Source organism: Achromobacter maghribensis (assembly GCF_057334215.1).
Window position 1 is genome coordinate 62763 of the sequence record NZ_JBHFII010000004.1, and the last position, 50433, is coordinate 113195.

Here is a 50433-nt window from a genome sequence, read left to right on the forward strand (position 1 = left end):
CCCCCCGGCCGCAAGCACGGCGCGCGGCGCACACATAAAAAAATATCCACACCTGGAGAGAGACTATGAATACCCCCTTGCCCCCCCTGCGGCGGCTAGCCGTGGCCGCGATGCTGGCCGCCGCGACCCTGGGCACCGCATCGGCCGCCGCCGCCGACTATCCCGAGCGCCCCCTGCGCATCATCGTGCCCTTTGCCGCGGGCGGCGCCACCGACGTCATCGCGCGCACCGTGGCGCAATCCATGTCCACGCGCCTTGGCCAGCCGGTGGTGGTGGAAAACAAGGCCGGCGCCAACGGCAACATCGGCGCCGTCATGGCGGCGCGCGCCGAGCCCGACGGCTACACCCTGCTGATGGCCACGTCCAGCCATGCCATCAATTCCACGCTGTATCACAAGCTGGACTACAGCCTGACGGGCGACTTCGCGGGCCTGTCGAACCTGGCCTCGGTGCCCTTGCTGCTGGTGGTGAACCCGTCGGTGCCGGCCAAGACGCCCGAAGAGCTGGCCGCCTACGCCAAAGCCAACGGCAACCGCGTGAACTACGCCTCGGGCGGCACCGGCACGGCATCGCACCTGGCAGGCGCCCAGTTCAATTCGCTGGCCGGCGCGCAGATGACGCACGTGCCCTACAAAGGGGGCTCGCAAGCGCTCAATGACCTGATGGGCGGCCAGGTCCAGATCATGTTCGCGAACCTGCCCGAAGTGCTGTCGCAGGTACAGGCCGGCCGCCTGACGCCCATCGCCGTCACGGGCAAGCAGCGCCATGCCGCGCTGCCCAACGTGCCTGCGTTTTCTGAAACGTCCTACCCGGCCATGAACGCCCGGTCCTGGTTCGGCCTGTTCGTGCCCGCGGCCACGCCCGCGCCCGTCGTGGAAAAGCTGTCGCAGGCCATCACCCAGGGCGTGGCCGACCCCGCCGTGCAAGACAAGCTGAAAGGGCTGGGCGCCGACCCCGTCGGCGACGGCCATGCCGCGTTCCAGCAGTACGTGAACCAGGAAGTCGAACGCTGGAGCGTGCTGGTGAAACAGTCCGGCGCCACGGCCGACTGACGATCGATCCCCCTTCGCAACCCCAATCGCAACACCCCATCAAGGAAACACCATGCTTTACGACGTACGAACCTACACCTGCCGCGCCGGCACCATCAAGAAGCACCTGGCGCTCTATGCAGAGCACGGCTATGAGGTGCAAAGCCGCCACCTGGGCAAGCCGCTGGCCTACATGCAGACCGAGACAGGCGACGTCAACAGCTACATGCACATCTGGGTCTATGACAGCGCCGCCGACCGCGAAGCCAAGCGCCAGGCGCTGCAGAAGGACCCCGCCTGGGCGGGCTACCTGACCAAGAGCGCCGACGCCGGCTATCTGATCCGCCAGGAAAACCGGCTTATGACGCCGACGGCGTTCTTCCAGCCCTGAGACCCGTTCGCGGGTCACTGCCCCCAGCGCCTTTCAATACGATTGCCGCAGCCTGTCCTTCGCTTTATCTGACGGTGCAGGAAGCGCGGCAGTAGGTTTCGATGCTGTGCAAGTCGACCTCGAATCCCAAGCCAGGCGCTTCGGGTAGCGATAGAAAGCCGTTATTGATCCATCCGCCATAGGTACAAGTGGATCGAAGCGGGTTGTGGTTAACGTCCAGCTTCAAAAACCCGTGGCGATCCGGAATGGCTGGCTTTCTCGTGCAAGACGGCCCGGTTGCGGGGACTCAGGTGGTACCAAATTCGTGGCGTCTTTCTGCCCATTCGATAAGCGCCTGCATCGAGGGCCCGAGCGCGTAACCTGCCTCTGTCAGTTGATATTCCACTTTCGGAGGGACCTGAGGGAAAACCGTTCTATGCACGATTCCATCTGCCTCAAGCTGCTTTAGCTGCTGAATCAACATCTTCTGATTCACCCCATCGATAAGCCGTTCCAACTCTGAAAAGCGGATCGGTTTCTTGGCGGCAAACAGCTGGCAGAGAATGATGATCTTCCATTTCCCCTCAAGCACGCGCAAGGTTTCGGTGGTCGCCGCTGCCCACTCGCGTCGACGACTGGGGTCTTCACAGTTCCATTCGCGATCCCCGGCCATGGGAACTCCTTAGTGGGTTACTGAGGTTTTGGTAAGTACTTCCAATTCCGATAGCCACATTCTACAGTTGGCCTCTTATACGCAGGAGTTCATATGAACATCGGAATCATCGGAACCGGAAACATCGGCGGCACCCTGGCTCGCAAATTGACGGCGGCTGGGCATCAAGTTCGCGTGGCGAATTCCAAGGGCAAGGAGGACGTCGCCAAACTTGCAAAGCAGATGGGCGCCACGGCAGCGGACGTCCAGGATGCGGTGAATCAGGTAGACGCCATCATTCTTGCCATTCCCCTACCGGCGATGCAGCAGCTTCCGGCTGGCTTGTTCGATGCCGTCGCGTCCGGGGTGCCGATCATCGACACGAGCAACTACTATCCTGGCATGCGAGACGTGCGCATTGCAGACATTGACGACGGAATGCCTGAGAGCATATGGGTGTCTCAACAGATTGGCCGCCCAGTGATCAAAGCGTTCAACAATGCGCTGGCTTACACGCTGGCGAATCTGGGAAGGCCCACAGGCGCCCAGGGCCGATTGGCCATCGCGGTGGCGGGTGACGACGATCAATGTAAGCAGGTCGCGATGAACCTGGTTGACGAAGTCGGCTTTGATCCCGTCGACGCGGGTTCCCTCATGGAGTCGTGGCGACAGCAGCCGTCCACGCCTGCCTATTGTTGCGACTGGGATGCAGACGAAACGCGCGCGGCCCTTGCATCTGCCGTGAAGGGTGAAGCCGAGCAAAAGCGTGACCAGATGCCGGCAGCTTTTGCGAAGCTGGGCGCCAGTCCCGCACACGAAGCCGTCGTCGCGATGAATCGCAAAATCAATGCTCCGCATTTGGCCACTTGAGGAACGCCGTCGCCCATAGCGTTGCGGTATCGCGGGCGGGAAGCGGCAAGCCGCCATCCCGCCGCCCGCATTATGCGTGCTGAACCTCTGCGGTGTTTCTGCCCTGCTCCGGCCGAATCTTGAACCAGATCGAGTACATCGCCGGCAGGAAGACGAGTGTCATGATCGTGCCGCCCAGCGTGCCTCCGATCAAGGTATAGGCCAGCGTTCCCCAGAACACCGAGTGCGTGAGCGGAATGAAGGCCAGAATGGCCGCCAGGGCGGTGAGCAGCACCGGACGCGAGCGCTGCACCGTGGCTTCCACCACCGCGTGGAAGGGGTCCAACCCCTCGTGCTCATTGTGGTGTATCTGCCCGATCAGAATCAGCGTGTTCCGCATCAGGATGCCCGACAGAGCGATCAGACCCACCAGTGCGTTGATGCCAAACGGCTGCTGGAAAATCAGCAAGGTCGGCACCACACCGATCAGCCCAAGCGGCGCAGTGAGGAACACCATGACCATGGCCGACATCGAACGCACCTGCAGAATGATGATCAGCAGCGTCAGGGCGATCATGATCGGGAACAGCGGCAACATCGCCGTGCTGGCTTTGCCCGATTCTTCGATCGAACCCGACTGTTCAATCCGGTAACCGTCAGGGAGCTTTTCGATTACCGGCTGCAAGTCCTTGGTAATCGCGGCAGACACGTCAGGCGGCTGCAGGCCTTCGGCAATGTCGCCCCGCACGGTAATCGTGGGGGTGCGGTCCCGACGACGCAGAATGGGATCTTCCATGCGAACATCGGCTTTGCCCACCTGAGACAGCGGGATGCGCTGGCCAGCGGAACCCACCAGGGTAAAGCCTTCAATCTTGGCGGGATCGAGTCGGATATCGCCCGCTGCGCGCCCCACGACCTGGACTGAACGAATATCTTCGCGGACGGATGTGATCGGCACGCCCGTGAGCAGGAATTGCAACTGCTGGGCGACGGCAGAAGACGTCAGCCCAACCGCCTGCAAACGATCCTGATCCAGCGAGAAATGCAGTGTCGGCACCAACGGTCCCCAGTCGGTATTGACCGTGCGCATCATGGGGCTGGCTTGCATCACCTGCTGCACCTGACCGGCGATATCGCGCAACGTGGACGGATCGGGCCCCATCACACGGTAGGCCACGGGGAACGGCGAATACGGGCCGAACACGAGCTGTGAGACCCTCACACGGGCTTCCGGCGCAAGCCCATCAGCCGCGGCTTCGCGCAGGCGAAGCTTGAGCTTTTCGCGCGCCTCCTGGCTGTCGGTAAGCACGACGATCTTCGCAAACGAGGGGTCGGGCAGCTCGGGCGCCATGGCCAGATAGAAGCGCGGCGCACCCTGGCCAACATACGCCGTGACGATCAGCGCTTCTTCCTGCTTTTGCAGCCAGGCTTCGATCTTCGCCGTGGTGGCGCTTGTTTGCTCAATGGAGGTGCCATAGGGCATCTGCACCTCGACCAGCACTTCCGGACGATCAGAATTCGGAAAGAACTGCTTCTTGACCACGCCCATGCCAGCGATCGCCACCACAAATGCCGCGATGACCGTTCCAGCCACCAGCCACTTGCGGGCGATGACACGGGTCAGCACCTTGCGAAAGCGGTTATAGCGAGGCGTGTCGTAAATCGCCGCGTGCCCCCCGGCCACCTTCTTGATGTCCGGCAGCATCTTCACCCCGAGGTAGGGCGTAAAGACCACGGCGACGACCCACGAGGCGATCAGGGCAATGCCCACGATCCAGAACATGTTGCTGGTGTACTCACCCGCCGTCGACTGGGCAAAGCCGTTGGGCATGAAGCCGACTGCGGTGACCAGGGTGCCAGAGAGCATTGGCGCCGCGGTGTGGCTCCAGGCATACGCCGAGGCTCTGATGCGGTCATAGCCTTCCTCCATTTTCACGACCATCATTTCGATGGCAATGATGGCGTCGTCCACCAACAGGCCAAGCGCCAGGATCAGAGAACCCAGGGTGATTCGGTCGAAGTTCTTGCCGGTGGCCGCCATGATCACGAAGACCACCGCCAACGTCAGCGGCACCGCCGCCGCGACCACCACGCCCACTCGCCATCCCATGCTGACAAAGCACACCACCATCACCACCAGCAGGGCAACGAAGAACTTGACCATGAATTCGTCGACCGCCGAGCTGATGTTGACAGACTGGTCGGTGACCTTGGTCAGGGTCATACCCAGTGGCATGTCTTCATTGATTTTGACCGCCTCGGCATCAAGCGCCTTGCCCAGATCCAGGCCGTTCCAGCCTTCGCGCATGATGACGCCCAGCAACAGAGCTTCTTCGCCGTTATTGCGCACCAGGAACGTCGCCGGGTCTTCATACCCGCGCTGGACGGTTGCCACATCCGAAAGCTTGAGTGAGCGCCCCCCGGCTACGATGGGCGTATTGCGGATCTTTTCCAGTTTGTCGAAGGCCCCGTCAAGGCGCAGGAAAACCTGCGGCCCTTCGGTCTCGATCGAGCCGGCCGGGGTAAGGACGTTCTGACTGTTCAGTGCAGAAAAAATGTCCTGTGGCGATACGCCTAGCGTGGCAAGACGGTCATGCGAGAACGAGACGAAAATACGTTCGGCCTGCTCGCCAATGATGTTGACTTTTTTGACACCGGGCACGTGCAGAAGACGTTGACGCAGCGTTTCGGCGTCTCGCACCAACAACCGCTGCGGCTCGCCCTGGGCTTTCAGCGCGAAGAGCGCAAAGGTCACGTCCGAAAACTCGTCGTTGACCATCGGTCCGATAACACCGGCCGGCAACTTTCCCGATTCGTCGCTGAGCTTCTTGCGGGCCTGATAGAACTCCTCCTGGACTTCGGAGGGCGGCGTCTTGTCGGCAAGAGACACCATGGTGAAGGCCAAGCCGGGACGGGTGTAGGTTTCCGTTCGGTCGTACCACTTCAGCTCCTGCATGCGCTTTTCAAGCGGCTCGGCCACCTGATCCTGCATTTCCTGCGCCGTAGCGCCCGGCCAGGCTGTGATGACCGTCATCTGCTTGACCGTGAACGGCGGATCCTCCGCACGACCCAGCTGGAAGAATGCCAAGGTTCCGGCAATCGCAATCAGAAAAATGAGGAATACCGTAACCGAGCGCTCACGAACGGCAAGCGCCGAAAGATTGAAACGCCCCTCGCTCATGGACGGCCCCCGGCTACGCTGGCAACGCTCTGAGAAGCCAGCCGGACCTGCTCGCCCTCATGCAGCAGATGGGCGCCCAGCGCGACAATCTGCTCGCCGGCCTTCAGCTCGCCGGACACGCGCGCGGCATCATCACCCAGGCTCAGGACCTCGACGGATCGCCACGTCACTTTTGCCGGGTTGCCCGCAATCGCCCACACACCCGGCCCCTTGCCGGCGTTATAGATGGCCGCGAGCGGCACTTGAAGCACCGGCTTGTTGGTGGGCCCTTCGGGAATATGAAGCGTAACCGTCGCGCCCAGTGGCGCATTGGCCAGCGCACCGTCCAGTACGTAGCGCGCCTCGAACGTCCGGGTAAGGCGGTCCGCCGAGTCAGACAGCAGCCTCAGCGTTGCGGATACCGCACCGGTGTTGCGGCCATATAGCGTCGCTAGCGCGGTGGATCCAGGGGCTGGGCGCAGCGTCTCTGGCAGGTTCACGATTGCCTCTCGCTGGCCAGCCCGCGCCAGTCGAACCACTGGTTGCCCCGGGCTGACGACCTGCCCCGGCTCCGCCAATGTCTCCATGACCACACCATCGACGTCGGCCAACAGCACGGCGTAGCCCGAGGCATTGCGGGCCACATTGGCCTGTGCCACCGAAGCGCTCAACTGCGCCCTGGCCGAGTCGGCGGCTGCCTTGATCTGGTCATACGCGGATGCCGACACGGCGCCGGCCGCGACCAGGTCTCGATAGCGCGCCTCGTCATCGGCGGTTTGCTTGGCTCGCGCCCGCGCGGCCGTCACTGCCTCTTGCTGCGCGCGCGCCTGAAGGCCAAGGTCAATGGGATCCAGGCGCATCAGCGGCTCACCGCGCTTGACGGTCTGTCCGGTATCGACCAGCCGCTCAAGGATCTTGCCCGATACGCGGAACCCCAAGTCGCTCTGCACGCGGGCCGCGACAGTGCCGGTGAACGAACGGGAAGTATCGGAAGAATGTTGGACCGCTGCCGATCTCACGAGCGGCGCGTGCGTGCGCGGATCGTCGGCCTTGGACGGCTCGCCACACGCCGTCAAGACGAAAGGCAGCAAGCAAACGGCAATGGTGGCAGGTCGTAGCCGAAGCATGGGTTCCCTTACTTAAATGAATAGAACAGGAACCGCATTCTGCGACTAGTGACTACTAAAGTCAACGGTCACTACAAACCTAGGGCGACAGGCTCCGCAGGATGAGCGCTGACAGTTGCACTGCCGACTCCGTCGCCATGTCGAGGTTGTACTGAAGCTGTACAGGATTGATGTAAGGCCGCATGACCAGATAGATGGCGTTGGACGCTTCGTCCAGCGGTGTCTTACGCTCAAATTCGCCCGATTCGCGTCCCTCCAGAAGGATGTTCTGGATCACCTGACGCAAATGTGCCTCCAGCGCGCGTACGGCAGGCCATTGATCGCGTGCGGCAACGGCGGCAATGTCATAGAGCTTGCGATCATGGAAGAAAAGATCACTACCGGTCTCGGTCAGCGCGCGGAACAGGCGACGCAATCGCTCTGACGCGGTGGGCGAATCAGCGACTACCGAGTCAACGACCTGCATGATGATCGCAAGACGGTTCGAGCAAATCACCTCGCCGATGGCCTGCTTGGAGTCGAAGAATTTATAGATGTAAGCCTTGGAGAAGCCGATCGCCTTGGCCAGATCCGACACCGTGGTCTTCTCATAGCCGTAGTGGCTGAAATGCTCGGTCGCCGCGTCGACGATCTGGTCGCGCACGTTGTGCTCCGACGGCCCACGCGAGGGCGTTGTAGTACTGTTTTCAGTCATTTACTTAGCTTAGCCTGAAGAACTTTGATTGACAACGAGTGACCATACGGTAATATCGTCACCTCTTAGTGCTCATTCAAGGATCTCCCATGCTTTCCCCTCGCTCTCTCGCTCTGGTGATGAGCGCCTGCCTGATGACGGGTTGTGCGGTGGGGCCGGATTATCACCGGCCGGATGCTCCGCTTTCAGAGCACTACATGGGCAAGCAGGCCGTCGAACAACGGACGGCGGCTACCCCTGCCAGCCTTGCGATCTGGTGGGAGGGCTTTGGAGACCCGGTACTGAGTCACTTCGTCACAAGGGCGCTCGAGCAAAACCTGGATCTTGCCCAGGCCTTGGCCAGGGTGACTCAGGCGCGCGCCGGACTCGGCGCCGCGACAGCCGCATTATTGCCTACCGGCAACATCAATGGCCAGGCGGGACGTGCGTATCAGTCTATTGAAACGCCGCTCGGTCAGGTGCTGAACTCCACCCCGGATTTCGACCGGTACGGCAACTCATATGAGGCCAACCTGGGTGCGAGCTGGGAATTGGACGTGTTTGGCGGGTTGCGCCGCGAACGCCAGGCTGCACTCGCCGAATACCAGGCGTCCGAGGCAGGCGCTGCGGCCACACGACTGGCCGTCGCCGCGCAGACCGCCGACATTTACATCACCATCCGCGGATTGCAGGCACGCCTGGACATTGCAAACCACCAGGTAAAGACGCAACGGGGGTTGCTGGAGAAGGTTCAGTTGCTACACAACAAGGGCCTTGCCGCCGAATACCAGGTTCGGCAGACCGAGGGCTCGCTCGCCCAGGTGCAGGCAACGGTTCCCGTGCTCCAGACCGGCCTGGATGCCGCGATGAATGCACTGGACGTCATGCTAGGCACCCCGCCCGGCACCCACCGCACGGAACTGACAGCCACCGGAGCTATCCCGAAGGCACCGCAGATCACCTCCGCAGGTACGCCTGCGGACCTGTTACGCCGTCGACCCGATCTCATCGTGGCAGAACGTCGCCTTGCCGCATCCAATGCGCGCATTGGCGTGGCTATCGCCGAGTACTACCCGAAATTCTCCCTGGATGCCTTGCTGGGTAGCGCCACCTCCATTTCCAGCGGCAACCTGTTCACAAGCGGCGCCAGCCAGTCGGCCGCAGTTCTGGGCCTGCGGTGGCGGCTTTTCGACTTCGGCCGCATCAATGCGCAGATCGATCAAGCGAAGGGACAGGAAGCAGAAGCGCTCGCGGCCTACCGCCAGTCCGTGCTGCGCGCCGCCGAAGACGTCGAGAACGCGTTCTCGGCCCTGGTCAACCGGGAGACGCAAGCCACGACGCTTACCGGTGGCGAGGACTCGTTGACGCGTGCGCGTCAGTCGTCATTCATGGCCTACGAGAAAGGTACGGCCAGCCTGATCGATGTCCTGCATGCGGACGAAACCCTGCTGCAGGCCTCGGATGCCAGGGCGCAGGCGCAGACCGAGTCGGCACGGGCAGCCATTTCGGTGTTCAAGGCGCTTGGCGGCGGCTGGCTGCCCCCTCGGTTCGAGTCCGTGGCGGTTCGATGACCTGGCGCTTGCGCGCATCGGGGGCAAAGGGAGAAATTCGGACATAATTATTGAATTGGCGACGCGGTCATAGCAGTCAGCCCCACCGCCTTGGCATACTCCGCGCCGAATTTCTCCATGAACCTTGCTCGCATCGACCTCGTCACCCTTGCCCTGTTTGTTTCCGTTGCGCGCCAGGGCAGCATCTCGGCCGGCGCACGCCAATCGCATCTGGCGGTTGGGGCGGCCAGCAAACGCATTTCGGACCTGGAGGCCGCCCTGGGCACCGCGCTGCTGTACCGCAACGCGGCCGGGGTGGAGCTGACCGACGCCGGCCAAGCCTGCCTGGTCCACGCGCTTCGCGTGTTGCAGGAAATAGAGCAGATGACGGGCGCGCTGTCGGACTTCGCCCAAGGCGTGCGCGGCCAGGTGCGCATCGCCGCCAATACCTCGTCCCTGACGCAGTTTCTGCCCGAAGACCTGGCCGCCTTCATGGATGGCCATCCGGCCGTGCGCATCGACCTGGAAGAGCAGAACAGCAGCGACATCGTCACCGCCGTGCTTGAAAACCGCGCGGATATTGGCGTATTCGCCGACCGCACGCCGGCCGACGGCTTGTCGACCTTTCCCTATCGGCTGGATGAACTGGTGCTGATCGTGCCGCAGCGCCATCCGTTGGCCGCCGAGGCGCAGGTGGCGTTTGCGGACACGTTGGCCTACGACTACGTCGGCCTGCCCCCGGCCACGTCGCTGGCGACCCGCCTGTCCGACGAAAGCGACCGTCTGGGCCGGGCGATGCGCTTGCGCATCCAGGTGCGCAGCTTTGACGCCATCTGCCGCATGGTGGCGGCGACCCGTGGCGTGGGCATCCTGCCGCGCATCGCCGCCGAGCCGCATGCGCGGTCGATGCCGATCAAACTTATCCCCCTGACCGACGAATGGGCGCGCCGCTGGCTGCTGCTGGGCGTGCGCGATGCCGACACGCTGACCGTTGGCGCCCGCCTGCTGCTGGCGCATCTGCGCGGCGATCACTGAGGCGATTGCCGCTGCGGGTTTGCCCGGGGGTTTCTCGTTCCAGGAACCCCCCTTTCCCCGATTTTCCATTCCGCCACGCGCCGCTTTGCGGGCACACTGCCGCCTATCAATATCGAGTGTCGCCAAGGAGGCGTAATGGCTGGGCAGATTCTTGCTGGCATCCGCGTGCTGGAGCTGGGTCAACTGATAGCAGGGCCGTTCGCCGCCAAGACCCTGGCGGATTTTGGCGCGCAGGTCATCAAGATCGAGCCCCCCGGACAAGGCGACCCGCTGCGCAAATGGCGTTTGCTGCACGAAGGCACGTCCGTGTGGTGGGAAGCGCAGTCGCGCAACAAGCAGTCGGTGTGCGTGGACCTGCGCCAGCAGGAAGGCCAGGACATCGTGCGCCTCCTGGCGCAACAGGCCGACGTGCTGATCGAGAACTTCCGCCCCGGCACCCTGGAGAAATGGGGGTTGTCGTGGGAAAGCCTGCATGAACTGAACCCGCGCCTGATCATGCTGCGCATCTCGGGGTACGGCCAGACCGGTCCCAAGGCGCGCGAACCCGGCTTTGCCGCCATCGGCGAGGCCATGGCCGGGCTGCGCTACCTGAACGGCGAACCGGGCCGCGCGCCGGTGCGGGCGGGCTTGTCGTTGGGCGACACCATCGCGGGCCTGCATGGCGCGCTGGGCGTGATGATGGCGCTGTACCAGCGCGACGCACGTGGCGGCGTGGGCCAGGTGATCGACGCGGCGCTATACGAAAGCCTGTTCAACCTTAGCGAAAGCCTGTTGCCCGAATATTCCGTTTTCGGCGCCGTACGCGAGCCGGCCGGCGCCGCGTTGCCGGGCATTGCGCCGTCCAATGCCTATCCCTGCCAGGACGGCTACGTGCTCATCGCCGGCAATGGCGACGCCATCTACACCCGCCTGATGGCACGCATTGGCCGCGACGACCTGGGCCAAGACCCGGCCTTGGCGCACAACGACGGCCGCGCCCGGCGCGTCGTGGAAATCGATGCCGCCATCGGCGCGTGGACACAGACCCGGCTTATCGACGACGTGTTGGCCGCGATGCGCGAAGCCGACGTGCCGGCGGGCCGCATCTATTCCGTGGCGGATATCGCCGCCGACCCGCACTACCGGGCCCGCAACGCCATCACCACCGTGGCATCCGCCGCCGGCGTGCAAGTGGAAATGCCGGCGGTCTTTCCGTATCTGTCCGCCAATCCCGGCACGGTGCGCGAACGCGCCCCCACGCTGGGCGAACACACCGACGCCGTGCTGGCGCAGGCGGGCTTGTCGAACGAACAACGCGACGCGCTGCGCGCCAAGGGAGTGATTGCATGAACGCCGGCCCCGCCAAGATCGAGATCAACGAAGTCGGCCCCCGCGACGGCCTGCAAATTGAAAAGGCCCTGGTCGCCACCGACGACAAGGTCGCCTTCGTGGACGCCTTGTCCGACTGCGGCTTTGCGCGCATCGAAGTCACCAGTTTCACGTCGCCCAAGGCCATCCCCGCGCTGGCCGACGCAACGGACGTGATGCGCCGCATCCGCCGCCGTCCGGGCGTGATCTATACCGCGCTGGTGCCCAACATCCGCGGGCTGGAACGCGCGCTGGAAGCCGGCACCGACGAGATGAACCTGGTCATGTCGTGCAGCGAGACGCATAACCGCGCCAACCTGCGCATGACGCGCGAGCAGTCATATGCGGAACTGTCGCAGGTGCTGGCTGCCGCTGGCCGCAGCGGCACGCCGTGCAACGTGTCACTGTCCACCGCCTTCGGCTGTCCGTTTGACGGCGACGTGGACGTGAACCAGGTGCTGGACCTGGCCGCGCAGCTGGCGGACGCAGGCGCCACCGGCATCACGCTGTGCGACACCACCGGCATGGCGTTCCCGACGCAAGTGGCCGCGTTGTGTGAACAGGCGTCCGCGCGCCTGCCCGGCGTGGCGCTGACCGTGCACCTGCACAATACGCGCGGCATGGCGCTGGCCAATGCGATGGCCGCCTGGCAAACCGGCATCACCCGCTTCGACGCGGCGGCCGGCGGCCTGGGCGGATGCCCTTACGCGCCCGGCGCCAGCGGCAACGTCAACACCGAAGAACTCGTGCACATGTTCGCCTGCATGGGCGTGGACACCGGCGTGTCGCTTGCGCCTTTGCTGGCCATTGTTCGCGGCCTGCCCGCGCTGGTGCAGCGCGATCTGAGCAACGCCTTGCTGCAAGCGGGGCCACGCCTGGCGACCCACGCCGCACCCGCCTGGCTGGCCGAGAGATTTCCGCAATAGCAGCGATGTAGTGCGCTACCAATGTAGCGCAGCCGTTTTATCCGTTTGTTTTGACCACACCTATAAAAACCCAAGGAGACATCCCATGGCATTCCCAAGCCTGCCCACCATCCTGCGCGCCGGTATCGCCGCCGCGCTGACCATCGGCGCCAGCGCCGCCAGCGCGCAAGCGGACTTTCCCAACCGCCCTGTCACGCTGATCGTGTCCGCCGCGCCCGGCGGCACCACCGACATTGCCGCTCGCCTGATCGCCCAGCCCCTGGGCGCGGCGCTTGGCCAGAGCGTCGTGGTCGAGAACAAGCCGGGCGCCTCCGGCGGCATCGCCGCGCAGGCGGTGGCCCGCGCCAAGCCCGACGGCTATACGCTGCTGCTGCAATACTCCGGTTTCCAGGTCATCACGCCCCACGTGACGCCCGCCGCCGGCTGGGACCCCATCAAGGACTTCGCCCCCGTCGCCAACGTGCTGTCGGCGCCGCAAGTCGTGGTGGTGCGTCCCGACCTGCCCATCAATTCGCTGAAGGAACTGGTGGCGTACGCCAAGGCCAACCCGGGCAAGCTGAACTACGCATCGTCCGGCAACGGCTCGCTGCAACAGGTGGCCACCGAACTGCTGAACCAGATGGCCGGCACGCAGATCACGCATATCCCCTACAAGGGCACCGGCCCCGCGTTGAATGACCTGCTGGGCGGCGCCGTGGACATGACCATCACCACGCCACCGCCGCTGCTGGGCCAGATCGCCGCCGGCAAGCTGCGGGCGCTGGCCGTCACGGGCAACGCCCGCCTGCCGTCCCTGCCGAACGTACCGACCGCCGCCGAAGCCGGCTATCCCGACCTGATCGTGTCGTCGTGGTTCGCCATGTACGCGCCCAAGGACACGCCCGCGCCGGTCGTGGACAAGATCGCTGGTGAAATCCAGAAGATCATGAAAACCGACGCCTTCCGTCAGAAGGCCGCCGAACAAGGCGCCGAAGCCATCTTCATGGGGCCTAAGGAATTGGGGGCCTATACGCAATCGGAATTGGACCGTTGGGGCAAGGTGGTCAAGGCCGCCAACATCACGGCCAACTGATCGCAGGTTTCCGTCCTGGAAGGGAAAGGCAGGTCTTCCCAAAGCTGGACGGTCGGGCGCTGAAGCGCGAAGGCCTGGGTCCGGTATTGCACTGGACCAAGGCCACATAGGCTGCCCGCAAGGCGTAACGTTTCTCAGCGCAAAAAACGTGACTCGTTGAGCTTTGCGGTTTCCATATCTTGCAGCCGGAAGACCTCCTCCACCGGAACGATATCGGCATGTACGTTCTGGACTCCACCATCGGCGATCACTCGACGGAAAACGTCTTGCATTGCGCTCGTGCAAGCGCGAATTCCATAATTTCCGTATATGACCATCCTGATATTGGCCAGCGCCCGAATGCGCGATGCCGATAGCTCGGGATAGGCGTTCGGTACGATGGTGAGCGGCACGTCGCCTTTCCACGCACGCGCGAAACTCTCGATTTCCGAGGGATCTTTCTTCTTGGAGTGAATCAGGATCATGTCGGCGCCAGCCTCCGCATATGCTCGTGCGCGGGCGATGGCCTCTTGTTCGCCCAGGCCCGCTATCAATGCCTCCGTTCTGGCGATGACCAGAAAATCCGGGTCATGACGGGCACTTACCGCAGCTTCGATTTTTCCCTGAAACTCTTCGGTGCGCAGCAACTCTTGCCGGCCCCCCGGCGCCAGACTGGTCACCTTGGGAAAGGTCTTGTCTTCGATCACAACAGCGCTGGCCCCGGCCCGCTCATATTCCTTGATCGCATGCAGGGTGTTGATCGCATTGCCGTAGCCCGTATCGATATCGGCAACAATGGGCAAGGTGGACCGTCCCGCAATGGCACGCAGCATATCGAGATGTTGCGTCATTGAGACCAGACTCATATCCGGAAGCCCATATAGCGCCGAAAGCTCGAAGCCCGACGCCCACAGTCCGTCAAAACCCGCCTCTTCGGCCAATATCGCCGACAGAGGGCTATGGGTGGCCATGATGTGAACCAGGCCGCGTTCAGCCATGCGATCACGCAGGATTTTTGCTTTACTCAACGGTAACCTCGCTTGAAAGAGCATGGCACGCAGCAATGAGCCGGGCGCAAGCTTGCTCCAGCTCCGACAGTGCGGCGGCGAAGGAAATTCGGATGTAGGGTGATGCCATGAAACCACTACCAGGCACAACGGCCACCCCAAAGTCCTCCAACAGGTACATGGCAAAGTCCATGTCACTATCGATTTTCTTTCCCTCTGCGGTCGTCGTGCCAATGACCCCGGCACAAGAAACGAAAATATAGAATGCGCCGTCCGGTACGCTGCAGCTCAGGCCAGGGGCCTGGTTGATTTGACCGATGACGAAATCCCGTCGTTTTCGGAAGGCATCGACGAACTCGGCAATATAGGATTGGTCGCCCTCGAGTGCCTCGATGGCCGCGTACTGCGAGACTGAACTCGTGTGCGACGACGTTTGGCTTTCGATAGTATTCATTGCCTTAATGAGTGCTTGCGGACCCGCGCCGTAGCCCAGCCGCCACCCGGTCATCGCGGCAGATTTGGAAACACCGTTGACGACCAACGTTCGCGAGCAAAGGTCCGGGGCAACCTCAGCCATTGTGGAAAATGGCACGTCGTAGACCAGTTTTTCGTAGATATCGTCTGCCAGGACGTGTACATGGGAATGCCGGCGCAAGACCTCGGCAAGCGCCATCAATTCAACTTCGGAATAAACAGCCCCGGTGGGATTGTTTGGTGAGTTGAGCATCAGCCATTTGGTGCGCGGGGTAATCGCAGCCTCAAGATCCGCCGGCCGCAATTTAAAACCGTCCCTCTCATGACAGACGACCAGAACAGGCTCACCGCCGGCCAGCCTTACCATGTCCGGATAGGACACCCAGCAAGGCGTCGGGATAATCACCTCATCAGAGGGATCGAGACTGGCGAAAAGCGCATTGAAAACGATCTGTTTGGCGCCGCAACCGACCGTGATCTGATCGATGTCGTATTCCAAGTGGTTGTCGCGGCGGAGCTTGGCGCGAATGGCCTCCCGCAGCCCTTTGACGCCAGCCACCGGTGTGTACCGCGTCTTCCCTTGCTGGATGGCTGCAATGCCCGCATCGCGGATCGCTTCAGGCGTGTCGAAGTCAGGCTCGCCTTGGCTCAGGGTGATGATATCGGCTCCCCGCTCACGTAAAGCAGTAGCCTTGGAAGTCATGACTTTGGTTTGAGAAGGACGGATAGCGTCCAATCTTTTGGCAAGTAGCGGCACGGGTGACCCTCAGTGAGTGAAAAGTTGCCGCCAAAGCCTAAAGGAGCCTCCGCCTACCGCCTAGTTTTTACATCGCACAAAGCGAATCTATCAATCGCTTTTTGAGATGGTTTTCGGGAAATTAGAATTTTCGGCGGACACCCCGCCCTTGGCACGACACAGCCGCGCAAGCCAACGACAGAACGCTCGAGCAAGATCCGGATTGGCGCTGCGGTCCACCGCGTAGGCTCGATAGTCTCGGCCACTGGGAACTCGCGATCCGGGCAGGACTTCCAGCAACCCCTGCTCAACAAGGTCGGCCACGACAATATACGGACCGACCAGCAACACTTGGCCGGTGGTCACGGCAGGCAGCGCCAGATAATGATGGTCGTAACGAGCGCCCGATATCACGTCCGATGTGCTTAAACCGATTCCGCGCAACCACGCAGGCAGAATGTCCGGCCGGGAATTGACCGCCAAAACCGGCGTCGTCCGCAGGGCATCCAGGCCACGGCCTGCGACACATTCCGGCGCACCGACGCAAACCAGTTGCTCGTTGTAGAAGTCCCAACGATCGGCAGGCTCGGTCAACGTTAAATCCCGGGTCAGCAATACATCGAAACTGTCGGTGGAAGTCGGAGCAGACAAAGAGCTGATGACATCGACGGTCACTCCATTCATCTCTTTGGAAAACTCTGCCAGGTTCGGAATCAAAACCGTATAGGCAAACGTGGAAAGAGAGGTTCTGACCACGAGGCGATTGCTGTGGATCCCATCATGGCGCCTGAGCCTTCGGGCGGTGAAGAGGATCGTGTCCAGCGGCTCGGCGACTGCTTCGGCAAAAAGCCGCCCGAAGTCGGTAAGCTGGCTATGGCGCCCGCGCCGCTCCAGGAGTTGCGCGCCCAGATAGCCCTCCAGCACGGCCAGGTGGCGGCTCGCGGCGCTCTGGGTGATGCCAAGGGTCTTGGCTGCCCGCGTAACACTGCTGTCCCGGGCGATCTGCACAAAGACTTTGACGGCATTTAGCGAAAGGTCTTTTTCCTCGGCCACGCGCGCCCCCTTCTATTTCCCATGCATTCAGAATTGCGAATTCTACATCTACTTTTGCGATGAATGTCATCTGAGTGAAGTACGCCAGATCAATAGTGGCGGCTATCGCGGGAGCAATGTCGCACCCCGTCCATCCAACTGGGATCTCCCATGCAGAACACTTCACTCACCAGACGCAATTTCATGGCGGCGGGAGCTGCCGGCTGCCTGATGACCATGATCGGACCACGCTTTGCCGTTGCTCAGACCACTCAACGTCGTGTACTCAGGGTCGGAACGAGTGGCTTCCCAGCGATCATCGAGCCCGTGCTTTCCGTGGCTACAGCCACTCGCCGCCTTGCGCCACAATTGTTCGATACGCTAATCGGATTCGAACAGACCGAGAGCATGGCTCTGCGCCCCGCACTCGCCGAACGTTGGGAACGACTTGACGGCGCGGCCCTTCGCCTATTCCTGCGTCAAGGCGTGTTGTTCCATGACGGCACCCCGTTCACGGCAGCGGACGTGGCCTTTTCGCTGAGCCCTCGGCACTTGCTGGGGCCCAATATGTCCGGAAGGTCTTCAGCCATGCAGACGCTGGACATGATCGACCGAGTCGAAGTGATCAACGACCATACGGTGATCATACGTGCCAAAGGCGATGACGCGCTACTTGAAAAACGTCTTGCGTCGTGGTGTTCGGAGATCGTCAGCAAGCGGGCTTTTGACGCCGCGGGCTCATGGGAAAAATGGTCGGCCGCCCCAGTTGGCACGGGCCCCTACAAGCTTGTGCGGCAAACCCTCGACGTTGAGGTCGTGCTCACGGCTCACGATCGATATTGGGGCGGCACGCCGCCATTCGCGGGCATTGAATTCAAGATCATTCCGGAACTCGCATCGCGGGTCAACGCGCTCGCTGCCGGCGAAATCGATCTGATCACTGACCTTGCACCCGATTCGTTCGCCGAAATAGCCAAACGCCCTGCCCTGGAAGTCACCGGCGGGGCGGTCCAGAACATACGGTATCTGGCTATAGATCAAACCGATCCCGTTCTATCCAAGGTTGGTGTTCGTCGCGCGCTCAGCCTGGCCCTGGACCGCAAATCGATTGTCGAAGCCTTATGGCAAAACAAACTTCCCGTTCCGAACGGCTACCAGTTTCCGAGCTACGGCGATGGCTATCTCGAAGACTATCCCGAGCTTGCCTACGATCCCGACTTGGCTCGCAAGTTGCTCAAGGAAGCGGGCTACAAGGGCGAAGTCATCACTTATAAATTGCTCAACGACTATTACCCCAATCAAGTCGCCAGCGCACAGATCATGATCGAAATGTGGCGCGCGGTCGGCCTAAAGGTCAAGATCCAGATGATGGAGAACTTCGCGCAAATCCAGACCAAACCGGTTCACGCGATCTACGACAGTTCCTCCACCGCCATCTTCCCCGATCACCTCGCACATGCTTGGCGCGAGTTCGGCCCTCAGGGAACGATGCCCCAGGTTGGCATCTGGAAGAACGAAGAGTATTTCAACCTCGGCGCGAAGCTCAAGACCACATCGGACCCTCAAGCGCGGCGTCCGATCATTCGCAGGATGCTCGACATCATCACAACCGAAGATCCCCCGTGCGTCGTACTGAACGGCTCCGGGCAGTTTTACGGTAAGCGCAAAGACGTCGCCTGGAAGGCAGGCCAGACCCTGGATCTGAATTTCGGCCCCTTCAATGCCGCCTATGCACGCGGCTAAGGCGGCACCAATCGGACGAGGAGACCCCATGCTCTTGAACTTCCCCGGGTCGCGTACAGGCGAAGAACAGAACCACGCGATGAGGCCCACATCACAGCAACCCCTGCTGGAGATCAGGAACCTGTCCGTAGCGTTTGACGGGATAAAGATCATTCACGGCCTGGACCTGGCCGTTGCACACGGGGAAGCGCTGGGCATGGTCGGGGAATCTGGCAGCGGCAAATCGGTCACCTGGCTTGCTGCGCTCGGCCTGCTTCCCGCAAAGGCGAAAATCTCCGGAAGCGTATTGCTCGACAAGGAACAACTGATCGGCGCCAAACCACCGGCCATGGACCAGATTCGCGGTCGGCGTATTGCTCTTATCTCCCAAGACCCCGCTAGTGCGCTTAACCCGGTCATACGGATAGGCCGCCAGATTATCGAAGTACTAGGGCTGCATCGGGGCTTGCACGGCGCCAGCGCACGTGCCGAGGCTAAGCGTCTGCTGGATCTCGTCGGCCTGCCGGACTCGGCATCCCGCCTGAACAGCTATCCCCACGAACTGTCCGGCGGACAAAACCAGCGGGTGATGATTGCCATGGCACTGGCCGGCGCCCCCGAGCTGCTGATCGCGGATGAACCCACGACCGCGCTGGACGTCACCATCCAGGCGCAGATCCTGGATCTACTTGCGACCATACGCCGAGAAACCGGCATGGCGATGGTACTGATCAGCCATGACCTGGGCGTCATTTCCGAGACATGCGGCAGAGTGGTTGTGATGTATAGCGGCAAGGTAGTGGAAGACGCCCCCTCGTCTCTTCTGTTTCAGGCGCCCTTTCATCCGTACACCCGTGGGCTGCTGGCGGCAATACCCCCATTCATCGGGACGCGAAAACGCCTCGAGACCATTGAAGGACAGGTACCGAATCCGGCGAACTTGCCGAACGGCTGTGCCTTTTCGCCCCGCTGTCCTCTGCGACAGTCGCTATGCGACCAAACGCCGCCGGCACTCGCACCAGTAGCCCAGAAGCGATTCGTCGCCTGCATCGAAGTGGGCTCCGAAACAGCCCCGATCCACGCACTCAGACGCGCACAGGCATGAACACCAATATTCTCGAACTGAATAGCGTATCGCGCCGCTATGCAAGCAGGAACGGCATCCTCGGGCACAAGACGATGGTCCATGCCGTTGAGGATGTATCCCTTACCGTTCCGTACGGTACAACCGTTGGCCTGGTCGGTGAATCCGGATCGGGAAAGTCAACAACCGGGCGCCTGGCGCTGGGTTTCGAACGGTCGGACGGCGGGGAAGTCCTAGTCCACGGCAAGCCGCTACCCTCGGTCGGCAGCAGGGCCTGGCGAAAGATGCGGGCCGACATGCAAATGATCTATCAGGATCCGCTGGCAGCGTTGGACCGCAGGATACCCATCACGGAACAGGTAACCGAGCCCTTGGATATCCACAACATCGGCACGCCCTCCACCCGCCATGACACTGTGCTTTCCATGCTGGACGCCGTTGGCCTCAGTGCCGACCATGGACGTCGCTATCCGCATGAACTATCGGGCGGGCAACGCCAGCGCGCCGTGCTTGCCCGGGCGCTTATCACGCAGCCCAAGCTGCTGGTCTGCGACGAGCCTGTGTCCGCACTGGATGTGTCCATTCAAGCGCAAGTGGTCAATTTGCTCGTCGACCTGCAAGCGCGCCTGGACCTCAGCATTCTATTCATCAGCCACGACCTTCGTATCGTGCGGCACGTCAGCGACCAGATCGCCGTCATGTATCTAGGCCGAGTCGTTGAGCAGGGCGAAACGGACCGCGTCCTGTACACGCCTGCCCATCCCTACACGCAGGCGCTTGTCTCGGCGGTACCGGCTCCTGGTTTTCACCGTAAACGGATCTTGCTGAAAGGCGAACCCCCTAGTCCCACCGCGCGTCCGCCGGGCTGTGCCTTTCACCCGCGTTGCCCCAAAGCTCAGGCTCGATGCTCGGTCGAGCGTCCAGCGATGCAGCAGATTGCCGACGGCCACTATGCGGCCTGCCATTTCCCGCTCGGTGACGCGCGCTCGCAAGAGGATGTTTCCTGATGCTCCGCTTCATCTTCGTTCGTCTGATACGCGCAGCGGCGACCGTGCTGTTCGTCATGACCTTCGCCTTTGTCATATTGCGGCTCTCGGGCGACCCTGCTCTCGCCATTCTAGGAGAGGACGCCTCACAAGCAGCGCTGGCGGCATTCCGCCGCGCCTGGGGCCTGAATGAACCGATATGGCTGCAGTACTTGCACTACCTCTCTTCCATATTCCAAGGGCAGCTGGGACAGTCCATGCGCAGCGGCGAGTCCGTTGCAGACATTATCCTAAGCCGAATTCCGGCAACACTCACATTGACGTTGCCGGCCCTCGTGCTGAAGATCGGCATCGGTTTACCGTTGGGTGTATTTGCCGCACTGCATCGTGACAGCGCGACAGATAGAGCGGTTATGGCGGGAGCCGTCGCCGGCTTCACCATACCTAGCTTCGTGCTAGGCCTTGTCTTGGTGCAAGTGTTTTCCATCATGCTGGGATGGCTGCCGACCGGTGGCTCCGGCAGCCTGCGGCACATGCTTCTACCAGTGTTCACCCTGGGCATAGGGGGCGCTGCGATCTTGGCCCGCTTCGTGCGAAGCGCGATGCTGGAAGTGCTGGGCCAGCAATACATCCGTACGGCTAGCGCGAAAGGCGTGCCGTGGACAGCCGTCGTCCGCAACCACGCCTTGCCCAATGCAGCCATACCAACGGTGACCATCATTGGATTCATGGTGGGCAACCTGCTTGCAGGATCGGTCGTGGTAGAGAGCGTGTTTTCGTGGCCTGGCATTGGCAACCTGCTGGTCGTCTCCGTCATGAGCAGAGACCTTGCTGTCGTGCAGTGCATTCTTTTTCTCGTCGCAGTCACCATGGTCGCCTCCAACCTTGCCGTGGACTTCCTCTACGGCACTCTGGATCCGCGCCTGCGCAACGCAACCAAATCGGCAAAGCACTGAGATATGAGCGTATCAACTACCCCCACCACTGTTCTTGCCGTGCCACGCACAAAACGCAAGCATGTCCCGCTTTCGGTCTATCTGGGAATCGGCTGGATCCTGTTAGTGATTGTCGTATCTTTGGTTGCGGACCTGGCATCGCCCTATTCCTTCACGGCCATTGACCTGCGCAATCGGCTAAGCGGTCCTTTTACTGCCGGCCATGTTCTCGGGACGGACGAACTGGGCCGCGACATACTGTCGCGCCTCATCGTATCCATCCGCATATCCCTGCTGGTTGCCTTGGGCGCAACGGCGATATCGGCCTTTATCGGAACATCTATCGGCTTTCTGGCCGCGTATTGCCGCGGTCGAGTGGAGCAGGCGATTCTGATACTCGTTGACTTCCAGGCCGCCATGCCTTTTCTCATTCTTGCTCTTTCCGTGCTGGCGTTCTTCGGAAATTCCCTTCCCCTCTTCATCGGACTCATGGGCTTGTACGGCTGGGAACGCTACGCGCGCATCGCCCGGGGGTTGGCAATATCCGCGGAAGCGCAGGGATACGCGTCTGCAGCTCGGCAAATCGGCGCAAGTCCGGTCAGAGTGTATCTGCGACACATTCTTCCCAATATTGCTTCGACTTTGATCGTGTCAATGACGCTCACGTTCCCAGAGATCATCCTGATGGAGAGCAGCCTTTCCTTTCTTGGCCTTGGCGTGCAACCCCCGATGACAAGCTTGGGCAACATGGTGGGATTCGGCCGGGCCTATATGACGCGGGCGCCATGGATCATGTTCGCTCCAGCCGCCATGATCGTCATCACCACACTCGCGGTCAGCATCGTCGGCGATTGGCTACGAGACCGGCTGGATGCCAGCTTGAAATAACGCCCTCGATCTTTGCCCAGGATTCTCGAAGGCCAGATCCATCCCGCCACAAAAATCTATCCAGAGCCATGCACAACGGACCTTTCCCCCAAAATTCCAGCACGCTGATTTTCCCTGGAAAGCGCATCTACGGCGTCTCCGTCGGCATTGCTCTCATGGACCGCCGCTTTCCACGGCCGGTCGGCGACCTGGGACATCCGGGCTCCTTCGATTTCCCGGTGCTTTATGACATTGCCCATGGGGTAAACAACATGCCAGCCTTGTCCGTTGAGCAAACCGACGCTTTGTACACGCCGCTCTATGCAAGCTGCATGCGCCTGGTCGATCAAGGGGTGTCGGCAGTTACCACCTCCTGTGGCTACGCCGCCCTACTGCAACAGCGCCTGGCAGACGCGCTGCCAGTACCGTTTGTGGCGTCAAGCCTGGCCCAGATCCCTTCCGTCCTTGCGCTGCTCGACGGCAAGGCCGAAATCGGCGTGCTGTCGGCAAGAGGAACCAGTCTCGGCACATCCCATCTGCTTGCGACGGGCGTTGCGGCCGGCCAGCTTCACCGGATTAACGTTCTCGATCTGCAAGAGGCGCCCGCCTTCCGCCATTCGATCCTGGACTACCCGGGCGAAGCCCCCCTGGACGTCATGCGCGCCGGGGAAGAAATTGCCGCCCTATGCAAAGCAGCCATCGTAGCCAGACCGGCCATCAAGGCCTTTGTCGCGGAATGCACCAACGTTGGCCCTTATTCAAAACAGATTCGAACGGCGACTGGTCTGCCCGTGTGGGATAGCGTCACCCTGGTGAACTGGCTGCACCGTGGCACCACAGGTCTGGACGCCTGACGCAAGGTTCCATTTTTCCTTAGATCTATCGTCATACCGGGTAGCTACATGATTCAACCAAGAATTCTGCTCGTCAGCTTCGACGGCCTTCGCCCCGACCTCATCATCCCTCGGCTGATGCCCAACCTGTGCCGGCTAAAGGACGTTGGCGTCACCCTGTCCAACCACCGCACGGTTTACCCGAGCGAGACCCGAACGGCATTTCCCAGCCTCATCACCGGCGCTCCAGTGGGTTCACATGGACTCGTGGGGAACAAGTACCTTGACAGGTCGACTTCACCATCGCGCTACATCGATACTGCCGACGCCGCCCTGCTACGCAGCCTTGATGTCGAAAGCGAAGGGAAACTCATGTCGGTGACTTCGCTGGGGGAGTTACTTGCCCGTGCAGGTAAGAGCATGGCAGTACTCTCCACGAACACGGCCGGCACTACGCGCCTGTTCAATCACAAGGCAGAGGATCTGGGACACATTCGACTATCTGGCCATTACCGGGAATCTTGCACCCCGTCTGAGGTCCTTGCCGAGGTAGAAAGCAGGATCGGACCCTTACCGCCAGCACCGCCGCCGGATGAACCCGATACTCTGGGCCAAAGCTGGATTACAGGAGCCTTTCTCGAGAGCATCTGGCCACAACACCAACCCGATCTGACCATCATCTCTTACGGCGAACCGGATATCACTTCCCATTTTCACGGTACCGGCGCACAAGCCACGTGTGACATCATCAAACACTGTGACCAGGAATTTGGCCGTCTGCTTGATTGGTGGGAATCCGACGGCCAGAAGGCAGGAGTCCAGATCTTTGTGACCTCGGATCATGGCCACATCACTGGGCATGCTCGCGTTTCGGTGCTGGATACCCTTAGGGAAGCTGGTTTTACAGCGTCCTACCAATCGGATGGTACTTCGGCAGTTCTCGTTGTGCCGGGCCAAGTCGGCGCCCTGTACCTCGCCGATCCCACCGACAGGCAGATCACAAAAGTCACAGCCGCAATCGCCAGCCAATCGTGGTGTGGCCCGATCTTCACCCGCTCCAAGAGCGACAGCGAAGGCGTCGCACCCGGCAGCCTGCCGCAACACCTGGTGCTTGCAGATCATCACCGATCGCCCGACATCTCATTTGCTTTCAGGGCAGACGATGGCATCGACCCGTTTGGCCTGGTCGGACGAACCTACTATGACAATCATCGTCGCGCTGGCCTCGGCCTGCATGGTGGGCTGCATCCAAAAGAAATGGCCACGGTGGGCATCGTCGCCGGCTCCGCATTTCCCGCGAAGGGCCATGTTTCCCCAGTGCCTTCAGGCGTATGCGACTTCGCCCCGACCATCATGCATTTGCTCGGTCTGGAGGCGCCCTCGAGCATGCCAGGACGCATTCTGTCTGAAGCCATCGAAAAAGACTCACGAATCCAACTACACGTTCGCTCGGAAGTCTTCACTGCTGGCACCGGCACTTTCAGGCAGGAACTACGACGTGTATACGTCAACGCAAGTGTCTACGTGGAGAGCGGCTTCGCTGAAAGTTCGTGAATGCGACCACCCCGGACAGCGGCTGATGTTGATAACCGCTCGAAGTCCACCGATCACCCGTCACCAGCGCGCTCGCTATGGGAGTATCGTGAAAGTCGGCAAAACACACTGGAGCCCGCCATGCTCGACACTCCCTATATCGAGGCCAGCGCTTCGCAACTGGGCAATCTGACGCAGTTCCTGATCTGGGTGGCCGAACGACCGCGTACCTACGCCGACATCATGGATGCCTGGCGCACGTCATGTCCGCGCCTTTCGGCATGGGAGGACGCGACCGCCAACGGGCTGGTCGATCTGGCCCCCGATCCGTCCGCGGCGACGAAAACCCCGGTGGCGGTTTTGACACCCAAGGGTCGCGCGTGGCTGTCGACGCGCGCGGCGCCCCGCGAGCAGGCATAAGTGCCTGGCTCGGGATGGAGTCGCGGATTTAGAATTGCCGGCGCACATTCGCGTTTATCGAATGCGCGCGGCTGTTGCTGGCATACTGGCCGGCGTATCCCAGCCTTAGCGACGCCGTGCGCTTGCATCGTTGCCGTTGACGCTCTCTATTCGGCTCTAGCGCCCGAAACCTTGACCGTCTCGGCCCACCGTTTCGTTTCTGCGGCAATGAATGCCGCAAATTCTTCAGGCGTGGAGCTGATCGGATTGAGCGACATCGCGGCATTGGCCTGGTCGACTTGAGGGGTCTTGAGCGCAAGCCCAATCGCTTCGTTCATGCGCCCAACGATTGCGTCCGGCGTTCCCTTTGGCGCCACGATTCCTCCCCATGCCACCGCTTCGAAGTTCGGAAACCCGGATTCAGCCATCGTCGGAACATCCGGCATTGTCGCCAGGCGCTTCGAGCTGGTGACCGCAAACGCTTTAAGCGTTCCGTTGCTGATGAACTGTTGCACGCCATTCACGTTGTCGAACATGACGTCGACCCGGCCGCTGACGACATCTGATAGCGCCATGGAACCGCTGCGATACGGCACGTGAGTAATCTCAAGCGCTCCCACGGCTTTCATCATTTCACCGGTCAGATGGCTGCCCGAACCTACCCCCGTTCCGGACGCGAAGTTCACCTTGCCGGGGTTCTGTTTTACATACGCAATAAACTCGGCGATGGAATTCGGCTTGAAGTCCTTCCTTGCAACCAGGATGTAGGGGTTATCGAACAGCAAACCGACTGGAGAAAAGTCTTTGATCGGATCATAGGGCAGGCTGCGATAGAAACTCGTATTAACTGCCAAGGTGATGTTGTTGCCAAAGCCAAACGTGTATCCATCCGGCGCCGCCCTTGCGACCGTACGGGTGCCCACGATCCCGCCAGCGCTCGCCAGGTTTTCCACGATAACCGGCTGTTTGAGAATTCTTCCGATCTGTTCGGCAACGGGACGCGTTGCAACGTCAGGACCCGACCCCGCGGCATAGGGAATGATCAGCTTGATGGGTTTGCTTGGCCAGGATTGCGCCTGCGCTGCCGTAGACAATGTGATTGCCAAGAGCAATATCAATCGGGGAATTTTCATTGCGTTCTCCAAGGTGCCTATTAAATAGTTCATCCGTGCAAGATTTGAATCAGCCGACTCGTCCAGGGCGAGTTCGGTTCCCCTGCCGAAATCGCCGGGGAAAAATGATCACCCGGGAGCACCATGGTTTCGCATGGAAGCCGCAGCCGGCGCAGCTCGACTTCCATGGTTTGATTTCCCTTGACGATGCGTGGCAAATCCTCGCTGGCATAAGCCAGCAACATATAGGGCACGTCCTTGTTCAAGAGACACACCGGGCTCGCCATCGCGGCTTCTGAAACGTCGTTAAACAGATTCAGGTGCGTGCGCTCTTCTCCACTGCCCGGCGCGCGATCGGGATATCGGATGTCAAGAGGCGCGCACAATGGAAAACAAGCGACGATCGACGACCTCGGGATGTCGTGACCGTTCAAGCCCTCGGCACTCAGGGCGGCAAGCGTCATCAAATGACCGCCTGCGGAATGGCCTCCAAGAGCAATGCGGCTGGGGTCCCCGCCATACGTGTGAATGTTCCGATACACCCAGGAAACCGCTGATAAGCAATCGTCCCGCAGCGCCTGCCATTTGAAGCGAGGCGCGAGGCGATACGAAACCGAGACAAACGTAATGCCGGCGGCGACCAAGGCAGGGGCCATCAACCCCACCCACTCCTTGTAGCCATTCGTCCACGCTCCGCCGTGTGCAAAGACCAGCACTGGGCTCGCTCTCCCATCTGCGTTTCGGCTCGGGTACACGTCGAGCCTGTGCGCGGCGGTATCCCCGTATTGGATGTCGGCGACACGTTCGCAGCGCAGTGCGGCAGCGGCCGACAGTTCCAGGGCCGCCTGCGCATAGTCCTCGGCCTCTGGTGGATACAACGGTGGTTGTGCAGGGAGATTGGTAAAACTCATGTCTATTCCGTCTTGATGAAGGTCGTTGCAAGAAAGCGCTGGCCAATAGCGACCCATCGAGACGCCCAACGCGCCCGCGACGGCTCCTTGGCAAATACAGGGCCGCTTGGCAAGCCCCGCTGAAAGGCACTACTGGAGATTGAACTCCACGACGGCGCCACCGCTGCCGTACAGCGGCGCGTACTCGTGCACGATTGCCCGCTTGAAATTCCCACCCATCGCGCCAAGTAGCCAATAGAATTGCTTCAGCCCCATGTCCGGACGCGCTTCTTTGGCATATTCGGGCAGGCTTGCGCGAATAGCCTCCACATCGCCGCCTTCCATCAGGGCAAGCAAACGCCGATTCCACGCGTCATCCGCTTCCGAAAGGAAGTGATCTTTCTGAAGATCGATGTTCTCGCGGAACATGCCGCTGGAGAGCCCGCCGATCCCAACCACCGCGACGCGTTTGTCTTGCAAGGCGTTGGCGGCGATGGCACCCAGCTGCTCCGTCTGCGCGGCGCTGTGGTAAAGGTTATTTGCGGCGATGACCACCGGAAGCATCGATGAGCCGAAGCTCATCAGTGTCGCCGCGGTAATGGTGCCGGTGTCTATCGGGAATTGGTCGTAGTCGACACCGCGTGTCTTGATGCCTGCTTCGTTGCAGGCTTGGACGCATCGATGCGCCAGAGCTGACTCAGAATGAATGTCGAACGGCTGCTCACCGAACTCGTGCCAGTTCTCATCGACATGTAGTCCGGTGCTGCGTGGCCGGGTTATCCAAAGCTGATCCAACACGGCGAACCATTGTGTCGAGTAGACCAGCACGCAATCAGGTTTTGACTCGGCCAGCAGTTTTCCGGCCTGCGCGAAGGCGTCTCGAAGGCGGCCCCACGGCGCAACATCGGGACGCAACTGCGGCAGAGGACTGCCCGGAACAAGAAACGCGGATACGATGCTCATGCAATTCCCCTTTTTCTTTGGCAAGCTGCGCGATCAGGCGGGCTGGGCTGCTGACTTCAGGCCAGAAAGCCCTGCATCCATAAGGTTCCACTCGACCACGGCGTTGCCGGTGCCGATGACGGTGCCATAGCCGTGCAGCCTGCCAGCGAGTTCGGGATATCCCATCGCGGCGTGCATCCATGTGAAGGCGCCGGACTTCACCTCGGCAAAAGCTTCATCAATGAACTGAGGAAGCAGTTGGAAGGTCTCTTTCATGCGGCCTTGTCGCATCAGATTGATCATCCGCACGTCCCACTTGTAGCCGTCATAGCGCTCGGGATGCTCTTTGGTCATGTCTTCGGGCAACTCCGGTTCTTCGTGAAAATGCCAGTGAGACAAGGTATTGCTGGCCAGCAGAACGGCGCGGCGTCCGGTCTTGCGGATGGCCTCCCGCGTGGCACGGCCCAGAAGATCCATCTCGCCCAGGCCTTCCTTGGTGTTGAGGAAATACGGCGTGTTATTGGCGGATATCCCCACAACGGGGATGTCCCATTGTGGTCGGACCATGTGGAGCGTCGTGATCGTTCCGTAGTCGGGCCGGAACTTCGGATTGCGCATCATCTTGCTGACCAGCCCAAGATTTTTGGCCTCTTCGCAGCACGCCTCGGCCAATTCGACGTCCACGTCCATGCCGAAGTCATACCGGAAAATGTTGGGGAAGATGGGATCGACCGAACGCCCGGTAAGCCTGGGAACGCCAAGAAAGTGGTGCCCCACCTGCGTAATCCAGTGAGGGGAATGGACCAGCAGCACGTCGGGCTTCATGCGTTCGATGCTCTCGCGCGCGTGCTCATACGCCCAGCGCAGCGGCTCCCAGCCGCCTTCAGACCGCGGTTCGTTCTGGGGCGGGTTTTCACCGTAGACCAGATGGGGAGGATGCGGCGCCAGGAAACCGGAGAGTATCAGTCCTTCGCTCATGATGAAGCTCCTTACTTTGACAGTTGAAGCTCACCTCCGCGGCGGCATCCTGCGGACTGGGCTTTATCAGACGTATACGTACTATCGTAGGTCGGGGCGGGACGCTAAGAAACGCGTACAAACCCTATATTTATTGCTTAGTTGTAATGGCAAGAACTTTTGGAAGAAACCGGAACTTATACGTACACGTGCTATTGTAACTACGCGGGGTCCCTACCTAATATCCTCAACGACCGTAAAAGCGCTGCGATAAAAATGGCTCGATCACCCTCCCCCAAGCTTCCCCCACCGCATGTCTTGCCTTCGCCCGCCCCGGCGAAAGTCGAATCACTGCTGCAGAATTTCCGCCTTGAGGATGTGCCGTCCCATCTTCTACGCCGGGCTCATTTCAAGGCCGAGGAGATGTTCGCGGCTACGTTTCCCGGCGAGGGGGTAACACCCAGGCAAAAAGCCGCTTTAGTCTTGCTTTACCAAGAGCCCGGGCTTAGCCAAAACTCCTTGGCGGAACGCTTGGCAATGGATCGCAATACCGTCGCCGAAATGGTGAGACGCATGCATAGCGGCGGACTGATAGAACGACGGCCGTCGCCGACGGACGCTCGGGCCTACCAGCTTTATGTCGCGCCAGCCGGTATGGACCTTCTGTGCAGGGTGATGCCGCGCGATGTCCTGGTGGAAGACCAGCTGCTGGCTCGCCTGCCCGAGGAATACCGGGGACTGTTCGTCAAGTGCTTACGCTTGATTGTTGAGTACGGCAATGACGCGGGCCCGCCAAAGCCTGATTGACGAATGCCGGTCCAGCGCGGGCAAGCGCACGCTGTCAGGCGGTTGACAGGCGAACGCGGAAGGCTCCCGCTACACTCTCGGGATCCCGCGTCGATGGCCGCTGGGCCGGCCCGCGCGCAAAGGTAAGTCGGCAGGCAGGCGGCCGTGCTCCCAACGTTTCTTCATGTCGCAACCTGATTCGTTCAATCTGAAGCAGATCGCCATCCCGGCGTTCGGCCCGTCGCTCCTTTATGGCATCAGCAATGGTGCCATCCTTCCCGTAATCGCGTTAACTGCGCGAGAACAGGGCGCCTCGTTGGCCACCGCCGGCCTGATCGCCGCCCTTATCGGGGTCGGCTCGCTGCTCTCCAACATTCCGTCCGCGCTGATCACCGAACGCTTCGGCGAGAAGCGCGCAATGACCGGGGCTGCCCTGTTGAGCGTGATCGGCCTGGCGCTTGTAATCGGCATTCCCACCCTGTGGGTGCTGGCGCTGGCCATGCTGATGCAGGGGTGCGCGCAGTCGGTGTTCCAGCTAGCGCGTCAGAGCTACATGATCGAGGTCGTACCGCTGGCGTACCGGGCGCGCGCCCTGTCCACGCTGGGCGGTACGACCCGAATCGGCACCTTCATCGGTCCCTTCGCGGGCGCAGGGCTCATCCATTATCTGGGTCTTGACGGCGCTTATTGGATTGCCATCAGCGCCATGCTCGGCGCGGGATTCATCGCCCTCAAGGCGCCTGACATCGAGCCCTCCGGTGGCGCGGGCGCGGGTGCGCCGCGAGTCCGCATGGGTGAAGTCGCGCGTGACCATCGCGGCGTGTACGCTACGCTCGGCGTCGGCGTAATGCTGATCAGCGCGCTGCGCGCGTCGCGCCAGGTGGTCATTCCGCTGTGGGCGGACCATCTTGGCCTGGACGCCACCACCACCTCGCTCGTTTATGGGCTGGTCGCCGCGGTCGACATGTCCGTGTTTTATCCGGCGGGCAAAGTAATGGACCAGCGTGGCCGCCTGTGGGTGGCGCTGCCGTGTACGCTTCTGATGGGACTGAGCCTGATGGCGATCCCGCTAACCAGCGGCGTGGCGAGCTTCGTCCTGGTGTCGGCGCTGCTGGGTTTTGGCAACGGCATTGGTTCAGGCATCGTGATGACGCTGGGCGCCGACGCCGCGCCAGCAGGGGCGCGCACCCAATTCCTGGGTATCTGGCGCTTCATGGCCGACCTGGGCGCCAGCGGTGGGCCGGTGGCGCTGTCGGTGCTGACCGCCCTGGTGTCGCTGGGCGGCGCGTCATTCGGCGTTGGCTCGCTGGGTTTGGTGGCAGCTGGTGTGTTCTGGCGCTGGCTGCCTCGCCGCGCGCAGACTTGACCCCGTTAAGCCGGTAAAGGCCCCGCCCACGAACAGCCAGCCTTACATACCCTAAAGGTATTAGGTGCGATATCAAGGCCCGCAGCGAATACCGCATTCTTCCTGACACCCCCTTTACTGATAAACCCTTATAGGTAAGAAGCCGGATGCACGGCGATGACCTTCAACAGGGCGTGATCCACGATATATACCTACAAGGTATCAATTTGGACTCCTAAAGTATTGGACGCAAAAAGCGGGCGGGACCTATAAATCCACATCCCGACCCTTATCCTTTTTGTGCCAAACATGCCCGCAGCAACTATCGAACGCATCGAAACGTCTCTCATCGATCTTCCGACCATTCGGCCGCACAAACTATCCGTCGCCACGATGTATGGGCAGACGTTGATGCTTGTCCGGGTGGTGTGCAGCGATGGGGTCGTGGGTATCGGCGAAGGCACCACCATTGCCGGCATGGCGTACGGGCCTGAAAGCCCCGAGGCAATGAAGCTGGCCATCGACGCCTACTTCGCACCCGCGATGATCGGCCAGGACGCCACCCGCATCCAGGCCCTGATGGCGCACCTGGGCAAGCTTGTCAAAGTGAACCACTTTGCCAAGAGCGCGCTGGAAACCGCGTTGCTGGACGCGCACGGCAAGCGTTTGGACCTGCCCGTCAGCGAACTGCTGGGCGGACGCCGCCGCGATCGGCTGCCGGTGGCATGGGCACTGGCCTCGGGCGATACCGCGCGCGACATCGCCGAGGCGGAACAGATGCTGGATACGCGGCGTCATCGCATTTTCAAACTGAAGATCGGCAGCAGGGACCCCAAGGTCGATATCCAGCATGTGGCTGATATCAAGAGCGCGCTGGGCGACCGGGCGTCCGTGCGCGTGGACGTCAACATGGCCTGGAGCGAGGCGCAGGCCGCCTGGGCCATTCCCGCGTTGGCGCAGGTCGGCTGTGAACTGGTCGAGCAGCCCGTGGCCAGCGCGGTGTCGCTGGCGCGACTGATGCGACGCTTTCCCATTGCACTGATGGCCGACGAAGTGGTGCAAGGCCCTGAAAGTGCTTTCGGCATTGCCCGCGAGCACGGAGCCGATGTGTTCGCCATCAAGATCGAACAAAACGGCGGCCTGTTCGCCGCCCAGCGTGTAGCCGCGATTGCCGATGCGGCGGGTATTGAGCTGTACGGCGGCACGATGCTGGAAGGCGCAGTCAGCACCATCGCGGCGGCGCACCTGTTCGCCAGCTTCGCTCAACTGCAATGGGGCACGGAACTGTTCGGCCCCTTGCTCATCACCGAAGAAATCCTGACGCAGCCGCTGGACTACAGCGACTTTGAACTGACCGTGCCCGCCGGCCCCGGCCTGGGTATCGAACTGGACGAGGCTCGGGTCAAGCGCTTCACCCGAGACGGGCTGATCAAAGTGACCAACAAACGACAGTGATTGCGGGCGCCATTCCCCGCATGCAGCGAAAACCAAACGGAGACAGAACCATGAGCCTGAATATTTTCAACAGCAAGGAAGTCCAGGACCTGCTGGCCGCCGCCACCAATCTGGAAGGCACCGAGGGCACCCCTCGTTTCAAGCAGATCGCGCACCGCTTGTTAAGCGATCTCTTCAAGGCAATAGACGACCTGGACATTACGCCGGACGAAGTCTGGGCCGGCGTGAACTACCTGAACAAGCTGGGCCGCGACGGCGAAGCCGCGCTGCTGGCGGCCGGCCTGGGCCTGGAAAAATACCTGGACATCCGCATGGATGAAGAGGACAAGCGTGCGGGCCTGGACGGCGGCACGCCGCGCACCATCGAAGGTCCGCTGTACGTGGCCGGGGCGCCGCTGCGCGATGGCGCGTCGCGCATTGACCTGGACGCGGACGAGAACGCCGGCCCGCTGGTGATACGCGGCGTGGTCACCGACACGAACGGCGCGCCGCTGGCCAACGCAGTGGTCGAATGCTGGCACGCCAACTCCAACGGCTTTTACTCGCACTTCGACCCCACCGGCGCGCAGACCGATTTCAACCTGCGCGGCGCGGTCAAGACCGGCCCCAATGGCGAATACGAATTCCGCACCCTCATGCCGGTCGGCTACGGCTGTCCGCCGCAGGGCGCCACGCAGCAGCTGCTGGACACGCTGGGCCGCCACGGCAACCGCCCCGCGCACGTGCACTTCTTCGTCAGCGCCGACCAGCACCGCAAGCTGACGACGCAATTCAATATCGAAGGCGACCCGCTGATCTGGGATGACTTTGCGTATGCCACGCGTGAAGGTTTGATTCCGCCCGTGGTGGAAAAAACCGGCGGCGACAAGCTGGGCTTGAAAGCCGATTCCTACAAGGAAATCGAATTCAACTTTGCGCTGACCAGCCTGATACAGGGCAAGGACAACCAAATCGTCAACCGCCCGCGCGCCAGCGCCCAGGCGTAACGCGGCAAGGCCTTGCGCGCCGCCTTGCGCAGGGCCGTCTCGACCACATACCAATAACGCATCAAGCGAACCACGAGGGGACTCCCATGTCGGCAGCAACGCTATCCATACCCACTTTGATTGATAAGAATCGAATGAGCGCCTTTCAATGGCGTGTTTTGATTCTGTGTTTTCTGATTGCCTTGTTCGACGGCTTCGATACGCAGGCAATGGCCTTTACCGGCCCGGCCATTCTGGTCGCCTTCAAGCTGCAGTCGGGTGAACTGGCGCCGATTCTTACCGCCGGCATCGTCGGCATGACCGTGGGCGCGATGTTGCTGGGCTTGGTGGGTGACCGCATCGGCCGTCGGCCCGCCGCCTTGATGGGCGTAGCCGTGTTTGGCCTGGCAACGCTGCTGACCGCGGGCGCCACGGAAACCTGGCAAATCCTGGCGCTGCGCTTTATCGCCGGCCTGGGCATGGGCGGCTGCACCCCTATCGTGCTGGCGCTGGCCGCCGAATATGCGCCCGCCCGCCTGCGCGGCACCGTCATCACCGGCGTGCTGCTGGGCCTGCCGGCCGGTGCCATGCTGGGCGGCTTGCTCGCCGCGCGCATGCTGCCGGTGATTGGCTGGCAAGGCATCTTCATCGTCGGTGGCATCGCGCCGCTGCTGTTGCTGGTTGCGTTGTTCGCATTGCTGCCGGAATCGCTGCAATTCAAGGCCATGCGCGGCGACGCCGCCGGCCAGGGCTATGTGGCTCGCATCCTTGCCAAGATCTCGGGCCAGCCGCTGCCGGCCGGCACGCGCTTCACCGTGCCGGAAGACGCCACCATCCGCGCCAGCGTCAAGGCCCTGTTTGCCGATGGCTACGCGCGCAAGACCATCGCAATCTGGTCGATCTATCTGCTGAACTGGGTGGCCTGGTTCATGCTGCTTTCGTGGCTGCCCACCGTGCTGAAGGCCGCCGGGCTGCCCGCCGACCAGGCGCCCATGGGCACGTTCACCGTGAACCTGGTCTTTATCGTCTGCGCGATTCCGCTGTCCTATCTGATGCCGCGCGTGCCGACGCGCTCGCTGTTGATGGCCATGTTTGCGCTGGGCATCGCGGTGTCGCTGGGCCTGGGGTATGCGGGCACTGACTGGACGCTGGTGTTCATTCTGATCGGCGCTGCCGGCCTGGGTATCGGGGGCCAACAATTGGCGCTGAACTACCTGGTGATCGGCGCCTATCCCACCGCGCTGCGCGCGACCGCCACGGGCTGGTCAATCGGCATCGGCCGCGCCGGGGCCATCATTGGCTCGGCCGTCGGTGGCAGCTTCCTGGGCTGGTTCGGCCCGTCGGGCTTCTTCCTGGCGCTTGCGGTTCCGCTGGCCGGGGCGTTGCTGGCGGTGCTGGCCGTCGACACCAAGACGTCGCGGCCCGTGCCGGGCGACCTGTCGCGCGCGCACTAAATCGGAAACCGTCTTATGAACCGCTTTGAAAATCAGATTGCATTGGTCACCGGCGCCGCCCAAGGCGTGGGCCGCGCCACGGCCAGGCGGCTCGCCGCCGAAGGCGCCAGCGTAGTCCTCGTCGACCGGGCCGCCGACCTGGGTGCGGCCGTGGCCCGCGAGATCCGCGAAGACGGCGGCCAGGCGTCCTTCATCAGCGCCGACCTGGAAACGCATGCCGGCGCGCAGGCAATGGTGGAATACACCCTGGACACCCACGGCCGCATTGACGTGTCCGTGCATAACGTGGGCGGCACCATCTGGATGAAACCCTTCTGGGAATACACGCCCGACGAGATGCAGCGCGAAGTGAACCGTTCGCTGTGGCCCACGTTGTGGTCGTGCCGGGAAGTCATCCCGGTAATGCGCAAGCAAGGGCGCGGCGCAATCGTCAACGTGGGGTCGAACGCCACGCGCGGCATCTATCGTGTGCCGTACTCCGCGTCCAAGGGCGGCGTGCACGCGGCCACCATCTGCATGGCGCTGGAGCTTGCCGAAAGCGGCGTTCGCGTGAATTGCGTGTCGCCCGGTGCGCTGGACAACGGCGTGCGCGCCATCCCGCGCAATACCGAACCGCCGTCGCAGCAGGACCAAGCCTGGCAACAAGAGATGTACACCGACTGCCTGGCAACCACGCCCATGCACCGCATGGGCAGCATGGAGGAAGTCGCCGCCGCCATCTGCTTCATGGCGGCCCCGGAAGCGTCGTATGTCACCGGGCAGGTGATGTACGTCGCGGGCGGGCATTTGGGGTAAGGCTTCCCGGCAAGGGGCGGCCGGCTTGCAGGCGCCATGCATCCGGCCATTGACGCTCCGCCGGATTTCTACCCACCATAAAGCCGCGGTGGTCGATGCAACATCGCCACATGCGGCGAATCCTGCCACTTGGGATACCGATCCAGCACCAACGGGTCATGCCCGGGCACGACATGCTGATCGGATTGCGCCGCGCCATATAGCTTCGCGTAGCCCGACAGCATCCGGGCCGTGTTGTAGACGATCGGAAACGGCCTGCCCTGGCCCATGTTCTCGTAGTAATGGCTGGCGTCCGACGCCAGCACCACCCAGCCGCGTTCGGTATGCACGCGCACCGCTTGCAGGCCTTTCGTGTGGCCGCCGATGTGCAGCAGTTCCACGCCCGGCAGCAACGTCCCGTCGCCGTCGTGAAACTGCACCCGGCCGTCGTAGACGCGCCTGACCAGCGTGACCACGTCACCCACCGCATAGGCATGCCGCAGCGGTTCAAAGCACATGCAGCGGCCGGTGGCGTAGTCAAGCTCATCGTCCTGCACATGAAAACGCGCGCTGGGTAGCAGGTCCAGGTTGCCCGCGTGGTCGTAATGCAGATGGGTCAGCACCACGTGCTGCACGTCTTCGGGCTGCACGCCCAGCGGGGCCAGGGCCGCGATGGGGCACTGGATCAGTTCGCGGCGTCGCACGCGCGCCATGTCGGCATTGAAGCCGGTGTCGACCAGCACAACGCGGCCCGTGCCGCATATCAGCCACACGAAGAAGTCCATGGGCATGTCGCCGTCGTGCGGATCGCCGCCCAGGAAGTTGTCGCGTCGCTGGCGCGGCATCCGGGCGTAGCGGATGGCGTAGACCTCGTATTCCGGAAGAACGGTTTGCATCGCCAGACTCACTCAAATGCCCAGATAGGCTTTCTGCACGAAGGGGTCGGCCAGCAGTTCGGCGCCCTTGCCGCTGCGCACCACCTCGCCATGTTCGAACGCATAGGCGTGATGCGCCAGGCGCAGCGCCAGCCGCGCGTTCTGCTCGACCAGCACAATGGCGATGCCGCTATCGCGGTTGATGCGTTGAATGGCGTCCGCGATCTCGGCCACGACCTTTGGCGCGATGCCCAACGACGGCTCGTCAAGCATCAGCAGACGAGGTTGCGCCATCAGCGCGCGGCCAATGGCCACCATCTGTTGCTCGCCACCCGACAACGATCCCGCCAACTGCGCGCGCCGTTCCTGCACACGCGGAAACAGCGTGTAGATCTCGTCCAGCCGCGCGCGAACGCGGCTACGCGACCTGACGCCATGCGCGCCCGCCATCAAGTTATCCAGCACAGTCATGCGGCCGAACAAGCGCCGCCCTTCTGGCGACAAGGCCAGCCCGGCCGACACCCGCGCCGCCGAACCCAGCCGCACGATGTCCCGCCCTTCAAACACAATGCGCCCGCCCGCCGCCGGCGCCAGGCCGATCAGCGCTTTCAAGGTGGAGCTTTTGCCCGCGCCGTTCGAGCCAACCAGCGCAACGATCTGGCCTTGTTCAACCGTGAAGCTGATGCCGCGCACGGCCTCCAGCGGCCCGTATCGAACCTTCAGGTCCTGGACTTCAAGCATGGGCATAGTCGGGGGCTCCCAGATAGGCTTCGATCACGGCGGGGTTGTCGCGAATGGCTTGCGGCGTGCCCTCGGCGACTTTCTCTCCTTGCACCAGCACCACGATGCGATGGCAAAGTTCCATGACCAGCGCCATGTGATGTTCCACCAGCAGCATCGTCAGCCCTTCCTCGGATTGCAGGCGACGCAGTAAACGCCCCAGCTCGTTGCATTCTTCGTGGTTCAGGCCCGCCGCCGGCTCATCCAATAGCAACATGCGCGGCCGGCAGGCCAGCGCCACCGCGATGCCCAGTTTTTTCTGCAAGCCATAGGCCAGCGACCCGGCCGCGGCGTCGCGCCCGCCTTGCAGGTCAAGCAGGACCAGCAGCCGGTCCACCTCCCGCGCCACCTCCGGCGCCGACAACAAGTCCTGGTCACGCCCGGCCAGATGGCGCAGCCACGAATGTCGAACGCGCGACAGCATGCCGCGCCGAATGTTCTGGGCCACCGTGGCCTCGGGATAGGTGGAAGTGGATTGAAACGTGCGCGCCAGCCCTCGCACCACCACACGGCTGGGCGGCCCGCCGGAAATATCACGGCCGTCGAAATGCACGGAACCCGCCGATGGCGGCATCGTGCCGCTGATGACGTTGAACGCTGTCGTCTTGCCCGCGCCGTTGGGGCCGATCAGGCCGACGATTTCGCCTGGGGCGACGGTGAAGCTGACGTCGCGCAAGGCCGTCAATCCGCCAAAACTGCGCGACAGGCCCTGCACCTGCAATAAAGGCTGGGTCATTGGGACTCCTTGTGCCGGCGCGCCTGCCACGGCCCCGGCAAGCCGGCCAGGCCCGCCGGCAGAAAACGCAGGATCAGGATCAGCGCCGCGCCATAGAAAATGTGCTGCGTCTGCACCGCGCCGCGAAACAGCTCGGGCAGCGGCGTCAGCACCATGGCGCCGATCAGCCCGCCCCATACCGACCGGCGCCCGCCGATGACCAGCATGATGATGAAGCCGATGGAGATGCTGGCGTTGAACGACTCGGGCGACACATACCCCACGTAGCGCGCCTGCAAGGCGCCGCCCGCCGCCGCCAACGCGCAACCGGCCACAAAGGCGCACAGCTGGATCCGGTGCACGCCAAGGCCGGTGGACTCGGCCAGCGCGGGGTTTTCCGCCACGGCGTCGATGGCATGGCCGAACGGCTGTCTTGCCACCACGCTCAAGAGCGCCACGGAGGCCAGGGCCACGCACAGCGCCAGGCCGTAAAAGCTGGCGCGCGTATCGAACGCCATACCGGCCAGCGCGGCCGGCGGGATGCTGGCGATGCCGTTCGCGCCGCCAGACCAGGACGAGCCGTCCAGCAGGATCAGCCGCACCAGTTCCCCGAACGCGAAGGTCACCAATACGAAATAAACGCCTTTCAAGCGCAGGATGATTGCGCCCAGCGTCAGGGCCACCAACGCTGTCAACGCCACGCCGACCAGCGTGGCGGGCAGAAAGCTCCATCCCAGATAGCGCGCGGCCAGTACCGAGCCGTAGGCGCCCAGCGCGACGAAGGCCGCATGCCCCAGCGACAACTGCCCGCAGCGCGCGATCAGCGCCAAGCCGTTGACGATCAGTACGTTCAGGCAGGTCAGCACCGCCAGGTGCTGAACGAACGGTCCGGCAAACCAGGGCGCGAACGCCGCGACGGCCAACGCGGCCCACAACAGCCAGCGTAATGGCGCGGGCCGCGCCATGCCTGCGTCAAGCGAAAGGTCCGTCATGGCTTATGCCTCCCCCCGGCCCAGCAGCCCGTTGGGCCGCACGACCAGCATCACGATCACGATGGCGAAAATCAGCATGTCCGCCGTGCTGCTGTCGAACAGCAGGCTGCCATAGCTTTCCGCCAGACCCAGCGCCAGGCCCGCGAAGGCGGCCCCGGGAATGCTGCCCAACCCGCCCAGGATCACCACGATGAACGCCTTGAGCAACGGCGTGGCGCCCACGAACGGCGACACCGAAAACAGCGGCGCCATCAGCGCGCCGGCCACCGCCGCTAGCCCCACCCCCAGGCCAAAACCCAGCGGGTAATAGATGCGCGAGCGAATCCCCTGGATGCCGGCGATTTCAAAGTCCTCGACCACGGCGCGCAGTGCGCGGCCCGGCCTTGAATGACGCAGGAAGCCATACAGCAAGGCCAGCGCCAGCAAGGCGAACACCACCACGTACACGCGCGACAAGGGCACGACGACCTTACCCATGCGGGCGGTGCCCTGCGCCACGGCGGGCATGGACAAGGGGTCCGGCCCGAAGAACATCAAGGCCAGGTTTTGCAGGATCATCGCCAGGCCGATGGTGGCGATCATGCCGTTCAGTTCATCCCGGCGAAACGGCTTCAGCACGCCCCATTCCAGCACCGCGCCGCCGGCCACCGCCAACGCAAAGGTCAGCGCCACGGCGGGCAGGAACGAAAAGCCCGCCTGGGTCGTCAGGTAATAGGCGCCAAAGGCGCCCAGCATGTAGAACTCGCCATGGGCGAAGTTCACCATCCGCATCACGCCGAACACCAGCGTGAAGCCCACCGCCATCAACAGATACAGCAGCCCCACAATCAAACCGTTGATCGTGGCCTGCGTCAGCAAAATGCTCCAATCCACGTGGCATCCCCCGCCGCGCTAGCGGCATCCCTCGACGGTGCAGCGCGCGCGGATCACCTCGCGGCCATCCTTGACCTCGGCCACGTAGAACGGCGCGTTCAACTGGTGGTTGATGCCGTACATGGCTTTGCCTGTCCAGCTAAGCTTGCCCAGGGATCCGTCAAAGCCCTCCAGCTTTTCCAGTTCGACGCGCACGCGGTCCGTGTCTTCCACCGTGCCGGCGCGGCGCATGGCTTCAAACAGCATGTTGGTGCCGTCATAAAAGGCGGGGCTGAAACCGTTCATGGCGTGCTTGTACTTGGCGGCGTAGCGTTCGGCGTAGGCCTTGGTGGCGGGCAAGTCTGGATCAATCGGCGTATGGACGAACATGCCCTCGGTAGCCGTCTTGCCGGCCACGTTGACGATTTCTTGGGTGGCGGGGCCGCCGGTGCGCACGATGCGTCCTTCGAACCCGAGTTCGCGCGCCTGCTTGACGATCAGGCCGGCCGTGGTGGGCGAATTGCCGTCCAGTTCGATGGCGTCGATGCCGCGCGCCATCATGCGCGTCAGCACGGGCACGAAGTCGACCCGATCGCGTTCGAAGAACTCCTTGACGGACAAGGCCGCGCCCGCCTTCTTGTATGCGGCTTCCAGGTCCAGCGCGATCTGCTGCCCGGTTTCGTCGTTGGGAAACAGCGCGCCCACTTTGCGCAGACCTTGCGACTTGACCAGCCAGTCGATCTGCGGCTGCGACACCTCGGCGGTCGTCACGTTCGGGCGGAAGGTAAAGGGCTTGTCCGCAGCCAGCGCCTTGGCGGTAAAGCCCAAGGTCATCACGATCACCTTGTTCTTTTCCGTCATGGGCTGGATCGCCAGCACAGGCGCCGATCCGACCGGGCCGATCACGTAGCGCACCTTGTCCTCGAACACCAGGCGGTTGGCCACGGTGACGGCTTCGTTAGCCTGGTACTTGTCGTCATAGGCCACCACCTGGACCCGGTACTTCTTGCCGCCGACGTCCAGCCCCCCCGCCTCGTTCACCTGATCCGCCGCAATCTCGGCGGCGTTCTTCATCCCCTGCCCCCAGGCGGCGCCCGCGCCGGACAGCGTGACCAGCGCGCCAAGCTTCAGCGTCTCTTGCGCCTGCACGGCGGGAACTGCGGCCAGGGCGAAGATGCCGGCCAGAATGATCGGATAACGCATGATGCCTCCTGTGGGTCGCGGGCAGTGCCTGCCCGTCGGTGATGCCGCGCTATAGGCCTGCGATGGCGTCCAGCACCGGCATGATGTAGCCGCGAAACTGCTGTGGGTTTTCGCTCATTGGGAAATGCCCCAACTCGCGCATGATGGTGACCTGCGCGCCGGGGATGCCGGCGGCAGTGCGCAACGTGTCTTCGGGCGTGCACGAAAAGTCGTATTCCCCCGTTAACAAAAACAGCGGACAACGGTCGGTGCGTATGCCGTCCAGCCGACCCCGCAAATCGCCGTCCACGCGGTAGAAATACAGGTCGCCGCGAAACACGCCGGGGCCGCCCTGCATGTATTGCCACAAGGTTTCGTGGCGATGGACTGCTGGCGACTGCGGCGCGACCAGCCCGGACACCAAGGCGGCGCAGACCTCGCCGCCATGGACGTCACCGCGATGCAGCCACGAGGTGTCGTACCAGGGCTGCTGGAAATCAGCCGCTTCCACGCCGATCAAGGCGCGAAAATGGTCGGCGTGCTGATGCGCCAGCTGCAACACGATGCGCCCGCCGATCGAGCAGCCGATCAGCGCGGGGCGATCCAGCGCCAGCGCCTGGCAGAACGCCATGACGGTTTCCACATAGCGTTCGGTGGACAAGCGGTATTCCTCGTCCTGCCAGCCGGGCGGCGGGTAGGACTTGCCGTGCCATGGCATGTCAAAGGCAATGACGCGATAGCGCGACGTGATGTCGGCATCGCACATCATGTGGCGGTACTGGCGGCTGTCGGCGCCCGCGGTATGCAGGCACACCAGTGGAATGCCCTCGCCCGCTTCTTCGAAGTAGACGCGGCAGGGCTTGCCGCCGATGTCGACGCTCAGGTAACGGCCAACGATAGGTTCAAGCACGGCGTTCATGCTTGCACCTCTCGGCCTGTGGCCAACAGGTCCTTGACGAACTGCAAGTGCGCCATCAAGGGTTGCAGGTTGCCTTCGATAGAAAGCTCGCCGCGCTTGCTCAACGCAAAGATGTCATGCCAGCCCGCGTCCGGCACGGCTTGCCAGAAGCGCGACCAGGCGGCGGCCGTTGCGCGCAGCGATACGTCGCAGGAAGGCAGCGGCGCGGCGGGCGCATCGGCGGTCATGACGCGACCGTCACGGATGCGAACAAGCAACGGCGCGTCGCCGACGCGCAGCAGCAGGTCCATGTCGACCAGGCGCGGCCGCGAGAACAACAGCGCACGGCTTCGGAATCGATGCGCAAGCTGCGCGTCCGACGCGTCTTGCGCTGGCATAGCGTGGTTTTCCATTGTCTCTTCCCGCCCATGTCGTTCTTATGTACAGAACGTATATTCTTTCTATAAGAACATTCTAAGTATCGAAAACTCCCCGTGTCAACAAGGGGAAAGTACGAGCCGAACGTTATTCCGGCGACAACACCCGCCAATCTTCCGCCAGCGTCAGCGGGCAATCCGTCAGGTCCTGCAAGGTGTCGAAGCGCAATCCCGCCACCATGGCGTTGACCCGCATGGCGTCGGGCAGCACGTCGATGATGGCCAGATCGGTATAGATGCGGTCGACCACGCCCGCGCCGGTCAGCGGGTAGGTGCATTCGCGCACGATCTTGGGCTGGCCGTCCTTGGTGACGTGGTCCATCGTGATGTAGACCTGGCGCGCGCCGGCCACCAGGTCCATCGCGCCACCCACCGCCGGAATCGTGCCCGGCGCGCCGGTGTCCCAGTTCGCCAGATCACCGCGCGCGGAGACCTGGAACGCGCCCAGCACCGTCAGATCCAGGTGGCCGCCGCGCATCATGGCGAACGACACCACGTGGTCGGTGATGGATGCGCCCGGCAATAGCGTCACCGGTTCCTTGCTGGCATTGATCAGGTCCAGGTCCAGCGGTGCATCAGGGTCGCCCGGCCCCATGCCCACGATGCCGTTTTCGGTGTGCAGGAGCACATCGCGGTCGGCCGGCAAAAAGGCCGACACCAGCGTCGGTATGCCGATGCCCAGGTTGACGGTGGCGCCATCCGGAATGTCCAGGGCGACAAGGCGGGCTATCTGCCGCCGACTCAGCTTTTCATAGGCCATGGTTGCCCTCTACCTTTACCACTCGCTTGACGAATATTCCCGGTGTCATGACGTGTTCGGGCGGGATGCCACCCAGTTCCACGATGCTGTCCACTTGCGCCACCGTGGTGGTCGCGGCCATGCACATCACCGGCGCGAAGTTGCGCCCGGCGTAGCGGTACACCAGATTTCCCCAGCGGTCCGCCGTGCGCGCCTTGACGAAAGCAAAGTCACCTTTCAGCGGGGCTTCCAGGACGTAGCCCACGCCGTCTATCACGCGGGTCTCCTTGCCTATCGCCAGCGGCGTGCCATAGGCGGTGGGCGTGAAGAACGGCCCCAGCCCCGCGCCAGCCGCGCGCATGCGCTCGGCCATCGTGCCCTGCGGCACGCATTCAAGCTCGATCTTGCCCGCGTGGTAGGCCTCGGCGAACGCGGCGGCGTTCGGCTTCTTGCGATCCGACGACCGCGCAAACGAGCAGATCATTTTGCGTACGCGCCCAGCTCGCACCAGTTGGCTCAGGCCGCGTTCGCCGTTGCCGGCGTTGTTGTTGACGATGGTCAGGTCGCGCGCGCCTTGCGCAAGCAGCGCGCAGACCAGATCGGTCGGCACGCCCGAGGCGCCAAAGCCGCCGATCAGGATCACCGCGCCGTCTTGCACGTCGGCCACCGCGGCGGCCAGCGTATCGACTGTTTTGTCCAGCATGGAAGTCCCTTTTGTAAGGATGGGCAGTCGCCGCGCGTCAGCGCGTGGACGGGCCGCCCAGGATCGCGGTGGACTGGCTGGACAAGGTGCCGCCGTTGCCATGCACCAGGGCGATTTCGGCGCCCGGCACTTGGCGTTCGCCCGCCTGCGCCCGCAATTGACGTACGGCTTCAATGACCAGGAAGATGCCGTACATGCCGGGATGCACGCACGACAGCCCGCCACCGTTCGTGTTCACCGGCAGACGGCCTCCGGGCGCAATGCCGCCGCCCTGCACAAAGGCGCCACCTTCGCCCTTTTTGCAAAAGCCCAGGTCTTCCAGGAACAGCAGCGTGTTGATCGTGAAGGCGTCATAAAGCTCAGCCACGTCCACGTCCGCCACGTTCAGGCCGGCCATGACCAGCGCGCGCTTGCCCGATTCGGCCGCCGCCGTCACGGTCAGGTCTTCCATGGACGATATCTGGCGGTTCCACACCGCCGTGGCGCTGCCCAACACGTACACGGGGGGTTGCCGCAGCTGGCGGGCGCGGTCGGCGCGCACCATCACGTAGGCGCCACCACCGTCGCTGACCAGGCAGCAATCGCGCACCGTCAATGGATCCGAGACGGGGCGTGACCGAAGCACGTCGTCGACGGACAGGGGGTCGCGCATCGCGGCCTCGGGATTCAGCGCCGCCCACGCGCGGGCCGCGACGGCCACTTCGGCCAACTGCTCCCGGTTCGTGCCGTATTGATGCATATGACGGGCGGCGGCCAGTGCGTAGGACGTGACCGGCTGTAGCGGCGAATACGGATGTTCGAAAGGCTGCGGGTCCAGCAGTGTCCGCGCCTTGACGCCTTCCTTGCGGCCGAACGTGGCGGTCTTCTGCGTGCTGCCATAGCAGACCAGCACTGCATTGCATTGCCCCGACGCCAGCGCCATCACCGAGGGCAGCAGATGCGAGACAAAACTGGACCCGCCCAGCATCGTGGCTTCGATATAGCGCGGCCGCACGCCCAGGTATTCGGCAACGGGCATGCTCCACATCGTGGCCGACGAACTGCACGTGGCCAGCCCATCGATATCCCGCATCGTCAGCCCCGCATCGGCGACTGCCCGTGACGCAGCCTGTGCCAGCACTTCCATCTCGGTGTAGCCGTGCGCCTCCCCCAGCCCGGCATGCCCTACCCCGACAATGGCGACCCGCCCGCGCAGTGAATCCAGCGTCATCATGCAGCCTCCACGGGCTCGAACACCACCAGCGGCTGGGCCGCGTCCAGCAACACCCGCGCCTTGACCGGCATGCCGATCCGCAGCCGCTCCAGCGGCACGCCGTCCACCCGGCTCATCATGCGCGCGCCCTCGTCCAGATCGATCAGCGCCACGTTGTAGTCGCCGCCCGCTTCCGGCTTGCGCCGCACGATGCTGAAGGAATAGACCGTGCCGGTGCCGGCGGGGTCCATCCACTCCAGGTCCATCGCACCGCAATGCATGCATAGGGTGCGGGGAAAGAACTGATGCCGCTCGCATGCCGCGCAACGTTGAATCCGAAAGCGCCCTTCGGCCAACGCGGCAAAGTACTGTTCCTGCGGCCCCCGCGACGGGGCTTCGGCTTGTTCCGTGTGCATTGCTGTCTCCTTCTATTTATTCTGCGTCGCCGCGCCCGATGCGCCGGCCGCTGATTTACAAGTCCGCAAAGCGCTTGCCCTGCGCCACCAGCCGTTCCAACAACGGTGCCGGCTGCCAGAGTTCGCCGTGTTGGTCGTGAAAGCCCCGAATCGTGGCCAGCACATTCGGCAACCCTTGCTGGTCTGCATAGAACAGCGGCCCCCCCCGATGCGCCGGAAAGCCGTAGCCGTTGACGTAGATGACGTCGATGTCGGACGCGCGGCGCGCGATGCCCTCTTCCAGGATGCGGGCGCCTTCGTTGACCAGCGCGTACATCGTGCGCTGCACGATTTCCTCGTCCGTGATGTCGCGTCGCGCGATGCCGTCCTGGCGCGCGCATGCCTCGATCAACGTCAGTACCTGCGGGTCTTCCAGCGGTTCACGGCTGCCTGGTGCGTAGCGATAAAAGCCGCTGCCCGTCTTCTGTCCAAAGTGCCCTTGTTCGCACAGGCTGTCGGCCACGCGCGAATAGCGCAGGTGCGCGGGCCGCGTCGACGCCGTGCGCTTGCGAAATGCCCAGCTGATGTCCAGGCCCGCCATGTCCGCCATGCGCAGCGGCCCCATGGCCAGCCCGAAGCGCTGCAAGGCGCCGTCCACCTGCGACGGCGACGCGCCTTCTTCCAACAGGAAATGCGCCTCGCGCGTGTACGGGCTGACCATGCGATTGCCGACAAACCCGTCGCATACGCCCACCAGCACCGGCAGCTTGCCCATGCGCCGCGCCAGCCGGAACACCGTGGCCACCACGTCTCCGTCGGTCTGCCGACCCTTGACCACTTCCAGCAATCGCATGACGTTGGCCGGGCTGAAGAAGTGCATGCCCAGCACCTGCGCCGGCCGGCGGGTGAAACCGGCTATCGCGTCGATATCCAGGCGCGACGTGTTCGACGCCAGGATGGCCTGCGGCTTGCACACCGCGTCCAGTGCGGTGAAGATCTGACGCTTGACGTCCATGTCCTCGAACGCGGCCTCGATCACCAGATCGGCGTTGCGCAGGTCGTCCATCACCAGCGACGGGCGTATGCGCGCCTGGCGTTCGTGCACCTGCGCCGCCGTCAACTTGCCCTTGGCCGCCGTCGCGGCGTAGTTCTTGCGGATCGCCGACCAGCCGCGTTCCAGTGCCTGCGCATCGCGCTCGACCAGCACGACGTCAAGCCCGGCGTTCGCCAGACTCATCGCGATGCCGCCGCCCATCGTGCCCGCGCCGACCACGCCCACCGTGTTGATGGCGGCCGTCGCCGTCCAGTCCTTCGGCAATTTGACGGCGGCGCGTTCGGCAAAGAACACGTGACGCTGCGCCTTGGACTGGCTGCCGTTGACCAATTCCAGAAAGCGCTCGCGCTCAACCGCCAAGCCGTCTTCAAGCGTGCCGTGGGTGGCGGCCTCCACGCAGGCGATGCAGGCCCACGGCGCTACGCAGCCCCGGTAATGGCGGGCGGCCTGTTCGCGGGCACGCTCGTACACGCCCGGATCGGACAGCGCCGGTACCTGGCGCGCGCCGACATTGCGACCGGCCAACGGCGCATCCGAGGCAGCCAGTGCAACCGCGGCGGCACGGTGGACCAGATCATCGGCAAACACGGCATCAAGCAGGCCCCAGTCCAGCGCCTTCGCCGTATCGATCGCATCGCCTTGCGCAATCATCGTCAGCGCTCGTTCCACGCCCACCAGCCGGGGCAGCCGCTGCGTCCCACCCGCGCCGGGCAGCACGCCCAGCTTCACTTCGGGCAGGCCCAACGACGCGCCCTCCCGCGCCACGCGAAAGTGACACCCCAGCGCCAGTTCCAGCCCACCACCCAGTGCCGCGCCATGGATCGCGGCGACCACGGGCTTGGACGCGCCTTCAATCAACGCAATCAAAGACCGCAATGTCGGTTCGCGCGTCGACATCGGAGTATTGAATTCGCGGATATCTGCGCCGCAGCAAAAGAAGTCCCCGTCACCCGCCAAGACCAGCGCGCGTACATGCGGGTCCGCCAGTGCGTCGCTGATCGCGTCGTGCAGCTCCGCCCGCAACGCCGCGCTCAGGCTGTTGACCGGCGGATTGCGCAATCGCAACAACGCAACCTGGCCGGCTTCCGTCCGTTCCGTATGGATCAGCATGGCGGCGTTACTCCAGTTCAACCACGACCTGGCCTTCGTCCACTTCGTCCCCTTCGCCCACCAGCACGCGCGCCACGATCCCCGCGCGTTCGGCTTCGACGGGGATTTCCATCTTCATCGACTCCACCTTGATCACGCTATCGCCGGCGTCCACGCGCTGCCCTGGGCGCACGCTGACGGCAACCACTCGGCCCACCACGGGCGTTTCTACTTTGAACATTGTTGTCTCCTTGTCTGTTTCGGTTCGGACATGCTGCTATCGCTGCCAGACCCGCCTGGCTCGCTTGCCTGCCTGCCTGCTTGCCTGCTTCACGCCGCCTGTGCCGCCGCGCGCGGCGCATCCAGAATGCGGCTCACCATGCCGGTGGACACCTGGCCCGCACCAAAGCCCGGGTCGTCCAGTACCTGCAAAATGAAGGGAATGTTGGTCTTGACGCCGTCCACATGAAACTGCGCCAGCGCCTGCCTCAATAACCTCAAGGCCTGGTCGCGCGTGGCGGCATGCGCGATCACCTTGGCCAACATCGGGTCGTAATGACTAGACACGCGGCAGCCCTGTGCGTAGCCCGTCTCCACGCGCACGCCGGGCAGCTCGGGCGGGGTAAAGCCTCGCAGCACGCCGGGCGACGGCAGGAAGCGCACAGGATCTTCCGCGTAGACGCGCGCCTCCAGCGCATGCCCTTGCAAGGGCGGCACCCGCGCCAACACGTTGTCCATGCGCTCGCCCGCCGCCAGCTTCAGTTGCGCGGCCACGATGTCGACGCCCGTAACCGCTTCCGTCACGGCGTGTTCGACTTGCAGGCGGGTATTGATTTCCAGGAACGAAAAGCCGGACTCGGGCGTGTACAGCATTTCGACGGTGCCGATCACGTCGTATCCCAGTGTCGACAGCATGCCTTCCAGCTTCGCGGCCATGTCGGCCACCGCGCCTCGATCCAGCCCTGGCGCGGGCGCTTCTTCCAGTACCTTCTGGTGCCGACGCTGCGTAGAACAGTCGCGCTCGTACAGGCAGCGCACCTGCCCATGGCGGTCCGCCAGGAACTGGAATTCAACATGGCGCGGGTTGACCAGCAGCTTTTCCAGATACAGGTCCGATCCGCCAAAGCTGCGTTCCGCGATTTGCCGTGCCCGCGCCCATTCGGGTTCCACATCCTGCGGGCCGTGCAGGGGAATCATGCCGATGCCGCCACCGCCCGACGCCGGTTTGATCAACACCGGGTAGCCCAGGTCCTGGGCCGCATGGCGCACCGCATCAAGGTCGGCGCCCAGTACGGCACTGCTGGCCGCCATCGGCATGCCCAACGCCCGCATCGCATCTCGCGCCCGCGTCTTGTGCCCCAGCATTCGGATCCAGCGCGGCGACGGGCCCACGAAGATCATGCCGGCCGATTCCACGGCCGCGGCAAAGTCCGCGTTTTCGGATAGGAACCCATAACCGGGATGCAGTGCATCGGCGCCCGTCTCGCGCGCCACGCGCAGCAGCGTGTCGCGGTTCAAGTAACTTTGCACGGCCGGCGCCGGACCAATCGGAACCGCCACATCGGCTTCACGCAGATAAGGAAGATCGCGGTCCGCCTCGGAATAGACGGCGACCGATTCCAGGCCCAGCGCGCGCAGCGCGCGGATGACGCGCCAGGCGACGGCGCCCCGGTTGGCGACGATGACTCGCTTCATGTTGCGCTCCAGACCCGGTGTCATGGCCGATACCCGAACGCGCGCGGACCGGGTTCACGCAAGGGCGCGACCACTTCCACGAACTCTTCCAGCACCTGCCGCGTGCTGGCCGGATCGATAATGTCTTCCACCACGAAAGCTTCGGCGCTGCGGAACGGCGAGGTCAGCCCGCGCACGCGCGCTTCGATCTCACGCATCTTGGCCTCGGGATCCGAGGCAGCTTCGATCTCGGCCTTGTAGGCCACTTCCAGGCCACCTTCCACCGGCAATGATCCCCACTGGGCCGACGGCCAGGCGTAGCGGAAATTGAAGCGGCCCGCGCTCTGGTGGCCACCGCCCGCCACGCCGAACGCCTTGCGCACGATGATCGAGCACCAGGGCACGGTGGATTGCGCCACCGCCGTCAGGGCGCGCACGCCGTAGCGCATGGCGCCGGCCTTCTCGGCGTTCAGGCCGATCTGGAAACCCGGCACGTCCACCAGATTCACGACCGGCAGGTGGAAGGTCTCGGCCAGGTCGAGCAGGCGCGTGAATTTTTCGGCCGCCGGGCCGTCCCAGCCGCCGCCGTAGTGATAGGGGTCGCTGGCGAACACCGCCACCGGCCAGCCGTCGATCCGGGCCAGGCCCGTGATCACCGCCCTGCCCCAGCGCTTGCCGATCTCCATGAACGATCCCTCGTCCATCAAGGCCGACACGATGGGCCGCATCTTGTAGACCGCGCGCGGGTCGGCGGGGATCGCGCCGCGCAGCCAATCCTGGTCGGGGGGGGGGGGGGG

The 50433-nt window shown here is 62.9% G+C and carries 49 protein-coding genes; 22 read left to right on the plus strand and 27 right to left on the minus strand.

The window, feature by feature from the left end; translation table 11 throughout:
- Positions 1 to 65 precede the first annotated feature (65 nt).
- Together ACE039_RS01045 and ACE039_RS01050 are read left to right on the plus strand one after the other, a co-directional pair.
- Positions 66 to 1052 carry a Bug family tripartite tricarboxylate transporter substrate binding protein gene (locus ACE039_RS01045; RefSeq protein WP_485821422.1) on the plus strand — a complete coding sequence of 329 codons (987 nt, stop codon included), beginning with the start codon at positions 66 to 68 and terminating at the stop codon, positions 1050 to 1052.
- 52 nt (positions 1053 to 1104) lie between these two features.
- Positions 1105 to 1422, plus strand: a complete 318-nt coding sequence (locus tag ACE039_RS01050) for an NIPSNAP family protein (protein ID WP_105556101.1) — start codon at positions 1105 to 1107, stop codon at positions 1420 to 1422.
- A 286-nt stretch (positions 1423 to 1708) separates the two neighbouring features.
- Here ACE039_RS01050 and ACE039_RS01055 read toward each other — a convergent pair whose 3' ends face one another.
- Positions 1709 to 2074 carry a winged helix-turn-helix transcriptional regulator gene (locus ACE039_RS01055; protein WP_105556100.1) on the minus strand — a complete coding sequence of 122 codons (366 nt, stop codon included), beginning with the start codon at positions 2072 to 2074 and terminating at the stop codon, positions 1709 to 1711.
- Between the two features lie 93 nt (positions 2075 to 2167).
- On the opposite strand from ACE039_RS01055, the gene ACE039_RS01060 reads away from it, so the two are divergent.
- Positions 2168 to 2923, plus strand: a complete 756-nt coding sequence (locus ACE039_RS01060; RefSeq protein WP_485821423.1) for an NADPH-dependent F420 reductase — start codon at positions 2168 to 2170, stop codon at positions 2921 to 2923.
- Positions 2924 to 2993: 70 nt separating this feature from the next.
- Here ACE039_RS01060 and ACE039_RS01065 read toward each other — a convergent pair whose 3' ends face one another.
- The 3 genes from ACE039_RS01065 to ACE039_RS01075 form a co-directional block, all read right to left on the minus strand.
- The gene (locus ACE039_RS01065; RefSeq protein WP_485821424.1) at positions 2994 to 6083 is read right to left on the minus strand and encodes an efflux RND transporter permease subunit; all 3090 of its coding nucleotides are present in this window, start codon (positions 6081 to 6083) and stop codon (positions 2994 to 2996) included.
- On the minus strand, positions 6080 to 7189 hold the full coding sequence (locus tag ACE039_RS01070) for an efflux RND transporter periplasmic adaptor subunit (RefSeq protein WP_485821425.1): 1110 nt from the start codon (positions 7187 to 7189) through the stop codon (positions 6080 to 6082). The genes ACE039_RS01065 and ACE039_RS01070 overlap by 4 nt, the downstream gene beginning before the upstream one ends.
- 79 nt (positions 7190 to 7268) lie before the next feature.
- The gene (locus ACE039_RS01075) at positions 7269 to 7883 is read right to left on the minus strand and encodes a TetR/AcrR family transcriptional regulator (protein WP_485821426.1); all 615 of its coding nucleotides are present in this window, start codon (positions 7881 to 7883) and stop codon (positions 7269 to 7271) included.
- An 89-nt stretch (positions 7884 to 7972) separates the two neighbouring features.
- On the opposite strand from ACE039_RS01075, the gene ACE039_RS01080 reads away from it, so the two are divergent.
- The 5 genes from ACE039_RS01080 (at position 7973) to ACE039_RS01100 (ending at position 13792) form a co-directional block, all read left to right on the plus strand.
- Complete coding sequence (locus ACE039_RS01080) at positions 7973 to 9433, plus strand: efflux transporter outer membrane subunit (RefSeq protein WP_485821427.1); 1461 nt, start codon at positions 7973 to 7975, stop codon at positions 9431 to 9433.
- Between the two features lie 117 nt (positions 9434 to 9550).
- Complete coding sequence (locus ACE039_RS01085) at positions 9551 to 10447, plus strand: LysR family transcriptional regulator (RefSeq protein WP_485821428.1); 897 nt, start codon at positions 9551 to 9553, stop codon at positions 10445 to 10447.
- A 135-nt stretch (positions 10448 to 10582) separates the two neighbouring features.
- Positions 10583 to 11776 carry a CaiB/BaiF CoA transferase family protein gene (locus ACE039_RS01090; RefSeq protein ID WP_485821429.1) on the plus strand — a complete coding sequence of 398 codons (1194 nt, stop codon included), beginning with the start codon at positions 10583 to 10585 and terminating at the stop codon, positions 11774 to 11776.
- Entirely contained in the window at positions 11773 to 12720 is a 948-nt protein-coding gene (locus ACE039_RS01095; RefSeq protein ID WP_485821430.1) for a hydroxymethylglutaryl-CoA lyase, read from the plus strand. Before ACE039_RS01090 ends, ACE039_RS01095 begins: the two co-directional genes overlap by 4 nt.
- An 85-nt stretch (positions 12721 to 12805) precedes the next feature.
- Positions 12806 to 13792: a Bug family tripartite tricarboxylate transporter substrate binding protein gene (locus ACE039_RS01100; RefSeq protein WP_105556091.1), complete on the plus strand. Its 987-nt coding sequence runs from the start codon at positions 12806 to 12808 to the stop codon at positions 13790 to 13792.
- Between the two features lie 134 nt (positions 13793 to 13926).
- Here the strand turns inward: ACE039_RS01100 and ACE039_RS01105 are convergent, their stop codons facing one another.
- The 3 genes from ACE039_RS01105 to ACE039_RS01115 all read right to left on the minus strand — a co-directional run bounded on the left by ACE039_RS01105 (position 13927) and on the right by ACE039_RS01115 (position 17041).
- Positions 13927 to 14799, minus strand: coding sequence for an isocitrate lyase/phosphoenolpyruvate mutase family protein (locus tag ACE039_RS01105; RefSeq protein ID WP_485821431.1), 873 nt, complete (start codon positions 14797 to 14799; stop codon positions 13927 to 13929).
- The gene (locus ACE039_RS01110) at positions 14792 to 15955 is read right to left on the minus strand and encodes a pyridoxal phosphate-dependent aminotransferase (RefSeq protein WP_485821432.1); all 1164 of its coding nucleotides are present in this window, start codon (positions 15953 to 15955) and stop codon (positions 14792 to 14794) included. The genes ACE039_RS01105 and ACE039_RS01110 overlap by 8 nt, the downstream gene beginning before the upstream one ends.
- A 144-nt stretch (positions 15956 to 16099) precedes the next feature.
- On the minus strand, positions 16100 to 17041 hold the full coding sequence (locus ACE039_RS01115; RefSeq protein WP_485821433.1) for a LysR family transcriptional regulator: 942 nt from the start codon (positions 17039 to 17041) through the stop codon (positions 16100 to 16102).
- Positions 17042 to 17191: 150 nt separating this feature from the next.
- Here ACE039_RS01115 and ACE039_RS01120 point away from each other — a divergent pair, with 150 nt between their 5' ends.
- From ACE039_RS01120 to ACE039_RS01155, 8 genes are all read left to right on the plus strand, one after another.
- The gene (locus tag ACE039_RS01120) at positions 17192 to 18763 is read left to right on the plus strand and encodes an ABC transporter substrate-binding protein (protein ID WP_485821434.1); all 1572 of its coding nucleotides are present in this window, start codon (positions 17192 to 17194) and stop codon (positions 18761 to 18763) included.
- A 28-nt stretch (positions 18764 to 18791) separates the two neighbouring features.
- Positions 18792 to 19847: an ABC transporter ATP-binding protein gene (locus ACE039_RS01125; protein ID WP_485821435.1), complete on the plus strand. Its 1056-nt coding sequence runs from the start codon at positions 18792 to 18794 to the stop codon at positions 19845 to 19847.
- Positions 19844 to 20833 carry an ABC transporter ATP-binding protein gene (locus tag ACE039_RS01130; protein ID WP_485821436.1) on the plus strand — a complete coding sequence of 330 codons (990 nt, stop codon included), beginning with the start codon at positions 19844 to 19846 and terminating at the stop codon, positions 20831 to 20833. The genes ACE039_RS01125 and ACE039_RS01130 overlap by 4 nt, the downstream gene beginning before the upstream one ends.
- Positions 20833 to 21768, plus strand: coding sequence for an ABC transporter permease (locus ACE039_RS01135; RefSeq protein ID WP_485821437.1), 936 nt, complete (start codon positions 20833 to 20835; stop codon positions 21766 to 21768). The genes ACE039_RS01130 and ACE039_RS01135 overlap by 1 nt, the downstream gene beginning before the upstream one ends.
- A gap of 3 nt (positions 21769 to 21771) precedes the next feature.
- Positions 21772 to 22635: an ABC transporter permease gene (locus ACE039_RS01140; RefSeq protein ID WP_485821438.1), complete on the plus strand. Its 864-nt coding sequence runs from the start codon at positions 21772 to 21774 to the stop codon at positions 22633 to 22635.
- A 68-nt stretch (positions 22636 to 22703) separates the two neighbouring features.
- Positions 22704 to 23468, plus strand: coding sequence for an aspartate/glutamate racemase family protein (locus ACE039_RS01145; protein WP_485821439.1), 765 nt, complete (start codon positions 22704 to 22706; stop codon positions 23466 to 23468).
- A 48-nt stretch (positions 23469 to 23516) separates the two neighbouring features.
- Positions 23517 to 25001 (plus strand): alkaline phosphatase family protein, encoded by a 1485-nt coding sequence (locus ACE039_RS01150; RefSeq protein WP_485821440.1) that lies wholly within the window; start codon positions 23517 to 23519, stop codon positions 24999 to 25001.
- Between the two features lie 120 nt (positions 25002 to 25121).
- The gene (locus tag ACE039_RS01155; protein WP_485821441.1) at positions 25122 to 25400 is read left to right on the plus strand and encodes a hypothetical protein; all 279 of its coding nucleotides are present in this window, start codon (positions 25122 to 25124) and stop codon (positions 25398 to 25400) included.
- 146 nt (positions 25401 to 25546) lie between these two features.
- Here the strand turns inward: ACE039_RS01155 and ACE039_RS01160 are convergent, their stop codons facing one another.
- The 4 genes from ACE039_RS01160 to ACE039_RS01175 form a co-directional block, all read right to left on the minus strand.
- On the minus strand, positions 25547 to 26512 hold the full coding sequence (locus ACE039_RS01160; RefSeq protein ID WP_448712049.1) for a Bug family tripartite tricarboxylate transporter substrate binding protein: 966 nt from the start codon (positions 26510 to 26512) through the stop codon (positions 25547 to 25549).
- Positions 26513 to 26541: 29 nt separating this feature from the next.
- Positions 26542 to 27402 (minus strand): alpha/beta hydrolase, encoded by an 861-nt coding sequence (locus tag ACE039_RS01165; RefSeq protein ID WP_485821442.1) that lies wholly within the window; start codon positions 27400 to 27402, stop codon positions 26542 to 26544.
- Positions 27403 to 27531: 129 nt separating this feature from the next.
- A complete protein-coding gene (locus ACE039_RS01170) occupies positions 27532 to 28344 on the minus strand; it encodes a DODA-type extradiol aromatic ring-opening family dioxygenase (protein ID WP_485821443.1) in 813 nt (270 codons plus the stop codon).
- Positions 28345 to 28377: 33 nt separating this feature from the next.
- The gene (locus tag ACE039_RS01175) at positions 28378 to 29301 is read right to left on the minus strand and encodes a DODA-type extradiol aromatic ring-opening family dioxygenase (RefSeq protein WP_448712044.1); all 924 of its coding nucleotides are present in this window, start codon (positions 29299 to 29301) and stop codon (positions 28378 to 28380) included.
- A 402-nt stretch (positions 29302 to 29703) separates the two neighbouring features.
- On the opposite strand from ACE039_RS01175, the gene ACE039_RS01180 reads away from it, so the two are divergent.
- The 6 genes from ACE039_RS01180 to ACE039_RS01205 all read left to right on the plus strand — a co-directional run bounded on the left by ACE039_RS01180 (position 29704) and on the right by ACE039_RS01205 (position 36080).
- Positions 29704 to 30087, plus strand: a complete 384-nt coding sequence (locus ACE039_RS01180) for a MarR family winged helix-turn-helix transcriptional regulator (protein WP_485820892.1) — start codon at positions 29704 to 29706, stop codon at positions 30085 to 30087.
- 163 nt (positions 30088 to 30250) lie between these two features.
- Positions 30251 to 31432, plus strand: coding sequence for an MFS transporter (locus ACE039_RS01185; RefSeq protein ID WP_448712041.1), 1182 nt, complete (start codon positions 30251 to 30253; stop codon positions 31430 to 31432).
- A gap of 288 nt (positions 31433 to 31720) precedes the next feature.
- Positions 31721 to 32866, plus strand: coding sequence for a muconate/chloromuconate family cycloisomerase (locus ACE039_RS01190; RefSeq protein ID WP_485821444.1), 1146 nt, complete (start codon positions 31721 to 31723; stop codon positions 32864 to 32866).
- Between the two features lie 50 nt (positions 32867 to 32916).
- Positions 32917 to 33852 carry a catechol 1,2-dioxygenase gene (gene catA / locus ACE039_RS01195; protein WP_485821445.1) on the plus strand — a complete coding sequence of 312 codons (936 nt, stop codon included), beginning with the start codon at positions 32917 to 32919 and terminating at the stop codon, positions 33850 to 33852.
- Between the two features lie 134 nt (positions 33853 to 33986).
- Positions 33987 to 35285: an MFS transporter gene (locus ACE039_RS01200; RefSeq protein ID WP_313458444.1), complete on the plus strand. Its 1299-nt coding sequence runs from the start codon at positions 33987 to 33989 to the stop codon at positions 35283 to 35285.
- Between the two features lie 15 nt (positions 35286 to 35300).
- Positions 35301 to 36080, plus strand: coding sequence for a 1,6-dihydroxycyclohexa-2,4-diene-1-carboxylate dehydrogenase (locus tag ACE039_RS01205; protein ID WP_485821446.1), 780 nt, complete (start codon positions 35301 to 35303; stop codon positions 36078 to 36080).
- A gap of 68 nt (positions 36081 to 36148) precedes the next feature.
- Here the strand turns inward: ACE039_RS01205 and ACE039_RS01210 are convergent, their stop codons facing one another.
- From ACE039_RS01210 to ACE039_RS01285, 16 genes are all read right to left on the minus strand, one after another.
- On the minus strand, positions 36149 to 36955 hold the full coding sequence (locus ACE039_RS01210) for an N-acyl homoserine lactonase family protein (RefSeq protein ID WP_485821447.1): 807 nt from the start codon (positions 36953 to 36955) through the stop codon (positions 36149 to 36151).
- A 12-nt stretch (positions 36956 to 36967) separates the two neighbouring features.
- Positions 36968 to 37681: an ABC transporter ATP-binding protein gene (locus ACE039_RS01215; protein WP_485821448.1), complete on the minus strand. Its 714-nt coding sequence runs from the start codon at positions 37679 to 37681 to the stop codon at positions 36968 to 36970.
- Positions 37668 to 38450: an ABC transporter ATP-binding protein gene (locus ACE039_RS01220; protein WP_485821449.1), complete on the minus strand. Its 783-nt coding sequence runs from the start codon at positions 38448 to 38450 to the stop codon at positions 37668 to 37670. Before ACE039_RS01220 ends, ACE039_RS01215 begins: the two co-directional genes overlap by 14 nt.
- A complete protein-coding gene (locus tag ACE039_RS01225; RefSeq protein ID WP_485821450.1) occupies positions 38447 to 39421 on the minus strand; it encodes a branched-chain amino acid ABC transporter permease in 975 nt (324 codons plus the stop codon). The genes ACE039_RS01220 and ACE039_RS01225 overlap by 4 nt, the downstream gene beginning before the upstream one ends.
- Before the next feature lie 3 nt (positions 39422 to 39424).
- On the minus strand, positions 39425 to 40294 hold the full coding sequence (locus ACE039_RS01230; RefSeq protein ID WP_485821451.1) for a branched-chain amino acid ABC transporter permease: 870 nt from the start codon (positions 40292 to 40294) through the stop codon (positions 39425 to 39427).
- Positions 40295 to 40312: 18 nt separating this feature from the next.
- A complete protein-coding gene (locus ACE039_RS01235) occupies positions 40313 to 41476 on the minus strand; it encodes an ABC transporter substrate-binding protein (protein WP_105556079.1) in 1164 nt (387 codons plus the stop codon).
- A 49-nt stretch (positions 41477 to 41525) separates the two neighbouring features.
- The gene (locus ACE039_RS01240) at positions 41526 to 42374 is read right to left on the minus strand and encodes an alpha/beta fold hydrolase (RefSeq protein WP_485821452.1); all 849 of its coding nucleotides are present in this window, start codon (positions 42372 to 42374) and stop codon (positions 41526 to 41528) included.
- Positions 42371 to 42751, minus strand: coding sequence for a hypothetical protein (locus ACE039_RS01245; RefSeq protein ID WP_485821453.1), 381 nt, complete (start codon positions 42749 to 42751; stop codon positions 42371 to 42373). The genes ACE039_RS01240 and ACE039_RS01245 overlap by 4 nt, the downstream gene beginning before the upstream one ends.
- Positions 42752 to 42878: 127 nt before the next feature.
- On the minus strand, positions 42879 to 43550 hold the full coding sequence (locus ACE039_RS01250; protein WP_448712027.1) for a 3-oxoacid CoA-transferase subunit B: 672 nt from the start codon (positions 43548 to 43550) through the stop codon (positions 42879 to 42881).
- On the minus strand, positions 43540 to 44232 hold the full coding sequence (locus ACE039_RS01255; RefSeq protein WP_485821454.1) for a 3-oxoacid CoA-transferase subunit A: 693 nt from the start codon (positions 44230 to 44232) through the stop codon (positions 43540 to 43542). The genes ACE039_RS01250 and ACE039_RS01255 overlap by 11 nt, the downstream gene beginning before the upstream one ends.
- A 37-nt stretch (positions 44233 to 44269) precedes the next feature.
- Positions 44270 to 45442, minus strand: a complete 1173-nt coding sequence (locus ACE039_RS01260) for a thiolase (protein WP_485821487.1) — start codon at positions 45440 to 45442, stop codon at positions 44270 to 44272.
- Positions 45442 to 45840 carry a Zn-ribbon domain-containing OB-fold protein gene (locus tag ACE039_RS01265; protein WP_485821455.1) on the minus strand — a complete coding sequence of 133 codons (399 nt, stop codon included), beginning with the start codon at positions 45838 to 45840 and terminating at the stop codon, positions 45442 to 45444. The genes ACE039_RS01260 and ACE039_RS01265 overlap by 1 nt, the downstream gene beginning before the upstream one ends.
- Before the next feature lie 55 nt (positions 45841 to 45895).
- Entirely contained in the window at positions 45896 to 47983 is a 2088-nt protein-coding gene (locus tag ACE039_RS01270) for a 3-hydroxyacyl-CoA dehydrogenase NAD-binding domain-containing protein (protein WP_485821456.1), read from the minus strand.
- A gap of 7 nt (positions 47984 to 47990) precedes the next feature.
- Positions 47991 to 48203: a biotin/lipoyl-containing protein gene (locus tag ACE039_RS01275; RefSeq protein ID WP_105556072.1), complete on the minus strand. Its 213-nt coding sequence runs from the start codon at positions 48201 to 48203 to the stop codon at positions 47991 to 47993.
- Positions 48204 to 48292: 89 nt separating this feature from the next.
- Positions 48293 to 49657 carry an acetyl-CoA carboxylase biotin carboxylase subunit gene (locus ACE039_RS01280; protein WP_485821457.1) on the minus strand — a complete coding sequence of 455 codons (1365 nt, stop codon included), beginning with the start codon at positions 49655 to 49657 and terminating at the stop codon, positions 48293 to 48295.
- Between the two features lie 20 nt (positions 49658 to 49677).
- A partial coding sequence (locus ACE039_RS01285) for a carboxyl transferase domain-containing protein (protein WP_485821458.1) occupies positions 49678 to 50433 on the minus strand: 756 nt, incomplete at its 5' end.

What these genes read in the sequence shown, in the direction of transcription:
- ACE039_RS01045 (WP_485821422.1), top strand. Translation starts at nt 66, where the DNA reads ATGAATACCCCCTTGCCCCCCCTGCGGCGGCTAGCCGTGGCCGCGATG.
- ACE039_RS01050 (WP_105556101.1), top strand. Translation starts at nt 1,105, where the DNA reads ATGCTTTACGACGTACGAACCTACACCTGCCGCGCCGGCACCATCAAG.
- ACE039_RS01055 (WP_105556100.1), bottom strand. Translation starts at nt 2,074, where the DNA reads ATGGCCGGGGATCGCGAATGGAACTGTGAAGACCCCAGTCGTCGACGC.
- ACE039_RS01060 (WP_485821423.1), top strand. Translation starts at nt 2,168, where the DNA reads ATGAACATCGGAATCATCGGAACCGGAAACATCGGCGGCACCCTGGCT.
- ACE039_RS01065 (WP_485821424.1), bottom strand. Translation starts at nt 6,083, where the DNA reads ATGAGCGAGGGGCGTTTCAATCTTTCGGCGCTTGCCGTTCGTGAGCGC.
- ACE039_RS01070 (WP_485821425.1), bottom strand. Translation starts at nt 7,189, where the DNA reads ATGCTTCGGCTACGACCTGCCACCATTGCCGTTTGCTTGCTGCCTTTC.
- ACE039_RS01075 (WP_485821426.1), bottom strand. Translation starts at nt 7,883, where the DNA reads ATGACTGAAAACAGTACTACAACGCCCTCGCGTGGGCCGTCGGAGCAC.
- ACE039_RS01080 (WP_485821427.1), top strand. Translation starts at nt 7,973, where the DNA reads ATGCTTTCCCCTCGCTCTCTCGCTCTGGTGATGAGCGCCTGCCTGATG.
- ACE039_RS01085 (WP_485821428.1), top strand. Translation starts at nt 9,551, where the DNA reads ATGAACCTTGCTCGCATCGACCTCGTCACCCTTGCCCTGTTTGTTTCC.
- ACE039_RS01090 (WP_485821429.1), top strand. Translation starts at nt 10,583, where the DNA reads ATGGCTGGGCAGATTCTTGCTGGCATCCGCGTGCTGGAGCTGGGTCAA.
- ACE039_RS01095 (WP_485821430.1), top strand. Translation starts at nt 11,773, where the DNA reads ATGAACGCCGGCCCCGCCAAGATCGAGATCAACGAAGTCGGCCCCCGC.
- ACE039_RS01100 (WP_105556091.1), top strand. Translation starts at nt 12,806, where the DNA reads ATGGCATTCCCAAGCCTGCCCACCATCCTGCGCGCCGGTATCGCCGCC.
- ACE039_RS01110 (WP_485821432.1), bottom strand. Translation starts at nt 15,955, where the DNA reads ATGACTTCCAAGGCTACTGCTTTACGTGAGCGGGGAGCCGATATCATC.
- ACE039_RS01120 (WP_485821434.1), top strand. Translation starts at nt 17,192, where the DNA reads ATGCAGAACACTTCACTCACCAGACGCAATTTCATGGCGGCGGGAGCT.
- ACE039_RS01125 (WP_485821435.1), top strand. Translation starts at nt 18,792, where the DNA reads ATGCTCTTGAACTTCCCCGGGTCGCGTACAGGCGAAGAACAGAACCAC.
- ACE039_RS01130 (WP_485821436.1), top strand. Translation starts at nt 19,844, where the DNA reads ATGAACACCAATATTCTCGAACTGAATAGCGTATCGCGCCGCTATGCA.
- ACE039_RS01135 (WP_485821437.1), top strand. Translation starts at nt 20,833, where the DNA reads ATGCTCCGCTTCATCTTCGTTCGTCTGATACGCGCAGCGGCGACCGTG.
- ACE039_RS01140 (WP_485821438.1), top strand. Translation starts at nt 21,772, where the DNA reads ATGAGCGTATCAACTACCCCCACCACTGTTCTTGCCGTGCCACGCACA.
- ACE039_RS01145 (WP_485821439.1), top strand. Translation starts at nt 22,704, where the DNA reads ATGCACAACGGACCTTTCCCCCAAAATTCCAGCACGCTGATTTTCCCT.
- ACE039_RS01150 (WP_485821440.1), top strand. Translation starts at nt 23,517, where the DNA reads ATGATTCAACCAAGAATTCTGCTCGTCAGCTTCGACGGCCTTCGCCCC.
- ACE039_RS01155 (WP_485821441.1), top strand. Translation starts at nt 25,122, where the DNA reads ATGCTCGACACTCCCTATATCGAGGCCAGCGCTTCGCAACTGGGCAAT.
- ACE039_RS01160 (WP_448712049.1), bottom strand. Translation starts at nt 26,512, where the DNA reads ATGAAAATTCCCCGATTGATATTGCTCTTGGCAATCACATTGTCTACG.
- ACE039_RS01165 (WP_485821442.1), bottom strand. Translation starts at nt 27,402, where the DNA reads ATGAGTTTTACCAATCTCCCTGCACAACCACCGTTGTATCCACCAGAG.
- ACE039_RS01170 (WP_485821443.1), bottom strand. Translation starts at nt 28,344, where the DNA reads ATGAGCATCGTATCCGCGTTTCTTGTTCCGGGCAGTCCTCTGCCGCAG.
- ACE039_RS01175 (WP_448712044.1), bottom strand. Translation starts at nt 29,301, where the DNA reads ATGAGCGAAGGACTGATACTCTCCGGTTTCCTGGCGCCGCATCCTCCC.
- ACE039_RS01180 (WP_485820892.1), top strand. Translation starts at nt 29,704, where the DNA reads ATGTTCGCGGCTACGTTTCCCGGCGAGGGGGTAACACCCAGGCAAAAA.
- ACE039_RS01185 (WP_448712041.1), top strand. Translation starts at nt 30,251, where the DNA reads ATGTCGCAACCTGATTCGTTCAATCTGAAGCAGATCGCCATCCCGGCG.
- ACE039_RS01190 (WP_485821444.1), top strand. Translation starts at nt 31,721, where the DNA reads ATGCCCGCAGCAACTATCGAACGCATCGAAACGTCTCTCATCGATCTT.
- catA (WP_485821445.1), top strand. Translation starts at nt 32,917, where the DNA reads ATGAGCCTGAATATTTTCAACAGCAAGGAAGTCCAGGACCTGCTGGCC.
- ACE039_RS01200 (WP_313458444.1), top strand. Translation starts at nt 33,987, where the DNA reads ATGAGCGCCTTTCAATGGCGTGTTTTGATTCTGTGTTTTCTGATTGCC.
- ACE039_RS01205 (WP_485821446.1), top strand. Translation starts at nt 35,301, where the DNA reads ATGAACCGCTTTGAAAATCAGATTGCATTGGTCACCGGCGCCGCCCAA.
- ACE039_RS01210 (WP_485821447.1), bottom strand. Translation starts at nt 36,955, where the DNA reads ATGCAAACCGTTCTTCCGGAATACGAGGTCTACGCCATCCGCTACGCC.
- ACE039_RS01215 (WP_485821448.1), bottom strand. Translation starts at nt 37,681, where the DNA reads ATGCCCATGCTTGAAGTCCAGGACCTGAAGGTTCGATACGGGCCGCTG.
- ACE039_RS01220 (WP_485821449.1), bottom strand. Translation starts at nt 38,450, where the DNA reads ATGACCCAGCCTTTATTGCAGGTGCAGGGCCTGTCGCGCAGTTTTGGC.
- ACE039_RS01225 (WP_485821450.1), bottom strand. Translation starts at nt 39,421, where the DNA reads ATGACGGACCTTTCGCTTGACGCAGGCATGGCGCGGCCCGCGCCATTA.
- ACE039_RS01235 (WP_105556079.1), bottom strand. Translation starts at nt 41,476, where the DNA reads ATGCGTTATCCGATCATTCTGGCCGGCATCTTCGCCCTGGCCGCAGTT.
- ACE039_RS01240 (WP_485821452.1), bottom strand. Translation starts at nt 42,374, where the DNA reads ATGAACGCCGTGCTTGAACCTATCGTTGGCCGTTACCTGAGCGTCGAC.
- ACE039_RS01245 (WP_485821453.1), bottom strand. Translation starts at nt 42,751, where the DNA reads ATGCCAGCGCAAGACGCGTCGGACGCGCAGCTTGCGCATCGATTCCGA.
- ACE039_RS01250 (WP_448712027.1), bottom strand. Translation starts at nt 43,550, where the DNA reads ATGGCCTATGAAAAGCTGAGTCGGCGGCAGATAGCCCGCCTTGTCGCC.
- ACE039_RS01255 (WP_485821454.1), bottom strand. Translation starts at nt 44,232, where the DNA reads ATGCTGGACAAAACAGTCGATACGCTGGCCGCCGCGGTGGCCGACGTG.
- ACE039_RS01260 (WP_485821487.1), bottom strand. Translation starts at nt 45,442, where the DNA reads ATGACGCTGGATTCACTGCGCGGGCGGGTCGCCATTGTCGGGGTAGGG.
- ACE039_RS01265 (WP_485821455.1), bottom strand. Translation starts at nt 45,840, where the DNA reads ATGCACACGGAACAAGCCGAAGCCCCGTCGCGGGGGCCGCAGGAACAG.
- ACE039_RS01270 (WP_485821456.1), bottom strand. Translation starts at nt 47,983, where the DNA reads ATGCTGATCCATACGGAACGGACGGAAGCCGGCCAGGTTGCGTTGTTG.
- ACE039_RS01275 (WP_105556072.1), bottom strand. Translation starts at nt 48,203, where the DNA reads ATGTTCAAAGTAGAAACGCCCGTGGTGGGCCGAGTGGTTGCCGTCAGC.
- ACE039_RS01280 (WP_485821457.1), bottom strand. Translation starts at nt 49,657, where the DNA reads ATGAAGCGAGTCATCGTCGCCAACCGGGGCGCCGTCGCCTGGCGCGTC.